The sequence below is a fragment of the Micromonospora sp. C28SCA-DRY-2 genome, from assembly GCF_030519475.1.
Taxonomy (GTDB): Bacteria; Actinomycetota; Actinomycetes; order Mycobacteriales; family Micromonosporaceae; genus Micromonospora.
Window position 1 is genome coordinate 1415057 of sequence record NZ_JAUMKD010000001.1, and the last position, 55331, is coordinate 1470387.

60 protein-coding genes, 1 tRNA gene and 1 pseudogene are annotated in these 55331 nt (G+C 74.4%); 27 read left to right on the plus strand and 35 right to left on the minus strand.

Annotation, left to right across the window (positions count from 1 at the left end; all coding sequences use genetic code 11):
- The first annotated feature begins 637 nt into the window (after positions 1–637).
- The 3 genes from Q3W71_RS06560 (at position 638) to Q3W71_RS06570 (ending at position 3356) form a co-directional block, all read left to right on the plus strand.
- Positions 638–1177 carry a transcriptional regulator gene (locus tag Q3W71_RS06560; RefSeq protein ID WP_302918363.1) on the plus strand — a complete coding sequence of 180 codons (540 nt, stop codon included), beginning with the start codon at positions 638–640 and terminating at the stop codon, positions 1175–1177.
- Between the two features lie 8 nt (positions 1178–1185).
- The gene (locus tag Q3W71_RS06565; RefSeq protein WP_302918689.1) at positions 1186–2466 is read left to right on the plus strand and encodes an MFS transporter; all 1281 of its coding nucleotides are present in this window, start codon (positions 1186–1188) and stop codon (positions 2464–2466) included.
- Between the two features lie 95 nt (positions 2467–2561).
- Complete coding sequence (locus Q3W71_RS06570) at positions 2562–3356, plus strand: GNAT family N-acetyltransferase (protein ID WP_302918364.1); 795 nt, start codon at positions 2562–2564, stop codon at positions 3354–3356.
- Between the two features lie 268 nt (positions 3357–3624).
- On the opposite strand, the gene Q3W71_RS06575 is transcribed toward Q3W71_RS06570, so the two are convergent.
- Complete coding sequence (locus Q3W71_RS06575; RefSeq protein ID WP_302918365.1) at positions 3625–4818, minus strand: MFS transporter; 1194 nt, start codon at positions 4816–4818, stop codon at positions 3625–3627.
- 59 nt (positions 4819–4877) lie between these two features.
- On the opposite strand from Q3W71_RS06575, the gene Q3W71_RS06580 reads away from it, so the two are divergent.
- Positions 4878–5357 (plus strand): MerR family transcriptional regulator, encoded by a 480-nt coding sequence (locus Q3W71_RS06580; RefSeq protein ID WP_302918366.1) that lies wholly within the window; start codon positions 4878–4880, stop codon positions 5355–5357.
- A gap of 192 nt (positions 5358–5549) precedes the next feature.
- On the opposite strand, the gene Q3W71_RS06585 is transcribed toward Q3W71_RS06580, so the two are convergent.
- From Q3W71_RS06585 to Q3W71_RS06610, 6 genes are all read right to left on the minus strand, one after another.
- Positions 5550–5623, minus strand: a tRNA-Ala gene (locus tag Q3W71_RS06585).
- Positions 5624–5830: 207 nt separating this feature from the next.
- Positions 5831–6622 (minus strand): hypothetical protein, encoded by a 792-nt coding sequence (locus tag Q3W71_RS06590; protein ID WP_302918367.1) that lies wholly within the window; start codon positions 6620–6622, stop codon positions 5831–5833.
- Positions 6623–6799: 177 nt separating this feature from the next.
- Positions 6800–7408, minus strand: a complete 609-nt coding sequence (locus Q3W71_RS06595) for a GNAT family N-acetyltransferase (protein ID WP_302918738.1) — start codon at positions 7406–7408, stop codon at positions 6800–6802.
- 94 nt (positions 7409–7502) lie between these two features.
- Positions 7503–8816, minus strand: coding sequence for a gephyrin-like molybdotransferase Glp (gene glp, locus Q3W71_RS06600; protein ID WP_302918368.1), 1314 nt, complete (start codon positions 8814–8816; stop codon positions 7503–7505).
- Entirely contained in the window at positions 8813–9769 is a 957-nt protein-coding gene (locus tag Q3W71_RS06605) for a UTP--glucose-1-phosphate uridylyltransferase (RefSeq protein WP_302918369.1), read from the minus strand. The genes glp and Q3W71_RS06605 overlap by 4 nt, the downstream gene beginning before the upstream one ends.
- A 9-nt stretch (positions 9770–9778) precedes the next feature.
- Positions 9779–12061 carry a diguanylate cyclase gene (locus Q3W71_RS06610; RefSeq protein WP_302918370.1) on the minus strand — a complete coding sequence of 761 codons (2283 nt, stop codon included), beginning with the start codon at positions 12059–12061 and terminating at the stop codon, positions 9779–9781.
- A gap of 117 nt (positions 12062–12178) precedes the next feature.
- Between Q3W71_RS06610 and Q3W71_RS06615 the strand changes: the two genes are divergently transcribed.
- Complete coding sequence (locus tag Q3W71_RS06615; RefSeq protein WP_302918371.1) at positions 12179–12829, plus strand: 5-formyltetrahydrofolate cyclo-ligase; 651 nt, start codon at positions 12179–12181, stop codon at positions 12827–12829.
- Positions 12826–13032, plus strand: a pseudogene (locus tag Q3W71_RS06620) (FmdB family zinc ribbon protein); the annotation flags it as partial. The gene Q3W71_RS06615 and the pseudogene Q3W71_RS06620, both read left to right, overlap by 4 nt.
- Before the next feature lie 14 nt (positions 13033–13046).
- On the opposite strand, the gene Q3W71_RS06625 reads toward Q3W71_RS06620, so the two are convergent.
- On the minus strand, positions 13047–13289 hold the full coding sequence (locus Q3W71_RS06625; protein WP_302918372.1) for a hypothetical protein: 243 nt from the start codon (positions 13287–13289) through the stop codon (positions 13047–13049).
- A gap of 239 nt (positions 13290–13528) precedes the next feature.
- Between Q3W71_RS06625 and Q3W71_RS06630 the strand changes: the two genes are divergently transcribed.
- Entirely contained in the window at positions 13529–14203 is a 675-nt protein-coding gene (locus tag Q3W71_RS06630) for a flagellar biosynthesis protein FlgA (protein WP_302918373.1), read from the plus strand.
- 207 nt (positions 14204–14410) lie between these two features.
- On the opposite strand, the gene Q3W71_RS06635 is transcribed toward Q3W71_RS06630, so the two are convergent.
- Positions 14411–14590: a hypothetical protein gene (locus Q3W71_RS06635; protein WP_167181392.1), complete on the minus strand. Its 180-nt coding sequence runs from the start codon at positions 14588–14590 to the stop codon at positions 14411–14413.
- Positions 14591–15057: 467 nt separating this feature from the next.
- Between Q3W71_RS06635 and Q3W71_RS06640 the strand changes: the two genes are divergently transcribed.
- Positions 15058–15441 carry a hypothetical protein gene (locus Q3W71_RS06640; protein ID WP_302918739.1) on the plus strand — a complete coding sequence of 128 codons (384 nt, stop codon included), beginning with the start codon at positions 15058–15060 and terminating at the stop codon, positions 15439–15441.
- 84 nt (positions 15442–15525) lie between these two features.
- On the opposite strand, the gene Q3W71_RS06645 is transcribed toward Q3W71_RS06640, so the two are convergent.
- Positions 15526–16008, minus strand: coding sequence for a DUF2231 domain-containing protein (locus Q3W71_RS06645; protein ID WP_302918374.1), 483 nt, complete (start codon positions 16006–16008; stop codon positions 15526–15528).
- A gap of 257 nt (positions 16009–16265) precedes the next feature.
- On the opposite strand from Q3W71_RS06645, the gene Q3W71_RS06650 reads away from it, so the two are divergent.
- Together Q3W71_RS06650 and Q3W71_RS06655 are read left to right on the plus strand one after the other, a co-directional pair.
- Positions 16266–16694 carry a Fur family transcriptional regulator gene (locus Q3W71_RS06650; RefSeq protein ID WP_302918375.1) on the plus strand — a complete coding sequence of 143 codons (429 nt, stop codon included), beginning with the start codon at positions 16266–16268 and terminating at the stop codon, positions 16692–16694.
- 207 nt (positions 16695–16901) lie between these two features.
- Complete coding sequence (locus Q3W71_RS06655; RefSeq protein WP_302918376.1) at positions 16902–17765, plus strand: oxygenase MpaB family protein; 864 nt, start codon at positions 16902–16904, stop codon at positions 17763–17765.
- A gap of 54 nt (positions 17766–17819) precedes the next feature.
- Here Q3W71_RS06655 and Q3W71_RS06660 read toward each other — a convergent pair whose 3' ends face one another.
- From Q3W71_RS06660 to Q3W71_RS06710, 11 genes are all read right to left on the minus strand, one after another.
- A complete protein-coding gene (locus tag Q3W71_RS06660) occupies positions 17820–18755 on the minus strand; it encodes a PD-(D/E)XK nuclease family protein (RefSeq protein WP_302918377.1) in 936 nt (311 codons plus the stop codon).
- A gap of 43 nt (positions 18756–18798) precedes the next feature.
- Complete coding sequence (locus tag Q3W71_RS06665; RefSeq protein WP_302918378.1) at positions 18799–19413, minus strand: MarC family protein; 615 nt, start codon at positions 19411–19413, stop codon at positions 18799–18801.
- Between the two features lie 40 nt (positions 19414–19453).
- Positions 19454–20320: a PHP domain-containing protein gene (locus tag Q3W71_RS06670; protein ID WP_302918379.1), complete on the minus strand. Its 867-nt coding sequence runs from the start codon at positions 20318–20320 to the stop codon at positions 19454–19456.
- 32 nt (positions 20321–20352) lie between these two features.
- On the minus strand, positions 20353–21609 hold the full coding sequence (locus Q3W71_RS06675) for a hypothetical protein (protein ID WP_302918380.1): 1257 nt from the start codon (positions 21607–21609) through the stop codon (positions 20353–20355).
- Positions 21606–22379 carry a SigE family RNA polymerase sigma factor gene (locus Q3W71_RS06680; RefSeq protein WP_302918381.1) on the minus strand — a complete coding sequence of 258 codons (774 nt, stop codon included), beginning with the start codon at positions 22377–22379 and terminating at the stop codon, positions 21606–21608. The genes Q3W71_RS06675 and Q3W71_RS06680 overlap by 4 nt, the downstream gene beginning before the upstream one ends.
- Before the next feature lie 102 nt (positions 22380–22481).
- Positions 22482–23351, minus strand: coding sequence for a PH domain-containing protein (locus Q3W71_RS06685; protein ID WP_302918382.1), 870 nt, complete (start codon positions 23349–23351; stop codon positions 22482–22484).
- A gap of 6 nt (positions 23352–23357) precedes the next feature.
- The gene (locus Q3W71_RS06690; RefSeq protein WP_007455302.1) at positions 23358–23516 is read right to left on the minus strand and encodes a hypothetical protein; all 159 of its coding nucleotides are present in this window, start codon (positions 23514–23516) and stop codon (positions 23358–23360) included.
- A gap of 116 nt (positions 23517–23632) precedes the next feature.
- On the minus strand, positions 23633–24319 hold the full coding sequence (locus Q3W71_RS06695; protein ID WP_368050300.1) for a DUF6758 family protein: 687 nt from the start codon (positions 24317–24319) through the stop codon (positions 23633–23635).
- A 97-nt stretch (positions 24320–24416) separates the two neighbouring features.
- Complete coding sequence (locus Q3W71_RS06700; protein ID WP_302918383.1) at positions 24417–25040, minus strand: RNA methyltransferase; 624 nt, start codon at positions 25038–25040, stop codon at positions 24417–24419.
- 62 nt (positions 25041–25102) lie between these two features.
- On the minus strand, positions 25103–25636 hold the full coding sequence (locus tag Q3W71_RS06705; RefSeq protein ID WP_302918384.1) for a hypothetical protein: 534 nt from the start codon (positions 25634–25636) through the stop codon (positions 25103–25105).
- Between the two features lie 100 nt (positions 25637–25736).
- Complete coding sequence (locus tag Q3W71_RS06710; protein WP_088997256.1) at positions 25737–26252, minus strand: MaoC family dehydratase; 516 nt, start codon at positions 26250–26252, stop codon at positions 25737–25739.
- 540 nt (positions 26253–26792) lie between these two features.
- On the opposite strand from Q3W71_RS06710, the gene trxA reads away from it, so the two are divergent.
- From trxA to Q3W71_RS06725, 3 genes are all read left to right on the plus strand, one after another.
- Positions 26793–27155 carry a thioredoxin gene (gene trxA, locus Q3W71_RS06715; RefSeq protein WP_302918385.1) on the plus strand — a complete coding sequence of 121 codons (363 nt, stop codon included), beginning with the start codon at positions 26793–26795 and terminating at the stop codon, positions 27153–27155.
- A 121-nt stretch (positions 27156–27276) separates the two neighbouring features.
- Positions 27277–27717 carry a hypothetical protein gene (locus tag Q3W71_RS06720; protein WP_302918386.1) on the plus strand — a complete coding sequence of 147 codons (441 nt, stop codon included), beginning with the start codon at positions 27277–27279 and terminating at the stop codon, positions 27715–27717.
- Positions 27714–28634: an HTTM domain-containing protein gene (locus Q3W71_RS06725; protein WP_302918387.1), complete on the plus strand. Its 921-nt coding sequence runs from the start codon at positions 27714–27716 to the stop codon at positions 28632–28634. Before Q3W71_RS06720 ends, Q3W71_RS06725 begins: the two co-directional genes overlap by 4 nt.
- A gap of 38 nt (positions 28635–28672) precedes the next feature.
- Here Q3W71_RS06725 and Q3W71_RS06730 read toward each other — a convergent pair whose 3' ends face one another.
- Positions 28673–29086: a thiol-disulfide oxidoreductase DCC family protein gene (locus Q3W71_RS06730; protein WP_302918388.1), complete on the minus strand. Its 414-nt coding sequence runs from the start codon at positions 29084–29086 to the stop codon at positions 28673–28675.
- Positions 29087–29188: 102 nt separating this feature from the next.
- On the opposite strand from Q3W71_RS06730, the gene Q3W71_RS06735 reads away from it, so the two are divergent.
- The 3 genes from Q3W71_RS06735 (at position 29189) to Q3W71_RS06745 (ending at position 32201) form a co-directional block, all read left to right on the plus strand.
- Entirely contained in the window at positions 29189–31063 is a 1875-nt protein-coding gene (locus Q3W71_RS06735) for an intein-containing Rv2578c family radical SAM protein (protein WP_302918741.1), read from the plus strand.
- A gap of 62 nt (positions 31064–31125) precedes the next feature.
- Positions 31126–31533 (plus strand): CoA-binding protein, encoded by a 408-nt coding sequence (locus tag Q3W71_RS06740; RefSeq protein ID WP_302918389.1) that lies wholly within the window; start codon positions 31126–31128, stop codon positions 31531–31533.
- A gap of 128 nt (positions 31534–31661) precedes the next feature.
- Entirely contained in the window at positions 31662–32201 is a 540-nt protein-coding gene (locus Q3W71_RS06745) for a DinB family protein (RefSeq protein ID WP_302918390.1), read from the plus strand.
- 66 nt (positions 32202–32267) lie between these two features.
- Here Q3W71_RS06745 and Q3W71_RS06750 read toward each other — a convergent pair whose 3' ends face one another.
- Entirely contained in the window at positions 32268–33464 is a 1197-nt protein-coding gene (locus tag Q3W71_RS06750) for an acyl-CoA dehydrogenase family protein (RefSeq protein ID WP_302918391.1), read from the minus strand.
- Between the two features lie 179 nt (positions 33465–33643).
- On the opposite strand from Q3W71_RS06750, the gene Q3W71_RS06755 reads away from it, so the two are divergent.
- Entirely contained in the window at positions 33644–34183 is a 540-nt protein-coding gene (locus Q3W71_RS06755; protein ID WP_302918392.1) for a DUF4190 domain-containing protein, read from the plus strand.
- Here the strand turns inward: Q3W71_RS06755 and Q3W71_RS06760 are convergent.
- Entirely contained in the window at positions 34177–35085 is a 909-nt protein-coding gene (locus tag Q3W71_RS06760; protein WP_302918393.1) for an SDR family NAD(P)-dependent oxidoreductase, read from the minus strand. The two genes, Q3W71_RS06755 and Q3W71_RS06760, sit on opposite strands and share 7 nt — an antisense overlap.
- 117 nt (positions 35086–35202) lie before the next feature.
- Here Q3W71_RS06760 and Q3W71_RS06765 point away from each other — a divergent pair, with 117 nt between their 5' ends.
- On the plus strand, positions 35203–35712 hold the full coding sequence (locus tag Q3W71_RS06765) for a DUF4190 domain-containing protein (RefSeq protein ID WP_302918394.1): 510 nt from the start codon (positions 35203–35205) through the stop codon (positions 35710–35712).
- A 59-nt stretch (positions 35713–35771) separates the two neighbouring features.
- On the opposite strand, the gene Q3W71_RS06770 is transcribed toward Q3W71_RS06765, so the two are convergent.
- Positions 35772–36728 (minus strand): CoA ester lyase, encoded by a 957-nt coding sequence (locus tag Q3W71_RS06770; protein ID WP_302918395.1) that lies wholly within the window; start codon positions 36726–36728, stop codon positions 35772–35774.
- 127 nt (positions 36729–36855) lie between these two features.
- Between Q3W71_RS06770 and Q3W71_RS06775 the strand changes: the two genes are divergently transcribed.
- Together Q3W71_RS06775 and Q3W71_RS06780 are read left to right on the plus strand one after the other, a co-directional pair.
- Positions 36856–37680 carry an SDR family NAD(P)-dependent oxidoreductase gene (locus Q3W71_RS06775; RefSeq protein WP_302918396.1) on the plus strand — a complete coding sequence of 275 codons (825 nt, stop codon included), beginning with the start codon at positions 36856–36858 and terminating at the stop codon, positions 37678–37680.
- Positions 37681–37703: 23 nt separating this feature from the next.
- Positions 37704–38537 carry an N-acetyltransferase gene (locus tag Q3W71_RS06780; RefSeq protein ID WP_302918397.1) on the plus strand — a complete coding sequence of 278 codons (834 nt, stop codon included), beginning with the start codon at positions 37704–37706 and terminating at the stop codon, positions 38535–38537.
- 36 nt (positions 38538–38573) lie between these two features.
- Here the strand turns inward: Q3W71_RS06780 and Q3W71_RS06785 are convergent, their stop codons facing one another.
- Complete coding sequence (locus Q3W71_RS06785; protein ID WP_302918398.1) at positions 38574–40808, minus strand: APC family permease; 2235 nt, start codon at positions 40806–40808, stop codon at positions 38574–38576.
- A gap of 112 nt (positions 40809–40920) precedes the next feature.
- The gene (locus Q3W71_RS06790; protein WP_302918399.1) at positions 40921–41877 is read right to left on the minus strand and encodes a DMT family transporter; all 957 of its coding nucleotides are present in this window, start codon (positions 41875–41877) and stop codon (positions 40921–40923) included.
- A 105-nt stretch (positions 41878–41982) separates the two neighbouring features.
- On the opposite strand from Q3W71_RS06790, the gene Q3W71_RS06795 reads away from it, so the two are divergent.
- Entirely contained in the window at positions 41983–42678 is a 696-nt protein-coding gene (locus Q3W71_RS06795) for an HAD family hydrolase (RefSeq protein ID WP_302918400.1), read from the plus strand.
- A gap of 111 nt (positions 42679–42789) precedes the next feature.
- Here the strand turns inward: Q3W71_RS06795 and Q3W71_RS06800 are convergent, their stop codons facing one another.
- Positions 42790–43302 (minus strand): hypothetical protein, encoded by a 513-nt coding sequence (locus Q3W71_RS06800; RefSeq protein ID WP_302918401.1) that lies wholly within the window; start codon positions 43300–43302, stop codon positions 42790–42792.
- Between the two features lie 32 nt (positions 43303–43334).
- On the minus strand, positions 43335–44204 hold the full coding sequence (locus Q3W71_RS06805; RefSeq protein WP_302918402.1) for a PhzF family phenazine biosynthesis protein: 870 nt from the start codon (positions 44202–44204) through the stop codon (positions 43335–43337).
- 33 nt (positions 44205–44237) lie between these two features.
- On the opposite strand from Q3W71_RS06805, the gene Q3W71_RS06810 reads away from it, so the two are divergent.
- The 3 genes from Q3W71_RS06810 to Q3W71_RS06820 all read left to right on the plus strand — a co-directional run bounded on the left by Q3W71_RS06810 (position 44238) and on the right by Q3W71_RS06820 (position 47475).
- Complete coding sequence (locus Q3W71_RS06810; RefSeq protein ID WP_302918403.1) at positions 44238–45524, plus strand: CBS domain-containing protein; 1287 nt, start codon at positions 44238–44240, stop codon at positions 45522–45524.
- A complete protein-coding gene (locus Q3W71_RS06815) occupies positions 45517–46131 on the plus strand; it encodes a DUF1003 domain-containing protein (protein WP_302918404.1) in 615 nt (204 codons plus the stop codon). The genes Q3W71_RS06810 and Q3W71_RS06815 overlap by 8 nt, the downstream gene beginning before the upstream one ends.
- 195 nt (positions 46132–46326) lie before the next feature.
- The gene (locus Q3W71_RS06820) at positions 46327–47475 is read left to right on the plus strand and encodes an Mrp/NBP35 family ATP-binding protein (RefSeq protein ID WP_302918405.1); all 1149 of its coding nucleotides are present in this window, start codon (positions 46327–46329) and stop codon (positions 47473–47475) included.
- Between the two features lie 176 nt (positions 47476–47651).
- Here the strand turns inward: Q3W71_RS06820 and Q3W71_RS06825 are convergent, their stop codons facing one another.
- On the minus strand, positions 47652–48074 hold the full coding sequence (locus tag Q3W71_RS06825; protein ID WP_302918406.1) for a preprotein translocase subunit TatB: 423 nt from the start codon (positions 48072–48074) through the stop codon (positions 47652–47654).
- Between the two features lie 74 nt (positions 48075–48148).
- Complete coding sequence (locus tag Q3W71_RS06830) at positions 48149–49459, minus strand: S1C family serine protease (protein ID WP_302918407.1); 1311 nt, start codon at positions 49457–49459, stop codon at positions 48149–48151.
- Positions 49460–49772: 313 nt separating this feature from the next.
- On the opposite strand from Q3W71_RS06830, the gene Q3W71_RS06835 reads away from it, so the two are divergent.
- Positions 49773–50345, plus strand: coding sequence for an O-methyltransferase (locus Q3W71_RS06835; RefSeq protein ID WP_088997234.1), 573 nt, complete (start codon positions 49773–49775; stop codon positions 50343–50345).
- A gap of 45 nt (positions 50346–50390) precedes the next feature.
- On the opposite strand, the gene Q3W71_RS06840 is transcribed toward Q3W71_RS06835, so the two are convergent.
- Positions 50391–51866: a M17 family metallopeptidase gene (locus Q3W71_RS06840; protein WP_302918408.1), complete on the minus strand. Its 1476-nt coding sequence runs from the start codon at positions 51864–51866 to the stop codon at positions 50391–50393.
- A 148-nt stretch (positions 51867–52014) separates the two neighbouring features.
- Entirely contained in the window at positions 52015–52182 is a 168-nt protein-coding gene (locus Q3W71_RS06845; protein ID WP_007455245.1) for a DUF3117 domain-containing protein, read from the minus strand.
- Positions 52183–52372: 190 nt separating this feature from the next.
- On the opposite strand from Q3W71_RS06845, the gene Q3W71_RS06850 reads away from it, so the two are divergent.
- Both Q3W71_RS06850 and Q3W71_RS06855 read left to right on the plus strand, forming a co-directional pair.
- Positions 52373–53191 (plus strand): PaaX family transcriptional regulator C-terminal domain-containing protein, encoded by an 819-nt coding sequence (locus Q3W71_RS06850; protein WP_088997232.1) that lies wholly within the window; start codon positions 52373–52375, stop codon positions 53189–53191.
- Positions 53192–53195: 4 nt separating this feature from the next.
- Entirely contained in the window at positions 53196–53987 is a 792-nt protein-coding gene (locus tag Q3W71_RS06855; RefSeq protein WP_302918409.1) for an enoyl-CoA hydratase/isomerase family protein, read from the plus strand.
- 15 nt (positions 53988–54002) lie between these two features.
- Here the strand turns inward: Q3W71_RS06855 and Q3W71_RS06860 are convergent, their stop codons facing one another.
- Both Q3W71_RS06860 and Q3W71_RS06865 read right to left on the minus strand, forming a co-directional pair.
- A complete protein-coding gene (locus Q3W71_RS06860; RefSeq protein ID WP_302918410.1) occupies positions 54003–54626 on the minus strand; it encodes a hypothetical protein in 624 nt (207 codons plus the stop codon).
- A 4-nt stretch (positions 54627–54630) separates the two neighbouring features.
- Complete coding sequence (locus Q3W71_RS06865; RefSeq protein ID WP_302918411.1) at positions 54631–55221, minus strand: DNA-3-methyladenine glycosylase I; 591 nt, start codon at positions 55219–55221, stop codon at positions 54631–54633.
- Positions 55222–55331 lie beyond the last annotated feature (110 nt).

Sequence of the window (55331 nt, forward strand, 5' to 3'; positions counted from 1 at the left end):
TGGCCGAGGATGCCACCCGTGTCACGCGCCGGATCAAAATGTGCGCCCACTTCTAAGACAGGCCCTAGCAGGGCCGCCCCAGCCATCGCTCTCGTCAAGGGCGATCCGCCCCCGCACGGATGCGAACCCCGGCGGAACGACGCTAGCTGGCGATCGGCGAGGGGTCCCAGTCATCGCCATCCTCCGTGTGACGGCTCCCGGAGCTGTACGCCGCCGATCACAGCCGCGTCGGCCGTGACCGACGCATCACGAGCCAGTCCCGGGCCCTGGTCCACCGCCGGGCCCTCGTCTTCCTACGTTGTTCCGGTCCGCGACCGTCCGCCGGTATCGCTGGTTCGGCTGCTTCCTCGCCTGCTTCGGCGGCCGCCAAACTCCCCCGCCCGAAGTAGCAGCGGGCCACGCCTCCATGAATCGACCCCGGGTGATCAGCCAGGCCCGGCGCAGCGCTGCCGACCGTGGCGGGGGGACAGGTGTGACCCTGTTCACTGAGCATGCGACGTTATGCGAGAGTATTCGCCGTTTTGGGCGCTCGCTTTATGAGGTAGCTCCCCCGAATCGGCCCTTCTCCTCGTCCACGCCGGACAGACCGCAGAGAATCCCCTTGCGCAATGGTCAAGAGTCGTTGACCATTGCTCACGTGCCTATCGATGATCTCCCCGAGACGTTTCACGTCACCACCGACGAACAGCTACGCGCCATTTCCAGCCTCGCGCGTCACCGGATCATGGCCGTGCTCCGCTTCGAGCCCGCGACGATCACGCAGATCGCCGAACGAGTGGGCCTCGCGAAGGGGAGCTCCAGCTACCACATTCGACTGCTCGAACGGGCCGGCCTGGTGAAGGTGGTGCGAACGCGGAAGGTGCGGGGGGTCACCGAGCGGTACTACGCCATGGCCGCGCGGACGATCGTGCTGCCGGATCCGGGCGAGGGAGGGCCGGACGTGCTGATGCGGCACGCGGTGGCGGACCTGGAGGCAGCGCCGCGGGATGGCGAGCGGCACGTACGGATGGCGCACCTGCGGCTCACCGACGAGCAGTTCGCGGAGTTGGGGGCGCGGTTGGCGGCGCTGGCGGACGAGTACCGGGAGCTGTCGGATCCGTCGCTGCCGGACGCGTCCCTCGTCTTCGCGCTGTTCCACCCGGCGCGGCGCGAGCAGGCCGAAGGGGACGCCAAGTGACCTCAGACGTGCGGAGGTTGCCGGCCGGGTTCGGGCGGTTGTGGGCTGCGCAGACGGTGTCCTCGCTCGGTGACGGGGTGTCGCATGCCGCGCTGCCGCTGCTCGCGTTGGGGTTGACGCGGGATCCGATGGCGCTCGCCGTCGTCACGGCCGCCGGGACGCTGCCGTGGCTGCTGTTCGGGGTGCTCGGCGGTGCGCTGGTGGACCGCTGGGACCGCCGGCGCACGATGTGGGTCGTGGACGCGGCGCGTGCGCTGCTGCTCGCGATACCGGCGGCAGCGGCCGCGTTCGACGTGCTGAGCATTCCGCTGCTCGCGGCCGTTGCCTTCCTGCTCGGCCTCGGCGGGCTGTTCTTCGACACGGCCGCCACGGCCTATCTGCCGGATCTGCTCGGCCGCGATCCCGCACTCCTGGAGCGAGCCAACTCCCGGCTGCGCGGGGCCCAGACCGCCATGTCCGGCTTCGCGGGGCCGCCTGCGGGCAGTGCGCTGCTCGCGCTGGGGCGGGCGGTTCCGCTGCTCGCCGACGCGCTGTCGTTCGCGCTCTCCGCACTGCTCGTACGGTCCCTGCCCGCCGTGCCCCGGCCCGTACCGCAGGTCCGTGAGTCGCTGCTTCGGCAGGCGCGGGCCGGGGCCTCGTACGTCTTCCGGGACCGGTTGCTGCTCGGGCTCGCGCTGCGCCCGGCGGTCGGGAACGTCGCCTTCCTCGCCGTGGGGACCGTCCTCGCCCTCTTCGCCCACGAGCGTCTCGGCATCGGCGCCTTCGGCTTCGGTCTGCTCCTCACGGCGGAGGCCACCGGCGGCCTGCTCGGCGCGGGCATCGCCTCCTTCCTCGGCCGACGGCTCGGCACCGGCACCGCGCTCACCTGCACGGCCGCAGCCGAGGGACTCGCGATCTTGGGCCTGGCCGCCGCCCCGAACCCGTACGTGGCCGGGCTCGCGCTCGCCGTCTGCGGCGCGGGCATGGGCGCCACGATGGTGCTCGGCCCCTCCCTCCGACAGGCGATCGTCCCCGCCCACCTGATGGGCCGGGTCGCCTCCACCTCCCGCATGCTCGCCATGTGCGCCGCCCCGTTCGGCGCCTTCCTCGGCGGCTGGCTGGCCACCACCTACGACGTACGCACCCCGCTCTACACCGCCGCCGGCCTCCTCCTCGCCATGACCGCCGTCACGTCGACCATGACCACCAACCGCCGAATCGAGGCGGCGCTACGTAGTTCTTCCGACCGGGAGCGCCCGGCACAGGACAGCCACCCCGCCCCGCTGACCGATGCCGTCATCGCTGCCTGACCGATGCCGTCATCGCTGCCTGACCGATGCCGTCATCGCTGCCTGATCGGTGCACCCACCAGCTCCAGAAGTCACGACTGCCGGAAAGGCACCAGATGCTCTACTCGACCGCACGCGTCGTCACCGACCGCCCCCACCGCTACCTCAAGCAACTGGTCTCCCACATGGGGCGCAAGGTGCCCACCGAACTCGACGAGGACCGCGGGTCCATCAGGTTCAGCATCGGCAGCTGCCTACTCGTGGCCTCGACCGCCCACCTCGACATGATCGTCAAAGCCGGCACGGCGGACGCCGTCGCGGCGGTGGAGGACACCACCGCCGGCCACCTGCTGCGATTCGCGACCAGGGACAGACTCACCGTCGACTGGCTGCCCCTGGTACGCCCCGCCACAACCGAGGACGACGCCGCTCTCCTCGCCCTCGACCGTGCGGCGTGGACCGCCGGCTCAGGGCTCCCCTCCACCCGGGCCGAGGAGCGGACGGCCTACTTCACCGAACGACGCAAGCCCGAAACCCACCTGGTCGCCGCTCTCGGCGGCCAGCTCGTCGGCGCCGTGAGCACCCACCCGACGACCCCGTTCCCGGAAGGGGCCCACGTCTTCGGCCTGTGGAACCTGGTGGTGGCCGAGCAAGCCCGCCGCACGGGGATCGCCTCAGCCCTGCTGTCAGCCGCCGAACGCCGTGCCGGCTCACAAGGCGCGAAGAAAGTCGGACTGCGCGTCCTGGCCACCAACACCGGCGCCATACGGCTCTACGAACAGCACGGCTACACCGTCGAAGGCCGACACATCGACGAGTTCCTGATCGACGGCGCCTACGTCGACGACATCAGCATGGGCAAGTGCCTGACGACCAGTTCGGCTTCGACTCGGAAGGCGACACGTTCGTAGCTCACCGCGCAAACGGCGGAGCAGCAGCGCCGATTCCCTCGATGGCACCTGGTCATCCCCAGGCTCTATGGACGTCAAGCTCCCCCGGTCTCACGCCGGCGGAGCTTGACCCCTTCGTCCAGAGCGAATGATCAGCGGCGGCCGAGCTGCGTGGGCGTCTGGAGCGAGCTGGTCAAACGGTCAGCGAGCGTCCATGGCCGTCCGTCGTTGCTCGTGCTCGTCGTCACCCAGGTAGTCACCCAGTCGAATCGACCACCTGAAGCCCGCGTCAGGACACCGGAGCCGATTCCGGTGCCATACGCGCGGCCGGTTTGGCCGTCGAGGTGCCGCGGGGAACGGCGAGGTAGGACAGTGCCAGCCCGAGCAGGCTGAACAGCGCGCCCGCCAGCCCGGTCCACCGCAGCCCGCCGGCGGCGACGATCGCGCCGCCGAGCGCTGAACCCACAGCGGCTCCCAGGTTGAACGCACCGACGTTGACCGACACCGCCAGCGTCGGCGCCGCGCCGGCGTGCTTGAGGATCAGGCCCTGAAGCGGGGCGATCGTCGCGGTTGCCAACAACCCGAGCAGCAGCACCGCGACGACCGCGGACGGCTTCCACGCAACGGCCACCGGGAACACCACGAGCACCCCGACCAGCCCGCCGAACACGCCACGTACCGTCGCGCTCAGCGACCAGTCGGTGAGCCGTCCCGCGGCCAGGTTTCCCGCGAAACTGCCCGCCCCGTATGCCAGCAGCAGCCCCGACACCACGGGCGCGGTGAACCCCGTGACCTGCGTCAGCAACGGTGCGATGTAGGCGAAAACCAGCATGACGCCGGCGAATCCGAGCGCCGTTGTGGCAACCGTCACCAGCACCGGCCGCCGCGCCACCACCCGCAACTCCTCCCGGATGCTGGTGTCTTGAGCGGCCTGGCGCGGCATCACCACCGCCAACAGCGCGGTGCCCGCCAGGGCCAACGCCGTCAGAACCACAAACGGCGCCCGCCACCCGGCCCGCTCGCCGAGCAACGCGCCCAACGGCACGCCGAGCAGGGTAGCGACGGTGAACCCCGACGCCACGGCCGCGACCGCACGACCCACCCGCTCGGCCGGCACCACCTGCGTCGCCGTCACCAGCGCCAACGCCAAGAACGCGGCGTGGCTCAGCGACGACACCACGCGCCCGGCCAGCAGCGCCGCGAACGTCGGCGCCCAGGCGCTCAGCGCGCTACCGGCGGCGAACAGCAGCATCAACCCCAGTGCCACGCCCTTGCGCGGCAGTCGTGCGGTCGCGATCGTCACCAGCGGACCGCCGATCACCACACCAAGCGCGTAGGCGGTCACGGCCTGCCCCGCCGTCCCGACCGACACACCCAGATCCCCACCCATCTGAGGCAACAGTCCGGCAATCAGATACTCGGAGGTCCCGACGACAAACACGCTGGCGCACAACGCCGCCAGAATCACGAAGCTCTTTCTCACGAACGGAAAGCTAGACTCTGACATGGGTGTCAGAGTCAAACCTGAGTGAGTGGGGCCACATGCGCATCGGGGAACTGTCGCGCCGCACCGGCGTCCACGAGCGGCTACTGCGCTACTACGAACAACAAGGGCTACTCCAGCCCAACCGCCGCCCCAGCGGCTACCGCGAATACTCCGACAGCCACGTCGAAACCGTCCGTCGCATCCGAAGCCTGCTTGCCGCAGGCCTGAGCACCAACACCATCGCCACCGTGCTGCCGTGCCTCCGCGACGACAACGAACGCCTGGTACCGACCTGCCCGGACCTCGTCACCGACCTCTGCCAGGAACGCGACCGGATCACCGCCGCCATCACCGAACTGCAGGCCTCGCGGGCCATGCTCGACACCGTCATCAACGCCGCACCCGAGGACATCGCCAGCCGCGCCCGCACCAACCTCGCTGCCGCGACATCTCAAGCCAGGACTGGTCCGGCGCGCCCGTCATCCACGGATGGCCGGCGTCGGAGATCCGGCGGAAGCCACCGTGCGAGCGTTTGAACCCCTACCCTCGCAGCACCGGCCCGACCTGCTTGGCGATCATGTTCAGGTACGCCTGCCGTACCGGACGCTCCAGGCCAAAGATCGCATTGGCGGGTACGACAACGAAGCCGAACGGCGCTGCTGTACTTGACTGCTGTACAAGATCGGCAAAGGCCGTCTCCGACTATCGGAAACGGCCTTTGAGCTGGGTGGAGCTGAGGGGATTTGAACCCCTGACCCCCTCGATGCGAACGAGGTGCGCTACCGGTCTGCGCCACAGCCCCTCCGCCGGCGGACCGGCGAGGTCCCACCCGGCTGACACCGGGCGGGCCGGCGACAAGGCTAACAGGTCGCCGGCCTCCGCCGCGAATCGCCCCCGGCGCGCCGCGCCCTTGATCGACTCCGGTTCCCGGATCCGGGGGCATCCCGCCGCCGGGACACCCCCGGATCGCGCATCTCGCGCCCACACCGCCGTGCCGGGCACGAACCGGTCAGGCCGAGTGTGAGCCGCGACCGGACTGGTAGGGGCGGCCGCGCAGGCCACCGGCCCGCCGGTAGGAGACCGAGCCGCCGTTGGCCGCCGCCGGCAGGTCGGCCGGGCGGTCCAGGCCCATCGCGGCGCGGCGTACCACCTCGCGCTGGGCCGCGAGCCGGCGCTGCGCCTCCCGGCGGGCCGCCGCCCGGCGGGCCTGCTCCCGCCGCACCTCGGCCTGCCGGGCGGCCAGCCAGGCCGCCTCCCGGGCCCGCGCCCGCCGCCGGCGGCGATCCGCCACCGCCCGGCTGCGCAGGTGTGCGACGTACGCGACCAGCAGGGTGGCGGTCACCGCGAAGCTGATCCAGAAGCCGGGGCTGACCACGATCACGCCGATCAGCTCGACGAAGTTGAGCAGCAGCAGCGCGGCGAGCACCCGCCGGCGGCGATACACGGCCGGGGTGTGCTGCCGGCGCGGCGGGGGCCGGCGGCGGGACCGGTTCGGCGCGGGCGGGACGGCGCGCAGCCGCTTCGACCGGCGGGGCGCGGGCGGCGCGGAGACCGGGGCGCCGAGTCCACCGGTGGCGGCGTTCTCACTGAGTGTGACGACGAGCGCACGGGACGGGTTGACCGGCCGCCGTCCCGGGACAGTACGGCGCCGCCGGCGGCGCTGGAGCACCCGCGCCGTCGACTGCGCCCGCTCCGCCACCAGCCGCTCGGTGGCGTCGTACCGGCGGACCAGCGCCGGAGCGAGGGCGAGCAGGCCGGCGGCGGCGAGGACGGCGAGGAGCACCGACGTCGGCACCCTCACCCCTCCCGTCACCGAGTTCGGAGCAACCGCTGGCCGACCGCAGGATCTTCCGCCGATCGGTCTCGGGTGCGCGGATCGTACGGGCGGACAGCGCTTGCCACAGCTTGCAGTTACTTGAGGTTACGGTCCACCTGCCCGGATGCTGACGCGCCGCGCCGATCCCGTGCGTGGGACGGCTCACCCCGTCCGGGTGCGGATCCGGTGCCAGCGGGCGAGCAGACCGCCCTCGGCGGCGACCTCCTCGCTGGTCATCGCGTATCCGATGTGGTCACGCCAGGCCCCGTCGATATGCATGTAGCGCACGTGGTACGCCTCCTCGCGGAAGCCCAGCTTCTCCACCACCCGCCGCGACGGCCGGTTCTCCGGCCGGATGTTCACCTCGACCCGGTGCAGCCCACCGGGGCCGAAGGCGTGGTCCACGGCGAGCGCCAGCGCGGTCGGGATGACCCCGCGACCGGCCACCCTGGAGTCCACCCAGTAGCCGACGTAGCCGGAGCAGAACGCCCGCCGGACGATGCTGCCCACGTTCAGGTGGCCGACCAGCCGCTCCCGCCCGCCCTCGCGCAGGCAGACGGCGAACGGCATCCCCTCGCCGGTACGCGCCGAGCGCCGCTGGTCCCGGTACACCCAGCGGAAGGCGGCCGGCGAGTTCAGCTCGTCCCAGCTGCCCGGCAGCGACGACTCCCAGGGCGACAGCCAGGCCTGGTTGGCGCGGCGCACCTCCGACCAGGCGGCCGCGTCCGAGCGCCGGTACGGGCGCAGCAGTACGGGACCGTCCACCAGCACCACCGGCCAGCCGGGTGCCCGTCCGGGGTTGAAGAGACTCACCGGGCGGACCCTACGCCCGCGACCACCGGCCTTGGAAGGGCACGCCGCAGGCTCACCGACGTCGATCCAGCAACAGCACGTCCACGGTGGATCCGGCGGCCGCGGTGGTGACCCGTTCGCCGAGCACCATCAGCCCGTTCGCCTCGGCGAGCCCGGAGAGGGTGAACGGCCCGCCGCTGAGCGGCTGCACCGTGTAGCCGCCGCCGCGCCGCTCCGCGACGTGCGCCGGCCGGAACTCGCGCAGCCCGGCCGGGGAGGAGATGGTCTCCAGCAGGTGCGCCCGCACGCTGGGCCGGAACACCGGCTCCGCGCCGGCCAGCAGGTTGATCGCGGGGCGGGCCAGCACCTCGAAGCCGATCAGGGCGGCGCCCGGGTCGCCGGGCAGGCAGACCACCGGCACCTCCTCGGCGCCGACGGTGCCGAAGCCGAGCGCGGTGCCGGGATAGAGCGCGACCTCGGTGAAGGTGACCGGCCCGGCCCGGCCGCCCTCCCGCCGGGAGAGGATCCGGCGGACCATGTCGCCGGGGCCGGTGCCGGTGCCGCCGGTGGTGATGATCAGGTCGGCGCGCAGGGTCTGGTCCTCCAGCAGCCCGCGCAGCCCCTCCGGGTCGTCGTCGCAGATGCCCACCCGGTATGCCAGCGCGCCCGCCTCGGCCGCGGCGGCGGTCAGCGCGTGCGAGTTGGCGTCCACCACCTGGCCCGGCTGGCTACCCCGGCCGACGTCGACCAGTTCGTCGCCGGTGGCCACGATGACCACCCGGGGGCTGGGCCGGACCACCACGTGGCCGATGCCGGTGGCGGCGAAGACCGCTACCAGCGCGGGCGAGACGTAGGTGCCGGCCCGGGCGAGCAGGGTGCCGGCCGGCAGTTCCTCACCGGCCCGGCGTACCCCGTACCCCCGCTTGGGCACGCGGAAGATCTCGACGGCGGCCATGCCCTGGTCGGTCCACTCCACCGGGACCACCACGTCGGCCGCGATGGGCAGCGGCGCCCCGGCGGCGACCGAGAAGCACGAGCCCGGGGTGAGCCGGACCGGCCGCCAACTGGCCGCGCCGAGGTCGCCGACCACGTTGAGCCGCACGTTCCGGCCGCCGGCCGAACCGGCCTGGACGGGCAGGTAGCCGACGCCCCGGCCGCCCCCGGCGATGTCCTCCCAGCGCGCCGCGTAGCCGTCCACGGCCGCCTGGTCGAAGGCCGGGAACGCGTGCGGCGCGACGACGTCCTCGGCGAGGACGTTGCCGTGCGCCTGGGTGAGGTCGAGGTCGAGCGGAGGCAGCGCGCGTAACCTGCGCAGCACGCTGCCCAGGTAGTCGGCGAGCGGCGTCAACTCGTTGGCGGCCGCCTCGGCGTCGGCCGTCGCTGTCATGTACCAGATCCGCCCGCCGTGTCGGCGTTGACGAACTCGACCAGCCACTTGCGGAACTCGGCGCCGAGGTCTTCCCGCTCGGCGGCGATCTGCACCACCGTCTGGAGGTAGCCCAGCGGCATCCCGGTGTCGTAGCGGGTGCCCCGGTAGACGATGGCGTGCACCGGGACGCCCTCGTTGCGCAGGATCTCCATGGCGTCGGTCAGCTGGATCTCCCCGCCGCTGCCCGGCTCGGTACGCCGGATCGCGTCGAAGATCGCGCCGGGGAGCACGTAGCGGCCGAGCACCGCGAGGTTGCTCGGCGCCTCCTCCGGCTGCGGCTTCTCCACCATGCCGGTGACCTTCACGACCTCGCCGATGTCGGTCAGCTCCGCCTCGGCGGGCTCGACCGAGGCGATCCCGTACCGCTTCGTCTCGGCCGGGTCGACCTCGAAGAAGGCCAGCACCACGCCGCCGGTGCGGGCCTGCAGCTCCAACATGGCCGGCAGCAGCGGCTGGTCGAGCTTGACGAACTCGTCGCCGAGCAGCACCGCGAAGGGCTGGTCGCCGACGTGCGACTCGGCGTACCCGACGGCGTGGCCGAGACCGAGCTGCTCGGGCTGCCGGACGGTGTAGATGTCGGCCAGCTCGCTGGGGCGCTGCACCGCGGCCAGGATGTCGGGCTTCTTCTCCAGCCGGGCCTCCAGGTCGGGGCGGCGGTCGAAGTGGTCCACCATCGACGTCTTGCCCCGACCGGTGATCAGCAGGACGTCGGTGATGCCGGCCTGGGTGGCCTCCTCGACGATGTACTGCAACACCGGCCGGTCGACCACCGGCAACAGCTCCTTGGGCACCGCCTTGGTGGCCGGCAGGAACCGGGTGGCCAGACCGGCGGCCGGGATGACGGCCTTGACCGCGCGGGAGCGACCGGTTGCGGCGGTCGCCGTGGAGGGCTTCGCTGAGTGCTCCGACATGTCGCGAGACTATCGGCCACGGGTCTGCCGTGGCGGGTGTGGCCCGGAAGACGCGCCGCCGGCCGGTCCGGTCCGGCCGGTGTCCGGGGTGGCCCCGCACGGTTCGGGCTCGCCGGGCACCGGCTCGCCGGCCGGCGGGGCCGGGCCGGCACCGGCGCGGGGGAACCCGTCCGCCGGGCTGACCGCGGCCGCCGGCACCGGGATCTCCCGCACCGGCGGGGTACGGCGCGCGCTGACCACCCGCCAGGTGTCCCGGCCGGCGTCCTTGGCGGTGTAGAGGGCGTCGTCGGCGGCGTCCAGCACCTGCTGCCCGGTGGTGCCGTGGTCGGGGTAGACGGCGATGCCGATGGAGACGGTGACCCGCAGCGTCACCGGCGTGCCGCCGTGCCCGTGCACCGCGATCGGGGTGTCCCGGATCGCCGCGCCGAGCCGGTCCGCCACGATCGCCGCGCCGCGGGCGTCGGTCTCCGGCAGCAGCACCACGAACTCCTCGCCACCCTGGCGGAAGGCGAGGTCCACCTCGCGGATCTCGCCGCGCACCCGGCGGGCGAACTCGGCCAGCACCGCGTCCCCGGCCGGGTGCCCGTAGGTGTCGTTGACCTGCTTGAACCGGTCGAGGTCGAGGGCGAGGACGCTGAGCATCCGGCCGAACCGGTTGGCCCGCTCCACCTCCCGGCGCATCGACTCGCGCAGGTAGCGGTAGTTCCACAGCCCGGTGAGCGGGTCGGTGAGGGAGAGCCGCTGCGCCTCCTCGTGCACCCGCACGTTGTCCACCGCCACCGCCGCGTGCCCGGCGAAGGTGCGCAGGGTGCTCAGGTCGTCGTCGTCGAACTCCTCCGCGCCGAGCCGGTCGTAGAGGGCGAGCACGCCGAGCGCGCCGGCCGGGGCCGCCGGGTCGGCGCCCGCGCGCGCCGCCGGGTCGCCGGGGCGGGTCGCGCTCTCCGCGCCGCGTCCGGCCGGGTCGGCCGGGGCGCCGCCGGGCGCGGCGAAGGGCACCGCGACGTACGTCTGGCAGCGCGGCTCCCCCGCCGGCGCCTCGGACGGCTCGATCCGGCCGCGCCGGGGCTCGCCGGTGGCCGCGACCGTGCCGACCACCCCGGTGCCCACCGGCACCCGCAACGGCGCCGAGCCGGGCGGGTCGTCCGCCGGCAGGCGCCCGTCCAGTCCTTCGGTGCACTGCGCGACGAGCACCCCACCGGCGTCCAGCAGCAGCACGGCGCCGGCCCGGGCGCCGGTCGCCGCGATCGCGCTGTGCAGGATGACCCGCAGGATGCGTTGCAGGTCGTGGGTGCTGGCCAGGGTGTCGCCGAGCACCGCCAGGTGCCCGCGCAGCTGGTCCCGGCTGCTGGTCAGGGCCGCCACGTAGCTGCCGGTCTCCCGGGTCATCCGGTTGAAGGCGCCGGCCAGCCGGCCGATCTCGTCCCGGCTGCGCACCGGGACCCGGGTGCCCAGGTCACCGCCGGCGACCCGGTCCACCGCACCGGCCAGCTCCACCAGCGGCCGGGTGGTCACCCGGGCCAACCGCCAGGCCACGGCCACCGCCAGCAGGGCGGCCAGCAGCACCGCGCCGACCAGCGCGGCCCGCAGGCCGGGTGGCTGGTCGCTGGGCACGGAGAGCACCAGGGGCAGCGGCTGCCCGGAGGTGGGGCCGACCCGGCGGACGTACCGGCCCTCGGCGGTCTCGGTGACCGACTCGCCGTCGACCGTGCCGGCGGCGGCCAGCACGGCGTCGCGTACCCCGGTGGCCTCGGTGGTGTGGGCGACCCGGGCGGGCACGGCGGCCCCGTCGAGCAGGGTGACCGCCACGCCGGTGACCGCCGCCAGCCGGGCCACGAAGGCCGGGTCCACCGGCTGCGCCGCGGCGACCGCGCCCAGCCCGGCGCCGGCCGGGTCGCGCAGGTCCACCCGCGCGGCGAGGGCCGACACCGGCCCGAACGCCGGGGTGGCGGCGGCGCAGTCCCGCCACGGGGCCGGCGGCGAGCCCGGCGTGGCGTAGGTGAGCCGGCCGGCCGGGTCGGTGACCCGCACCGCGGCGGCGAGGCCGCGGCTGACCACCTGGCCGGCGGCGCCGGCGCGGTCGGGGGTGAGGGCGACCGCGTCGGCGGCGGCGCGTAACTGCTGGCAGAGGGCGTCGACAGCGGTACGCACCGTCGCCGCCGCCACGGCGAGGCGCTCGGTGGAGCGGCTGCGGTCGACGGCCGCTACGGTCGAGGCCACGAAGAACGCTCCGAGCAGCACGGGGCCGAGCACCACCGCCAGGAAGGCTGCGGTCAACCGCCCACGTAGCGTCACTCGGTCCCCCCGGAAGTTCCGCCGATGCTGCGATGCTGACACAGAGCGACCAGGTGAAAGGCGTTGCGTCAGGAGTGTTGCGTGCCGGATTTTTCTGATGGAGCGGAAGCGGCCGATGTGGCACATGTGGCGAAGCGGGATGCCCGCGCCGCGCTGCTCGCGCGCCGCCGGGCGCTGACCGGTGCGCAGCGAGCCGCCGCCGCCGCGCGCGTCCAGGCCGAGCTGGTCGCTCTGGTACGCCGGCTGCGCCCGCGCCGGATGACCGCGTACGTGCCGGTGGGCAGCGAGCCGGGCGGGCCGGAGCTGCCCGAGGTGCTCGCCGCGGCGTTGCCTGCCGGAGGTGAGCTGCTGCTGCCGGTGCTCCGCGCGGACCTGGACCTGGACTGGGCGCCCTGGACCGGCCCGGACGGGCTGGTCGCGGCCGGCCGGGGCATGCGGGAGCCGACCGGGCCGCGGCTGGGCCGGTCAGCGGTGGCCGGTGCCGAGCTGGTGGTGCTGCCCGCGCTGGCCGTGGACCGCCGAGGGCTGCGGCTGGGCCGCGGCGGCGGCTCGTACGACCGGGCGCTGGCCCGGGTGCCGGCGGCGGCGCTCACCGTGGTGCCGCTGCACGACGGTGAGCTGGTCGAGGCGGTTCCCGCCGAGCCGCACGACCGCCCGGTACGCGCGGTGGTCACCCCCGCCGAGGGCGTGCGTACGCTGGACACCGCGTCGGGCATCGCGCCAGGTGTCGCGCCCCACACTTCCGCTGGACGAACCCGGGGCACATGACGCACCATTGGCACTCGAATACGTCGAGTGCCAACCGGCCGTGCCAGATTCCGGAGGAGAACGTGCCCACGTACCAGTACGCCTGCACCGCGTGCGGCCACCAGCTCGAGGCGGTGCAGTCCTTCTCTGACGAGCCGCTGACCGAGTGCCCGGCGTGTGAGGGGCGGCTGCGGAAGGTCTTCAACTCCGTCGGCATCGTGTTCAAGGGCTCGGGCTTCTACCGCACCGACTCCCGCTCGTCCGGCTCGGAGACGGCCACCAGCGGCGCCAGCAAGCCGGCCAAGAGCGACACCTCCTCGACCGGCACGTCCGGGTCGTCCAACGGGTCGAGCGGCTCGGCGTCGAACGGCTCCGCCGGCTCGTCCAGCTCCTCCTCGTCCAACGGCGGGTCGACCAGCAAGGCCCCGGCCGCCAGCAGCACCGCCTCCTGACCGGCACCGCCGCCGCTGCGGTGGCGCACTCAGCCAGCGCGGTTGCCTGGTCAACTCGTCGCGCCGGGGCCGTGGCGGGCGCCGGGCGCGGATGGACGGGGTCGCGGTGGCGTAGCAGAAGTCGCTGCCGCGCGGGCGTTGTCCACAGGTCGCGGCGTTGTCCACAGGTTGCCGGCGGTGAGCCGACGGATCGCCGCCGCGCCGCCTAGCCTGCTGCCCACGGGTGCCGGGGCCGGCCGGTACCGGTCCAGGCGGCGGGGAGGCAGCCATGGCGAGTGGCGACGCGGTCTCCGCGAGAGCGTTACGCCCGCTGCGCCGGCCCCGCCTGCCCCGGCGTACGACCCTGTTCCGGGCCGGCCTGGCCGCGGCGCTGCTCGGCCTGGCGGCGGCCGTCCTGCACACCCCGGCCGGCTGCCCGCCCGGCCCGGCGGGCTCCCGCCCACCGCCCGCCGCGCCGTCCGGCTCGCCCGACGGCGCACCGCCCCGGGCCGCCGGTACGTCGGTGACCGGACATCCCGCCGGGCGGCAAGCCGGCAGCGGAGACCGCTCGGGTGTGCCCGGGGGGGTGGATCAGTCCGGGGCGCTCGACGGCCGGGACCGGCCCGGGACCGGTCCCGGGGGTGGTGAGACGGTGGCGGGCCCGGACGGGCGGCCGGCGCCCCTACCCCTGCCCAGCGGGGCGGTCGGCGTGCCGGTCGGGCTGGCCGAGCCGGCCGCGCTTGCGGTGGTACGCCCGGGCACCCGGATCGACCTGCTCGCGGTGCCGCCCGGCGCGGACGGCCCGGGGATCCTGCTGGCCTCCCGGGCCCTGGTGCTCGACGTGCTCGGTGCGGACGCCCTCGACGCCGGCGCGGCGCTCTACCTCGCGCTCCCGCCCGACCAGGCGCGCCGCGCCGTCAGCCAGCCGGAGGGCAGCCGCTTCGCCGTCGTGGTACGCGGATGACCGGCACCGGACGGCCAGCCGCACCCCGGCCCGCGCGATCGTCCCCGCCGGGCTCGTCGCGGGGTCCGCTGCTGATCGACTCCGTATCGCCGATATGGCGGTCTCCGGGCGGCGGCGACACCCCGATGTCGCCGAAACGGTGTCGATCTCCGACCAACACCGCCACCGCTCCCGGCCCGCGTCGCCCGAGCGCGCCGGGCCGGTGGGTCAGTCCCAGTGCGGCGGGCGCTCGGCGAGCAGCCAGTCGTCGTTCCCGCCGGCCCGCTCACCCCAGCCCCGGTCGGTGTCGTCAGCGGTCTGCTCGGGCAGCACCACGAAGTCGTCGCTCAGGTCGACCGTGCGGTCGTCGTCGCCGCGTACCGGCGTACCGGGGTCCTCGGTGCTCACGAGCGGCAAGACTAACGCAGCAGCGCCTCGGCCGACCGGCACCGAGCCGGTGGGACCGGCCGCGTCCGGCCGGCCGTGGGGCGGGTGCGTTGGTAGCGTCGGACGGCGTGACGACCCCCAGCTCCGGCAGCTCCCCGGACGACTACTGGCGGCGACCCGACGCCGGCGCCGAGGGATCGCCGACCCAACCCCCCGTCGCGCCGCCCCAACCTCCTGCCGCGCCCAGCCAACCGGCCCGGACCACGCCGGTCCCGGGCGATCCAGTCTGGGCCCCGCCGGCCGAGCCGGCCGAGCCGGCCCAGCCGGCCCAGTCCCCGCCACCGGCACCGGCACCGGCACCGGCACCGGGCAGGTCAACCTGGACCCCACCGGCCGAGCCCGCCGGAATCCCGCGGTCCGAGCCGGCCCGGACCCCGCCGCCGACGCCGGCCGGATCAACCCGGACCCCACCGGCCGAGCCCGCCGGAATCCCGCGGTCCGAGCCGGCCCGGACCCCACCGCCGACGCCGGGTGGTTCAGCCTGGACCCCGCCGGCCGGTCCGGCCCCCAACCCGCCCCCGGCCCCACCCGGTTGGCCGGCCAGCGCGTACGCCGGTCCCCCGCCGCCGACCACATCGGGTCGGTCGGCGGGCGGATACGCCGGTCCACCGCCGACCGTGCCGCCACCGGCCGGGTGGCGGCCACCGGTACACCTGCAACCGCCACCGCCCCGGCCGCTGCCGCCGCAGGACATGGTCGGGCTCGACGCGGCGGAGCAGCGGGCGCAGCGGTTCACCTGGGGTGTGGGCGTGGTGGCCGGGGTGGTGCTGGTGGTGCTCTGCTGCCTGCTCTGCTCGCGCGTCCTCTTCTGACCGGCCGGGTCGCCCGCGGCCGGACGGCCGGCGGCTCAGGCACTGGCCGGCCGACCCGCCCGCAGCCGGGGCCCGGCCGGTAGCTCAGAAGGTGTTGCCCCAGACGGCGTCGGCCCCCGAGTGCCCGGTCAGGTAGACGTACACCACGGACGCGGCCCCCAGAGCGATCACCACCACCGACAGCGCCGGGACTGCCCAGTTGGGCAGCCGCGGCACCCGGGGATGCCCACTGGTCAGCGCGACCAGCAGCAGGGCGCCGATGCCGAGCGGCAGGGTGTACCGGAACAGCAGGTCGCCGTACCGGGAGTGTTCGTAGATCTTGTCCAGGATCTCGCCCTGGAAGCCCCGCGCCACCTGGTGGTCGGTCAGCCGCTCCCCCGACTGGACGGCCACCCACGCGGTCACCGGCGCGATCACGGCGAGCACGCCCACGGCCCAGTCCAGCCGGGACCGGAACCGGGGCAGCGCCACGTACGCGGCGGAGAGGAGCGCCAGCAGCGGCACGAACACCACGACCGCGTGCACCACCAGCACGTGTACTGGAAGACCCAGCACCTTCAGGAACATCGACAACCTCCGGGGCAGCTCGCGGTCGCGGGATGCCAGCGTACGGTGCGCCGGTCGACCCGCCCAGGACTCTCACCGGGTCACACGCGCCCCCGGCCGGCCCGGTTCACCGGACTCGCGACGATCTTCACCGAATGATCGGCAGCGCTCCCATCGAACTCGACTGGAAGATCAACGCCGGTCACCGGGCTGTGGTCGGGGCCACCTCGTCGCGGAGCTCGGTTGTCGACCTCGTTCGCCCGTGCTGTCATTGGCACATGTCGAGTGGCGAGGATCTGCTCCGGTCGAGGGGCCTACGGGTCACCCGGCCGCGCCTCGCCGTGCTCGAGGTGCTGGCCGCCGGCGGCCACCTCGAGGTGGACGAGATCACCCGGCGGGTGCGCGAGCGCCTCGACTCGGTCTCCACCCAGGCCGTCTACGACGTCCTCGGCGCGCTGTCCCGGGCCGGCCTGTCCCGCCGGATCGAGCCGGCCGGCAGCCCCGCCCGGTACGAGGCCCGGGTCGGCGACAACCACCACCACGTGGTCTGCCGGGGCTGCGGCGAGATCGCCGACATCGACTGTGCGGTCGGCTCCGCCCCCTGCCTCGACCCGAACATCGACAACGGCTTCGAGGTGGACGAGGCGGAAGTGACCTTCTGGGGCCTCTGCCCGGCCTGCCAGGCCCGCCGCTCCGCCGACGACTGACACCGACCGGCCCGGCGGCCCGGTCCGCACGGCACGGCCGGGTCGAGCCGGTCTCCCACCACCACCGGGGCGAAGCACGGCCACCAGGCGGAGCACGGCCACCAGGCGAAGCACGGCCACCAGGCGAAGCACGGCCACCAGGCGAAGCACGGCCGCCAGGCGGAGCACGGCCGCCGGAACCGCCCCCGGCCGTGGCACGCTGGTTCGGTGAACTCGGATGACGTCGGCCTGTTCGGCCCCGGCTCGGTGACCTGGAAGGTGCACGAGGAGCCGATCCTGCTGGTCGCCGGCCTGCGCTCGCTCTACCTCCAGGCGTTGCACCCGCGGGCGATGGCCGGGGTGGCGCAGAACAGCAACTACCGCACCGACGCGTGGGGACGGCTGGTCCGCACCGCCACCTACGTGGCCACCACCATCTACGGCACCACCGCCGAGGCCGAGGCGGCCGGGCTGCGGCTGCGCCGGTTGCACGCCCGGATGCGGGCCACCGACCCGGCCACCGGGGAGGAGTTCCGGATCGACGAGCCCGACCTGCTGCGCTGGGTGCACGTCACCGAGATCGAGTCGTTCCTCGACACGGCGCGCCGGGCCGGGCTGCCGCTGACCGACGACGAGGTGGACGGCTACTACACCGAGCAGCGCCGGGCCGCCGCCCTGGTCGGCCTGGACCCGCAGAGCGTGCCCGGCACCGCCGCCGAGGTGGCGGAGTACTACCGGCGAATCCGCCCGGAGCTGCGGATGACCCGGGAGGCGGCGGAGACCGCGCTCTTCCTCACCGCCCCGCCGCTGCCGTGGAAGCTCAGCCTGCCGGTCCGGGTCGGCCTCACCCTCGGCCCGCCCCGGTGGGCGTACTTCGGGATCGCCGGCACCGCGCTGGCGCTGCTGCCGGCCTGGGCCCGGCGGATGTACGGCGGCCTCGGCCTGCCGACCACCGCGCTCTCGGCGGACCTGACGGTGCGGGCGCTGCGCCTCGCCCTCGCCGCGCTGCCCCGCCGCTACCGGGAGGGGCCGATGCAGCAGGCGGCCAAGGCGCGGGCCGCCCGACTCACCGCCACCCCACTGGGCGGCTGACCGGCGACCGGGGTCGGCCGGCGGCGGCCGGCCACGAACTCCGGGAAGGCGGCATCACTCCTGACCGGGGAGCGCGTCGCTGGGCCGCTCGATGGCCGCCCACGGCTCCTTGCCCGGCGCCTGCGCGCCGGCCGGGCAGCTGCGCCGGTAGTCGCACCAGCCGCAGCGGGGGCCCGGCGTGGTGGGGAACTCCGCGTCGGGGTCGCCGCCGTCGGCGACGGCCCGCTCGGCGGCCATGATGTCGCGCGCGGTCTCCTCGGCCCGGGACACCTGCCGGGCGAGCGACTCGACGGTGTGGTCGTGCCCGGCCACCGTGCCGGTGGGCAGGTGGTGCAGCTCCACCCGGCGGCACGGCCGGCGGAACACCCGCTCGGCCGCGTACGCGTAGAGGGCCAGGGCCTGCGAGCCGCGCGCGTCGTCGGCGTCCAGCCCGGTGCGGCCGGTCTTGTAGTCGACGATGACCAACTCCGGGCCGTCCGACCCGGTGCGGGAGTCGATCCGGTCGGCCCGGCCGTTGAAGGCCAGCACCCCGGTCTTCACCGCGACCACCCGTTCCACACCGAGCGGCTCCTCCGCCGGGTCGAGGGTGGCCACGTAGGACTCCAGCCAGCTCAGCGCCCGCCGGTAGGCGGACCGCTCCTGCTCGTCGTCGCGGTAGCCCTCGCGGACCCAGGTGCCCTTGAGCAGCCCGGCCAGGGCCTCCGGCCGGCGTCGCTCGGGCGGCAGCGCGTACCAGTTGCGCAGGGCGGTGTGCACGCTGGCGCCGAGGGAGTTGTGCGCCCAGGGCGGGCCCTTGGGCGGGGCCGGACGGTCGACGTAGGAGTAGCGGTAGCGCCGGGGGCAGTCGAGGTAGGTGCCGAGTTTGCTGGGCGTGCAGACGAAGAGCCGCTCGGGCATGCCGTCGAAGCCGAGCTGCTCGGGCTGGGCGTCACGGGGTCGGGGCGCCCGGCCCGCGGCGGACGGTCGACCGGCAGAAGAGGCTCGTCGCACACCCGGATCCTGCCATCCGACCCCGACAGAACCGGTTCGGCGGTCAGGCCCCGCCGGTGTACTGGGTCACGAAGGCCGCCACCGCGTCCGCGATGAGCTGCACGGCGATGGCGGCCAGCAGCAGACCGGCGATCCGGGTGAGTACCTCGATCCCGCCCGGACGCAGGATCTTGACGATCCCGCCGGAGAACCGGAGCACGATCCAGACCGCGAGCATCACCGCCACGATCCCGGCGGCCACGGCGGTGTAGTCCGCCGCACCGTCGGACTGCTGGACGAAGAGCATTGTCGCCACGATCGCGCCCGGCCCGGCCAGCAGCGGCGTGCCGAGCGGGACCAGGGCGATGTTCGAGGTGGTCTGCTGGCTCGGGTCGTCGGTCTTGCCGGTCAGCAGTTCCAGCGCGACCAGGATCAGCAGCAGGCCGCCGGCGGCCTGCAACGCGGGTAGGTCCACGTGCAGGTAGTCGAGGATGGTCTGCCCGGCCACCGCGAAGACGACGATCACCCCGAGCGCCAGCGCGACCGCCTGCCAGGCCGCCCGGTTGCGGTCCCGGGCCGGCAGCGGACCGGTCAGCGCGAGGAAGATGGGCATCATGCCCGGCGGGTCGACGATCACCAGCAGGGTCACGAAGACCTCGCCGAACACCTTGACATCCACGTGATCAAGGTAGCCGTGGCGCCGGGGGCGAAAACGCGGATCAGCCGGAAGCGACCTCGGTCACCCCGGACGCCTCGGCGACGATCCGCTCGTACGCCTCGGGGGCGGTGTGGAAGGCGCCGAGCCGCACCGTCTTGTGCGTGCCGTGGAAGTCCGACGACCCGGTCACCAGCAGGCCCAGCTCGGCGGCGAGCGCGCGGACGTGCGCCCGTTCGGCCGGCGAGTGGTCCTCGTGGTCGGCCTCCAGGCCGGCGAGGCCGGCTCCGGCCAGGTCGGCGATCAGCTCGTCCGGCACGATCCGTCCCCGCCGGGTGGCCCGGGGGTGGGCGAAGACCGGCACGCCACCGGCCGCCCGGACCAGCCGGACCGCGTGGAAGACGTCGATGTCCTCCTTGGGCAGCCGGTAGCGCTCCCCCAGCCAGTCCGGCCCGAACGCCTCCGTGGTGCTCGCCACCAGGCCGGCCCGGATCAGCGCCTGCGCGATGTGCGGCCGACCCACCGTGCCGCCGGCCGCGGCGGCGAGGATCTCCGGCCAGCTGACGTCGATGCCGTCCGCCCGCAGCAGCGCCACGATGCGCTCGCCGCGCACCTGCCGGGCGAGCCGCACCCGGGCCAGCTCCGCGACCAGCGCGGGGTGCTCCGGATCGAAGAGGTACGCCAGCAGGTGCAGCGGCACCGGCGAGTCCGGGCCGTACCAGCGGCAGGAGAGTTCGGCGCCGCGCACCAGGCGGAGCCCGGCCGGCAGCGCCCGCAGCGCCGGCTCCCAACCGGCGGTGGTGTCGTGGTCGGTGAGCGCCACGACGTCCAGCCCGGCGTCGGCGGCCGCCCGCACCAGCTCGGCCGGGCCGAGGGTGCCGTCACTGGCGGTGGAGTGGGTGTGCAGGTCGATCCGCGGGCGGGAACTCACCGCCCGACGCTACCCGGCCGGCCCGCCGCCGGTCATCCGGTGACCACCACCAGGCGCTCCCCCGTGCGCAGCCCCGGCACCGGGGTGGGGGTGGCCCGCTGGCCGGCGAGCACCGGTTCCACCGCGGCCCGGACCAGGCCGCCCGCGGCGTCGGCGTAGACCACTGTCTGGTCCGTCTGCCAGGCGACCGCCCCGGCCAGCGGCGGCCCGGCCGGTCGCGCGGTCAGCGTGCCGGAGGCGAGCGCCGTCAGGTCGACCAGGAGCGCGGCGTCCCCGCCCTCGGCGCGCCCGTTCAGCACCAGCCACCGGCCGTCGGCCGAGACCGCGCCGCGGCCGTCGGCGGCCAGGCTCGGCCCGCAGGCGGTACGCACCGGGGCGAGGCCCGGGTCGAGCAGGGCGAGGCAGGGCCGGCGCGGCGTGCCGGCGGACACCTGGGCGACCAGCCGGCCGTCGGGCAGGCGGCCGTAGACGTGCCGGCTGGTGTCGCCGGCGCCCGGTGCCGGCATCTCGCCGCCCGGCCGCCAGACGAGGTGCCCGGGCCGGGCCGGGTCGAGGCGGACCAGCACCCGGTCGCCGACGAACCGTACCGGCTCCGCCGCGGCCGGCAGCGCGGCGCGGACGGTGGCGACGAGCTGGCCGCCGACGATGCCGGCGGCGACCAGGTCGGCGCCCTCCCGCCAGGCGACCTGGCGTCCGTCGTCGCTGAGCGCGATCTGCTCCGCGCCGGCCAGCAACACCTGCGCCGCGCCCCGCGGCGGCACCAGCCAGAGCGAGCGGCCGGCGGCGGTCGGTGCGCCGACCACCAGCCAGCCACCACCCTCCGGTGCCCGCTGGGCCCGCTCGGCCGGGCCGACGTCGAGCAGCGGGATCCGGCCGCCGTCCGCGCCGGCGAGGGTGCTGCCGATGATCAGATCCACCCCACCGCGGTCCGGGCCGACCGGTGCGGTCACGGCCGCCGTCGGTTCCGGCAGCGGCGAGGCGTACGGGTCGCCGAGCACCACTGTCGGCGTCCGGTGCGGCCCCTGCTCCTCGCCGAGCTGCGCCATCCCGGTGGTCAGCAGCGCGGTGGCCACCGTGGCCAGGGCCAGCCCGGCGACGGTGCGCCGGCGGCGGATCCGGTCGGCCCGGCGGATCGCCAGCCCGGCCGGGTCGGTGGCCAGCGCGTGGGGCACGGCGACCTGGCGGGACAGCGTCTCCCGCACCGCACGTTCCAGGTCGTCCTGCCGCACGTGGACTGGACGCGTCGGGCCGGCCGTCTGGTTGCCACGGCGACCCGACCGGGTGGTCACCGGGCCTCCATGGCGACGGTGCCCGCCGGTAGGCCGGACCGGACCGGCACGGTCACCGGGACGGCCTCGGGGTCCGGCTCGGGTGTCGGGGCGGCCTTCGCCTCCGCCGGCGCCCCGGCGGGCACCATCGTCGGGGCGTCCGGGATGGGGGCGGTGGCCGGGGTGGCCGTCGCGGCGCCCGACCGGGGGGCCGGTGCGGCGCCCCGGCCGGCGGCGCGCCGGGCGGCGGGCGGCCGGGCCGGCGTCGGCTCGGCCTCGGCGGGCAGGTCGAGGGCCGCCTCGGCGCCCAGCCGGCGGCGCAGGGTGTTCAGCGCGCGGGAGGTCTGGCTCTTCACGGTGCCGGGTGAGATCTCCAGCAGGGCGGCGGTCTGCGCCTCGGACATGTCCTCGTAGAAGCGCAGCACCAGCACCGCCCGCTGCCGGGCGGGCAGGGCGTTCAGGTGCCGCCAGAGCAGGTCGCGGTCGAGCTGCTGCTCGATCTCGTCGACCCCGGCCCGCTCGGGCAGCACCTCGGTGGGGCGCTCACCGTGCCAGCGCCGCCGCCACCAACTGGTCGAGGTGTTGACCATGACCCGGCGGGCGTACGGCTCGATGGCCTCGATCCCGCCGAGCCGCTTCCAGGCCAGGTACGTCTTGGTCAGCGCGGTCTGGAGCAGGTCCTCCGCGGTGGCCCAGTCACCGGTGAGCAGGTACGCCGTACGCAGCAGGGCGCCGGAACGGGCCGCGACGAAGTCGCGGAACTCCTCCTCCAGCGGGTCCCTGCTCGCCACGTCCACCTCCGCGCCCTGTCCTGCCTGGCAGGCTGCCATGCCCGGACGGGTCGGGTCGACGCCCAAAGGTGTGCAGTTCATCCGATGTTCGGACGAAAACGTTCACGCCCCGTCGTCGGCCTTGGCCTCGTCGGCCTCCTTGCCCAGCCGCGCCTCGACCGCCTGCGGCTCGTACATCTCTTCGACCACACGCAGGTAGAGCTCGTTCGGGTTGGGCAGGTTCTTGATCTCGCGGAGCGCCTGCTCCTGGCCGGCGGACTCCAGCACGAACGTGCCGTAGTTGAGCGCCCGGCCGGCCGGGGTCTGCTCGTACTTCATGTCGGTGACCCGGACCAGCGGCATCATCGCCACCTGGCGGGTGATGATGCCGTTGACCACCATGACCCGCTTGTTGGTGAGGATGAAGCGGTCGTACCACCAGTCGGCGACCTTCCAGGCCACCCAGCCCATCACGGCGAACCAGAGCAGCACGGCGATGGTGGTGAGCGCGCCGACGTCCTGACCGGCGAGGAAGCCGGAGAGGTAGCCGAGCACGAAGGTGGCGGCGATGCCGACCAGCAGCGGGGTGGAGAGGTGGATCCAGTGCCGCTTCCACTCGCCCCGGTAGCGCTCGGTGGGGAAGAGGTAGCGGGCGACCAGCGAGCTTGGCTCGTCCTCCAGCGGCAGCACCCGGCGGGGCGTCATGCCGGCGGCGTCGGCGCGCAGCCCGGCCAGTTCCTCCTCGGAGATCGAGGGGTAACCGGCCTCGGGGTCACGGACCCAGGCCCGGCCCGAGCGACCCTCGCTGGCGTAGCCCGCCCCGGCGCCGTAGCCGGCGTCGTCGGAGAGGGAGGGGCCGTCGGAGAGGCCCGGACCGGAGCCGTAGCCCGGCCCGTCGTCGGGCCGGTACGGCGGGATCGGCTCCGTGTCGCGCTCCCGGCGCTCCCGGTCGGGGTCGTCGGGGTCGAAGGGTGGACCGGAGGGGCTGCCCATCGGCGGTCAGGCGACGAGGCTGGTGAAGAAGTCGCCGAAGCCCTGGGCGATGTCCATGATGCCGCCACCCAGCGACTTGAACACGTCCGCCGCGGAGTTCGGCCGGTAGGCGACGAAGAAGATCAAGAATGCGATTCCGGCCCAGGTGAGGACCTTCTTGACCATGGCGGGCCATCCTCTCGCGCGGCGCCGGGTCCCATTACCGCAGCGGCACCCAGAGTATCAGTGTGGTGTCGTACAGTGAATATCTGCGTCCGTTCTCCGTCATTCCGGGAGCCATGTCAAGCCCTCCCGTGCAGGTACGGAGACGGTGCGCCGTACACGAGTTCGGGGGGTGTCCACTCGGTCAGGTCGTGCAGCACGACGTCCTCCGCGAGCAGGTGCCCCGCACTCGCCGGCCAGGCTATCGCATGCAGCCACATTCCCCGAGCCTCGCCCGCGTACGCGCTTCGATCCGCCGGTGAATTCACCAACCACAGTGGAGTCGGGTGACCGCCCACCTTGATCCGAGCCTGCCCGACGTGCTCGGGGTGTCCCGGCCCGGGGTCGGTCAACGCGTCCGCCAGTTGTGGACCCGGATCCGGGCCGGGCATGCCGGCGAGCCGGGTGCCCAGGCCGACGCCCGGCTCCTCGGCCACGAAGACCAGGTCGGCCGGGCCGCCGGCGAGCGGCGACGGGCCCGCGCAGGCGACCGCGGTGGCCCGGACGCCGGTGCGGTCGTCCCCGGCGTACGCCACGCCGGTCATCGTCCAGCCGGTCGGCAACGGCCACGGGCACCACAGCGGTGCGGCCGGCCGCTTCGGCGGCTCGGCGGCGGCGGTGATCCGGTCGACCACACTGGCCACGATCTCCGCTCCGATGTGCTCGGGCACGTGCAGCGGCGGGACCGGCCCGCAGTCCAGGCAACGCGATTCGCTGTGCATCAGGTCCGGCGCCCGGACCGGACCACCGCACCTGGGACAACTCACCGCGACACTCACCTTTCCACCGTCACCCCGCACCGCCGGTCCGTCAAGCGGAGCGCCGGTTTCGGTGCCCGGCGACCGCCGGGTGCGGTAGTGCCGCTCAGTCCGGCGGCGGGCCGGCGTGGGCGCGGATCCAGGCGTGCATGGCGATGCCGCTGGCCACCCCGGCGTTGATCGACCGGGTGGAGCCGTACTGGGCGATCGAGAAGAGCTGGGCGCAGGCGGCCCGGGCCGGGTCGGACAGGCCCGGCCCCTCCTGCCCGAAGAGCAGGACGCAGCGTCGCGGCAGGGTGGTGGTCTCCAGCGGCCGGGAGCCGGGCAGGTTGTCGATGCCGACCACCGGCAGGTCCCGCTCCGCCGCCCAGGCGACGAACTCCTCGATCGTCGGGTGGTGCCGGACGTGCTGGTAGCGGTCGGTCACCATGGCGCCGCGGCGGTTCCACCGGCGCCGGCCGACGATGTGCACCTCGGCGGCGAGGAAGGCGTTGGCGTTGCGGACCACCGTGCCGATGTTGAAGTCGTGCTGCCAGTTCTCGATGGCCACGTGGAAGTCGTGCCGGCGCCGGTCCAGGTCCGCCACCACCGCCTCGCGCCGCCAGTACCGGTAGCGGTCCACCACGTTGCGCCGGTCGCCCTCGGCGAGCAGCACGGGGTCGTAGCGCGGGTCGTCCGGCGGGTCTCCGGGCCACGGTCCCACGCCGACGTCGGGCTGCTCATCGGTCACGGTCTGGAGAGGGTACGGCCCGGGCGCCGGAGCACCGGCGTGGCCCCGGGAACCGGTGCGGCTCAGCGCAGCCCCAGCGCGCCGCCCAGGCGGTCGAGGAAGCGGCGGTCGGCGGGCGACTCCCCGGCGGCGGGCCCCGGTGGGCCGGCCGGCGCCGCCCGGCAGACCCGGGCGGCCACCGACTGCACCCACTGCCGGTACGCCGCCGAGTCGGCCGGATCGGCCCGCCGGCGCAGCACCCGCGCCGCGGCGCGGCAGGCGGCGAGCAGGTCCACCAGGTCGGTGAGCCGGTCGGTCGGCTCGACCGCGCCGTCGTGCCGGGCGTAGATCGCGGCCACCACGGCGCGGACCAGGTCGCTGTCGAAGGCCCGGCCGGCGGCGACCGCGTCCAGGCCGGCCAGCCCGGCGGCGACGCCCCGGCGGGGCCGCCCGGGGCCGGGCGCGGCGGCGGCCACGACGACCCGGCCGGGCAGGTCGGTCAGCAGATCCCACTCGGCGGCGGAGTAGACGGCGGTGGTCAGCGGTGCGGTACGGCGACCGGCAGAGGGCGGCTCTCCGGCGAGGGAGTGGCTCATGGGGACCTCCGGCGCCAGCATATGCCCCGGATCGGGAAAAGGGCCCCTTCCACCCGGAACCGGGGTGGAAGGGGCCCGTCGCGTCGCGGGCGCGGGGGTCGGGTGCGGTCCGGCGGACCGGTCAGCGCGGCTCGGGGAAGCTGGGCCGCTCCGGGTCGACGCCCTCGGGGACGGCGCTGGCCGCGTACTCGCGTTTGGGGACCATCACCCGGCGGCGGAAGACGCAGACCAGCGTGCCGTCCTGGTTGTAGCCCCGGGTCTCCACCGCCACCACGCCCCGGTCGGGCTTCGAGGAGGACTCCCGCTTGTCCAGCACGGTGGTCTCGCCGTAGATGGTGTCGCCGTGGAAGGTCGGCGCGACGTGCCGCAGCGACTCGACCTCGAGGTTGGCGATCGCCTTGCCGCTGACGTCCGGCACGGACATGCCCAGGAGCAGGGAGTAGATGTAGTTGCCCACCACCACGTTGCGCTTGAACTGGCTCGCCGTCTCGGCGTAGTGCGCGTCCATGTGCAGCGGGTGGTGGTTCATGGTGAGCAGGCAGAAGAGGTGGTCGTCGTACTCGGTGACCGTCTTGCCCGGCCAGTGCCGGTAGACCGCGCCGACCTCGAACTCCTCGTAGTAGCGGCCGAACTGCATCCTTGTCCCCTTCGACGGGCGGCGATGGAGTTCGGCACAGCATGCCTTATCGAGGGTTAAGGAGAAGAGCGGGGCGTGGGCCGTGGGGAAATGTCACACCGGCCGACCCGGGGGGAGACGCAATGAGCGGCGGGGCCCTCCCCGGCACCCGCCGCCCACGCTCTGATGCGGAAGATTCTGCCGGACGCGGACCGGCAGCGGACAGAGACGGAGGTCACATTTATCTTTTTGTAACACTACTCTCCGTCATGATTGGCCGAGCCGTAAGCGATCTCCGGGGGCGGAATCCCCGCTTGTCAGGCGCGAAGTTACCGAGCGGTGCCGGAAGCGGCGGTCGATCTCCTTGGAAACGCTCCCATCACATCGGGTCACGCAAATGCGTACTGCATTTGCGGACCGCACGGGCCGATCCGACAGACGGCCGTCGATGATGAGGATCACCTCGGCGAGCATGTTTCCGCACCCCCGGGACGGGAATCCGACGGGGTACGTCCTCGTTCCACCAGACGTAGCTATTCCGCGGTGATCGGAGAGACTCCCATGGCAACCGTAGAGCTGACCACGGCAAACTTCGACGAGGTGACCAGCGGCGACGGCATCGTCCTGGTCGACTTCTGGGCCGACTGGTGCGGTCCCTGCAAGCGGTTCGCCCCGGTCTACGAGCGCTCGTCGGAGAAGCACCCGGACATCGTCTTCGGCAAGGTGGACACCGAGGCGCAGCAGGAACTGGGCGCCAAGTTCGACATCCGGTCCATCCCCACGATCATGGCCATCCGTGACGGTGTGATCGTCTTCGCCCAGCCGGGCGCGCTGCCCGAGTCGGCGCTGGAGAACCTGATCGAACAGGTCGAGGCCCTCGACATGGACGACGTCCGCAAGCAGCTTGCCGAGCACAAGCACTGACCGACCACACGACGGCCGGGTCCCACCACGGGGCCCGGCCGTCGGCGTGTCCGGCGGCGGACACGGCAGACCGCTCGCACGCCCCCGCGCGCCGCGGCGCGTCGCGTATCGTCACGACCCGATGGAGACTCTGACCGCCCGCGGCCGCGCGGCCCGAATCGCCGCCACCGCGCTCGGGCTGGCGCTACTGCTGGCCGGCACCGTCTGGGGCACCGACGACCACTTCCCGTTCGGGCCGTTCCGGATGTACTCGACGTCCAACCCACCCAGCTCCCCCGCCCCGGACACCCGGGTCGAGGGGATCGACGCCACCGGGGCCGTGGTCGGCCTGGGTGAGCGGGCCACCGGCATCCGCCGGGCCGAGATCGAGGGCCAGCAGGACCGCTACGCCGCCGACCCCGCGCTGCTCGCCGAGGTGGCCGACGCGTACGCCGAACGCAACCCGGACGCGGCACGGCTGGTCGAGGTCCGCATCGTGATCCGCTGGCACGGCATCCGGGACGGCCGGCCGACCGGCCGGTGGACCGACGAGACAGTGGTGAGCTGGCAGGCCCCCCGATGACCCGCTGGCTGACCGAGCCGGTCCCCCGCGCGCGGGTGGCCGCCTTCCGTACGCTGATCTATCTCTTCGTCGCCGCGGACCTGGCGTTGTTCACCCCCTGGGTGCGCACCCGGGTCGCGGTGCCCGGCGAGCTCTACCAGCCGCTGCTGGTCGGCCGGCTGCTGCCGCTGCCCACCCCGACCCCGGCGCTGGTCGACGTCATCTTCTGGGCGCTGCTGCTGTTCGCCCTGCTGGCCGCGACCGGCCGGGCGCCCCGGCTGCTCGGCTGGACGGTCTTCGCGCTCTACTTCGAGTGGATGATCGTGGCGATGAGCTACGGCAAGGTCGACCACGACCGGTTCGGCCTGCTGGTGGCGCTCGCGGTGCTGCCCACCGCCGGCCGGGCCCGGCACGGCGACCCGACCCGCACCGAGGCCGGCGGCTGGGCGCTGCGGGTCACCCAGATCGCGGTGATCTGCACCTACTTCCTCGCCGCCTGGGCCAAGCTGCGCTTCGGCGGCCTCGACTGGCTGACCGGCTCGGTGCTGGCCCGGGCGATCATCCGCCGTGGCACCGACCTGGCCGATCTGATCGCCAGCGTGCCGTACCTGCTGATCGTCGCCCAGTTCGGCATCGTCGCGTTCGAACTCGCCAGCCCGGCGATCTTCCTGCTCCGGGGACGGTGGCGGCTGTACACGGTGGGCTTCTTCTACTCGTTCCACCTGGTGACGTTCGCGACCATCACCATCTCGTTCGCCCCGCACCTGGCGGCGATGACCAGCTTCCTGCCGCTGGAGCGGGTCCGGCCGCTGGTCTGGGCCGGCCGGCTCGTCGGCCGCCGGCGCGATCCGGGGGACCGCCGACCCGTCGAGGTCGAGGCACCGCCGGGGGCGCCGCCACTGGCGGACCCGGCGGTCGCGGAGCCGGCCGGGTCGTAGGACGGGCCCGGCGGGCGTCCGCCGGGCGGGGAGGTCGGTCAGGCGCCGGGGCGACCGGCCGGGCCGTAGAGGCGTTCCCGCGCCTCCTGGGGCAGCGCGCAGGCGGCGGTGCCACCGGGCAGCCGGTGCCGGTTGCGGGCCACCCAGCGGTACGCCGGCCAGGCGGCCGCGCGCACCGGCGGGAAGCGGAGGCCGGCGCCGGCCACCCGCCAGAGCGGCCCGCTGTCGCCGAGCAGCCTGGCGATCGCGTCCGGGCCGGCGGCGCGGGAGCCGTCGGCGCCCACCCACTGCACCGCCTCCTCGCACTCGGCCTCGGTCAGGCCGAGCGCGGCCAGGTCGGCGAACTGCCAGGGCAGCACCCGGGCGCCGGTCGGGATCCGGCGTTCGATGAACTCGGCGCAGCGGGTGCAGAACGCACAATCCCCGTCGTAGACGAACGTCGACCTCTCCATGCCCCCATCCTCCACCCACCCGGGCCCGGGCCGGCGGTCGAGGTGGCCGGGAACACGGCGGGTCGCTTGCGTTCGACTCGTACGCATGTTCGAATGGAACCCATGCGCTGGGACAACCTCTCCGCTCCCCCGGACGAGGGCGTTCCCGGGCGGGCAGCGCCAGCGACGCCACCCCTGCCGCTGGCGCTGCCCGGCGCGGTCGCCCGCACCTTCGACACCCCCGGCTTCGCCGGCATGACGTTCTACGAGGTGCGCGCCAAGTCCATCATCAACAAGGTTCCCGGCGCCTCCCGCGTCCCGTTCGAGTGGACCGTCAACCCCTACCGGGGCTGCTCGCACGCGTGTGTCTACTGCCTCTCCGGCGACACGCTGGTCCTGCTCGCGGACGGGCGGACCAAGCCCATCCGCGACCTGGAGATCGGCGAGCGGATCTACGGCACGCGGCGCCAGGGCGACCACCGCCGCTACGTGGTGACCACGGTGCTGGCCAAGTGGTCCACCGTGAAGCCGGCCCACCGGGTCACGCTGGACGACGGCACCACCCTGGTCGCCAGCGGCGACCACCGCTTCCTGTCCGGCGAGGGCTGGCGCTACGTCGCTCCGGAGCCGGGCCGGCGCCGGCGCCTGGCGTGCGGGGAACGGCTGATCGGCACCGGCCGGTTCCACGAAGGGCACAAGGGCTCCACCGACTACCGTCGGGGCTATCTGCACGCGACGGCCCGGGCCGGCTCGGCCCCGCTCGACGCCTCCGGTGGCGCCGGCGCCGACCCGGCCGAGCGCCCCGCCGACGACTGGTGGCTCGGCCTGCTGGCCGGGGCCTTCGACCTCGGGGGCAGGTGCAGCAGCGACGCCCTGCGGATCAGCGTGGCGGACGACGAGCGCCTCCACGACGTGACCGCGGCGCTCGACCGGTTCGGCTTCACCTTCGTCCGCGAGGACCACAACCTCCCCGGCCGCCCCCGGCAGCTCCGGTTGACCGGCGGGCTGCGCGAGCGGCTGCGGTTCCTGCACCTGGCCGAGCCGCGGCGGCCGCGGGGGCGGCTGATCGACGGGGTCCGGGTCCCCCGCCTCGCCGCGCCGCGCGTCACCGCCGTGGAGCCGCTCGGGGTGGAGCTGCCGCTGTGGGACATCACCACCGGCACCGGCGACTTCATCGCCAACGGCGTGGTGAGCCACAACTGCTTCGCCCGCAACACGCACACCTACCTCGACCTGGACGCGGGGGCGGACTTCGACCGCAAGGTGATCGTCAAGGTCAACGCCGGGGAGCTGGTCCGGCGGGAGCTGGCCGCGCCGCGCTGGCGGGGCGCGCACATCGCGATGGGCACCAACGTCGACTGCTACCAGCGGGCCGAGGGACGCTACCGGCTGATGCCGCAGATCATCGCGGCGCTGCGCGACTTCGCCAACCCGTTCTCCATCCTCACCAAGGGCACGCTGCTGCTGCGCGACCTGCCGCTGCTGCGGCAGGTCGCCGAGGTGACCCGGGTCGGCGTCTCCTACTCGGTCGGCTTCGTCGACGAGCGGCTCTGGCGAGCCGTCGAGCCCGGCACCCCCAGCCCGCGCCGGCGGCTGGACGCCGTCCGGGCGCTCACCGACGCGGGCTTCGAGGTGGGCGTGCTGATGGCGCCGATCCTGCCCGGCCTCAGCGACAGCGACGAGTCGATCGAGGCCACCGTGTCGGCGATCGCCGCGGCGGGCGCGTCCAGCGTCACCCCGCTGGCGCTGCACCTGCGCCCCGGCGCCCGCGAGTGGTACGCGCGCTGGCTCGGGCGGGAGTTCCCGCAGCTGGTGCCCCGCTACCGCGAGCTCTACCGCTCCGGCGCCTACGCCCCGCAGGCGTACCAGCGGGAGCTGACCGCGCGGGTGCGGATCGCGGCCCGCCGGCACGGCCTGCACCGGGCCGATCGCGGCGAGAACCGTAGCCTGCCCGAGCCGCCGGCGCCCCCGGCCACCGAGCAGTTGACCCTGCTGTGAGTCGCCGTCCGGAGCCGGCCGCTCGGCGACGGTCGACCGCCGGGCGGGGTTAGAGTCGGCGCGTGCGCTCCGCTCAGCAGATCCTCGCCGACTCCGCCGTGATCGCCGTCGTGGGCGCGTCCCGCGACCCCCGCAAGGCCGCGCACAGCGTGCCGTTGCAGATGCAGCGGTACGGCTGGCGGATCATCCCGGTCAACCCGACGGCGGACGAACTCTTCGGCGAGCGGGCCTACCGCTCGCTGGCCGACATCCCGCACCCGGTCGACCTGGTCGACATCTTCCGGCCGGCCGCCGACGCGGTCGAGGTGGTCCGCGAGGCGGTGGCGATCGGCGCGCCGGCGGTCTGGCTGCAACTCGGCATCGTCTCGCCCGAGGCACGGCGGATCGCCACCGAGGCGGGCATCGACTACGTCGAGGACCGCTGCCTGATCATCGAGCGCGCCGCCGCCGGCCTGACCCGCCTGAGCTGAACCGCCTGGGCTGAGCCGGACGGGCTGAACCGGCCGGGCGCCGCGCCGGAGGGCGCGCGCCGCCCGGCACCGCCACCGTCCGGCGAATCCGGTCGACGCGGGTGGGTGCGCGGCGCCATGATCCGTTGATGCCGGTACCTCCCCGCACGCTGCTGCGTTGGCAGTTCGACCTGACCTGGGCGCTGTTCGAGTACCACCTCGACCGGCTCCAACCGGCCGACTTCCGCTGGGAGCCGACCCCGCACTGCTGGACCGTCCGGCCCGACCCGGACGGCGGTTGGACGCCCGACTGGGCGGACGCCGAACCCGACCCGGTCCCGGTGCCCACGATCGGCTGGCTCACCTGGCACATCGGCTGGTGGTGGACGGTGGCGATCGACCGGTCGCACGGGCGCCCCGCGCCGCCACGCGAGGAGATCCGCTGGCCCGGGCCGGGCGAACCGACCATCGCCTGGCTGCGCGACCTGCGATCCCGGTGGCTCGCCCTGCTCGACGGGCTGACCGACGCCGACCTGGACGCCACCGCGCCGTTCCCCTGGCAGGACGACCCCGCGCACACGGTCGCCCACACCGTCGGCTGGGTCAACGCCGAGCTGATGAAGAACGTCGCCGAGATCGGCCAGCTCCGCCTGCTCCGCGCCGCGGGCGGCGCGACGATGCCCGGGTAGCCGGAGCCGCCCGGCGGCACGGCGCGCGGGCACCGGGCCTGACCGGGCGGGAGAGTGCTCACCGGGTCAGAGCTTGTACTCCTTGAGCAGACCGCGGGAGATGATTGTCTTCTGGATCTCCGAGGTGCCCTCGCCGATGAGCAGGAACGGGGCCTCCCGCATCAGCCGCTCGATCTCGTACTCCTTGGAGTAGCCGTAGCCGCCGTGGATGCGGAACGCCTCCTGCACCACCTCGGCGCAGTACTCGGAGGCGAGCAGCTTGGCCATGCCGGCCTCGACGTCGTTGCGCTGGCCGGCGTCCTTGAGCCGGGCCGCGTTCACCATCAGGGCGTGCGCCGCCTCGATCTTGGTACCCATCTCGGCGAGCTTGAAGGCGACGGCCTGGTGCCTGGCGAGCGGCTGGCCGAAGGTGCGGCGCTGCTGGGCGTACGCGACGGCGAGCTCGAAGGCCCGGATGGAGATGCCGCAGGCGCGGGCGGCGACGTTGACCCGCCCGACCTCGATGCCGTCCATCATCTGGTAGAAGCCGCGGCCGACCTTCTCCGCGCCACCGAGCACCGCGGTGGCGGGCACGGTCACCCCGTCGAGCACCATCTCGGTGGTCTCGACGCCCTTGTAGCCCATCTTGTCGATCTTGCCGGGGATGGTCAGGCCGGGCGCGGTCTCGCCGAAGCCGGGCTCCTTCTCCAGCAGGAAGGTGCTCATGTTGCCGTAGACGGAGTCGGCGCCGGTGTCGGTCTTCACCAGGGTGGCCACCACCGACGAGTAGGCGCCGTTGGTCAGCCACATCTTCTGGCCGTTGATGACGTAGTTGTCGCCGTCGCGGACCGCCCGGGACTTGATCGCCGAGACGTCGGAGCCGCACTCCGGTTCGGACATCGAGAAGGCGCCGCGCACCTCGCCGGTGGCCATCCTCGGCAGCAGCCGGGCCTTCTGCTCGGCCGAGCCGTGCTGCGAGATCAGGTACGCCACGATGAAGTGGGTGTTGACAATGCCGGAGATCGACATCCAGCCCCGGGACAGCTCCTCGACCACCAGCGCGTAGGTCAGCAGGGACTCGCCCAGGCCGCCGTACTCCTCGGCGATGGTGAGGCCGAAGAGCCCCATCTCGCGCATCCCGTCGAGGATGTCGGTGGGGTACTCGTCGGCGTGCTCCAGCCGCTGCGCGTGCGGGATGATCTCCTTGTCGGCGAACTCCCGGACGGTTTCCAGGATCGACCGCTGCTCGTCGGTCAGGCCGGGCGTCTGGGCGAGTCGAGCCATCTCAGCCTCCGGGGGGATCGGCGCCTTACTCATGGGTAACTGAACGCTCGGTCAGTATCGGCCGCGCGGCCGGCGAGGCCAAGGTGACCAGTCCACACAACCGCTGTGAAAAGGTTCACCGCTACCGGTAGCGTCCGGCAAGAGGGGCGTGATCCGCCACCGGCAGGAGGAGGACACCCGTGAGCCAGCCACCGCCGCCGGGTCCGCCGGATCCGGACCGACCGCCGTCGCCGTGGGAACCGCCGCCCCCGGGGCAGGAGCCCTTCCCCGGGCCGGAGCCCTCGTCGGGTTACGGCCAGCCACCGGGACAGGAGCCCCCGTCGGGGTACGGGCCGCCGTCGTACGAGCAGCAGCCGGCGTACGGGCAGCCGTCGTACGAGCAGCCCGGTCAGCTCCCGCACGCCCCGCAGTGGGGGCAGCAGCCCCCGTACGCCCCGCAGGGGCCCTACGGCCAGTACGGACCGCCGTCACCCGGGCCGACCCGGGGGACGAACGTGCTGGCCATCCTCTCGCTGGTCTTCGCGTTCGTGTTCTCGCCCGCCGGCATCGTCCTCGGCCACCTGGCCAAGCGGCAGCTGCGGACCAGCGGCGAGGAGGGCGACCAGTTGGCCACCTGGGGGCTGATCCTCGGCTACGTCTTCACCGGGCTGGGCCTGCTCGTCTGCTGCGGCTGGATCGCGCTGGTCGCGTTCACCGGCGTGGACGGCACCACCTACTGACGGAACTGCGCCTCGCGGACGCTGTTGCCGCCGTCCACCACCAGCATCTGGCCGGTGATGTAGGAGGCGGCCGGCGAGCAGAGGAAGGCGATGGCGGCGGCCACCTCGTCCGGCGTGCCCGGCCGGCCGACCGGCGTACCGAGGCCCTGCTTGATCTCGGCCATGGTGGACGCCGCGGTGTAGATGGTGCCGGGCGCTACCGCGTTCACGGTCACCCCGTCGGCGATCATCTCCATCGCCAGCGCCCGGGTCAGCCCGACCACGCCCGCCTTCGCCGCCGCGTACGCCGCCTCGGTGGGCAGCGCGTTGACCGGCCCGGCGGTCGCCGCCAGGTTCACGATCCGCCCCCAGCCGCGCTCGGCCATCCCGCCGATGAACGCCCGGCTGCACAGGAACGCGGTGGTCAGGTTCCGGTCGATCTCGCCGCGCCACTCGTCGTAGCTGAGCTGGGCCACCGGGCGCAGCACCTCGGGGCTGGCCCGGCTGGCCAGACCGGCGTTGTTGACCAGCACCTCCACGTCGCCGAGCTGCTCGGCCACGGCGTCGGCGAGCGCGCCGACCTCGGACTCGTCGGTGAGGTCGGCGACGAACCCAATCACCCCCAGCTCGCTGGCCCGTTCGTGGATCCGCCGGGTGGTGGAGACGATGGCCACCCGGGCGCCCAGGTCGGCGAGGCGACGCGCGGTCGCGTAGCCGATGCCGTCCGGGCTGCCCGCCCCGGTCACCAGGGCGACCTTCCCGTCCAGCCGCATGGTCACCGGCTCGGGCAGCGGCGCCGGTTCGTCCTGTCCGGGGGCGGCCACGGCCACGCCCGCCCGGCTGCGCCGGGCCAGCCCGGGGCGGCTCGCGTCCCGTCGCGGTCGGCTGCCGGAGCGGTCCGCCGCTCGCGCGTCAATCACCATGTCAGGATCCTGCCCGGTTCTCCCCGCCCGGGCAACGCGACCCCCGGTGGCGGGACCACGCGGTTTGCCCCGCGGTGGCTACCCTGACCCCGCACCCGCACCCTACGGAGAAGACGCATGACTTATCCCCCGCCGTCGGGCGGCTGGAACGACCCGGCGTGGTCGGGCCAGCAGTCGAGTCCACCGGCCGATCCGACCCTGCCGATCAGTGGTCAGCCCGTGCCCACCCAGCCCACCGCCGCCGATCCCTACCCCGGCGGCGACCCGTACGCCGGTATGAAGTCGCCCGGCCAGCCCGGCGACCCGTACGCCGCCGGCGCCTACCCGCCGCCCGCCTACGGCTACGGCTACCCGCCGCAGCAGAAGACCAACGGCCTCGCCATCGCCGCGCTGGTGCTCTCCCTGGTCGGCGTCGGGTCCTGCATCACCGCCCCGGTCGGGGCGATCCTCGGGCACGTGGCCCAGAAGCAGATCCGGCAGACCGGCGAGGGCGGCGAGGGCATGGCCAAGGCCGCCATCATCGTCGGCTGGATCTTCACCGGTCTGCTGGTGCTGGCGATCCTCTTCTACGCGGCGGCCATCGTCTTCGCGATCACGCAGGCCGACAACACCAGCAGCAGCTACTGAGAACGCGCCGTGCCGCCCCCGGCTCGACCGGGGCGGCACGGCGAAGGAGCGGTGCGGGGCTACTCCGCGGGCGGGGTGAAGCTGGACGTCCGGGTCATCCCGGCCGCCCGCCCCTTGGCCGCGATCACCAGCGCCATCTTGCGGGACGCCTCGTCGATCATCTCGTCGCCGAGCATCACCGCGCCCAGCTTGCCGCCCGCCTCCGAGGTGTAGTGCTCGTACGCGTCGAGGATCAACTCGGCGTGGTCGTAGTCGGCCTGGGCCGGCGAGTACACCTCGTTGGCGGCGTCGATCTGGCCCGGGTGCAGCACCCACTTGCCGTCGAAGCCCAGCGCGGCCGAGCGCTTGGCCACCTCGCGGAACGCGTCCACGTCGCGGATCTGCAGGAACGGGCCGTCGATGGCCTGCTTGTCGTGCATCCGCGCGGCCATCAGGATCCGCATCAGGATGTAGTGGTACGGGTCGCCCGGGTAGTCCGGGATGAGCGCGCCCACCACGAGCGACCTCATGTTGATCGAGGCCATGAAGTCGGCCGGGCCGAAGATGATCGTCTCGACCCGGGGCGAGGCGGCGGCGATCGCGTCGACGTTGACCAGGCCGGCGGCGTTCTCGATCTGCGCCTCGATGCCGATCCGGCCGACCTCCAGGCCGAGGGTCTTCTCCAACTGGGTGAGCGTCAGGTCGAGCCACTGCACCTGGGCCGCGTTCTGCACCTTCGGCAGCATGACGCAGTCGAGGTTGGCGCCGGCCCCCTCGACCACGTCGATGACGTCCCGGTAGGTCCACGGGGTGGTCAGGTCGTTGACCCGGACCACCCGGGTCTTGCCGGACCAGTCGCCCTCGTTGAGCGCGGCCACGATGTTCTTCCGGGCGTCCGGCTTGGCCAGCGGGGCGACCGCGTCCTCCAGGTCGAGGAAGACCTGGTCGGCCGGGAGGCCCTGGGCCTTGCCGAGCATCTTGACGCTGGAACCGGGTACCGCGAGGCAGGACCGGCGGGGGCGACCGACTGCGGCCATGGGTGCGCTCCTTCCAGCGTGCGGCGGGCACGCCGACGCCAGCAGACGAGAATCCGAGAACTTAACGATCCCAAAGGGCGTTGTGACGCCACGGTAACCTCGCGCCATGACCGGGGTGAATGGACCTGTGGAAGATGTCACTGGGCGCCGACTCGTGGTGGTGACCGGGGCCAGCTCGGGGATCGGCCTGGCGGCGGCGGTGGACCTGGCGCGCCGCGGTGACCAGGTGGTACTGGTCGGCCGCGACCCGGCGCGGTTGCAGGCGGCGGCCGAGCAGGTCCGGGAGGCGTCCGGGGAGCGGCCCGAGCTGTTCCGGGCGGACTTCGCGGTGCTCGACGACGTACGCGGGCTGGCCGAGCGGCTGCGGGCCGCGTACGACCGGATCGACGTGCTGGCCAACAACGCGGGCGCGATCGTGCTCCAGCCGCTGACCACGGTGGACGGGTTCGAGCTGTCGATCCAGGCCAACCACCTCGCCCCGTTCCTACTCAGCAACCTGCTGCGGGACCGGATCGGCCGGATGGTGGTGACCGCCTCCGGGGCGCACCGCAGCGGCATCCTGGACCCGGAGGACCTGAACGCGCCACTGCGCCGTTACCGGGCGATGACCGCGTACGGCACCAGCAAGCAGGCCAACATCCTGTTCACCGCCGAGGCGGCGCGGCGCTGGCCGCAGGTGCTGTCGTACTGCTTCCACCCCGGCGTGGTGCGCACCCGGTTCGGCAACGACAGCCGGTTGGTCGCGCTCGGCATGCGGATGCTGCCGTTCCGCAGCCCGGAGAAGGGGGCGGAGACGCTGGTCTGGCTGGCCAACCAGGACCCGGCCCGGCTGGTCGACGGCGGCTACTACTTCGACCGGCGGCCGCGCCGGCCGCTGCGCAAGGCCGCCGACCCGGGGTTGGCCGCCCGGCTCTGGACGGCCAGCGCCAAGGCGGTCGGCATCGCCGAGTGACGCAGCCTGCCATACTCCGCCGCATGACGACGGGGAACGACGCCACCACCGTGCCATCGACCGGTGCCACGCCCACGCCACCGGCCGGCGCCACGCCGCCCGCTGACGCCGACGCGCGGCGGGCCGCACAGGGCGAGCCACCGGCGGCGGGTGACACGGTGACCGTGCTCGCGACGGCGGACGCGGAGTTGACCGCCCGGCTGGACCGGGAGCTGACCGCTTTCAACAACCGGGCCACCGGCGCGGACGACGAGGCGGAGCTCAACGTCCGGGTCACCGACGCCGACGGCGAGCTGCTCGCCGGGCTGACCGGGTGGACCTGGGGCGGCTGCGCCGGGATCAGCATGGTCTGGGTGCGCGAGGACCGCCGGGCCGAGGGCTGGGGCGGCCGGCTGCTGCGGGCGTTCGAGGCGGAGGCCGCCCGGCGGGGCTGCACCGAGGTCTCCGTCTCGTCGTTCTCGTTCCAGGCGCCGGAGTTCTACCGCCGCCACGGCTACCTCGACACCGGCCGCCGGGAGGGCATCCCGGGCGGCCACGTCGACCACCACTTCTGGAAGTCGCTGCGGACCGACCCGGCGGCCGCGCTCCGCGTCGTCGCGCTGGTCGAGTTCGCGGAGGGCGCCGTCGAGGCCGGCCAGCGGTACGAGGACGCGGTGCTCGCCCTGCTCGGCCGGCACGGCGGGCGGGTGGAGCGCCGGCAGCGCACCGGCGACGGGCGTACCGAGGTGCACCTGATCCGGTTCGACACCCGTGCGGGCTACCACGCCTTCCTCGCCGACCCGGAGCGGGTGGCGCTGCGCGCCGGGCTCGGCGACGCCGCCCCGGACGCCCGGGTGCTGGAGGTCCAGGAGGTCTGACCGGCCGCGGCGGGCCCCTGACCGCCACGACCGGGGCTACTCGCTCAGGTGCACCGGGACGCTGGTGACCACCACCGCCGGCAGCGGCCGCAGGGCGGAGCGCAGCCGCTGCTCGGTGCGGCTGTGCAGCGGCCGGTGCCAGCGGCTGCGGACCACCACCTCGGGCACGATCACGGTCAGCACCAGGTCGGCCCGGCCGGCGTGCAGCGCCTCCAGGTAGTGCGCGAGCGGCCCGATCACCGCCCGGTACGGCGAGACGATCGTCTCCAGCCGGACGTGGTCGCCCCAGATCCGCCACTGCTCGCGGAACCGGTCCGCCTCCGGCTCCTCGGGGGCGATGTGCACGGCCAGGGTGGGCTGGCCGAGCGAGGCCGCGTACGCCAGCGCCCGCAGCGAGGCCCGGTTCAGCCGGGCGACCGGCACCACCACCAGGTGCCGTACCTGCTGGGGCAGTTCCTCGCCCTCGGGCGGCGCCGGGCCGGCGGCCGGCGGCGGGGCCGGCACCACCGGGGGCGCGGGCGCCGGGCCGGCCGGTGGCGGGTGCAGCGCCAGCGACCGGTGCAGCAGCGCGTAGTGCCGGTGGATCGCCGTGCCGAGCAGCACCAGCAGCGGCACGGCGAGCACCACCACCCAGGCGCCCTCGGTGAACTTGGTGGCCGCGGCGGTGACCAGCACCAGCCCGGAGAGCACCGCGCCGACCGCGTTGACAGTCGCCCGCCGGAGCCAGCCCGGCCCGCGCCGGCGTCGCCAGTGGACCACCATCCCCGCCTGGGAGAGGGTGAACGCCAGGAACACCCCGACCGCGTAGAGCGGGATCAGCGACTCGGTGTGCCCGCGGAAGGCCACCAGCACGGCCGCCGCCGCGACGGCCAGCGCGACCAGTCCGTCGCTGAACGCCAGCCGGTCCCCCATGTGCAGGAACCGGCGGGGGGCGTGGTCCGCCCGGGCCATGAAGAACAGCAGCCGGGGAAAGCCGTTGAAGGCGGTGTTCGCGGCGAGCAGCAGGATCAGCGCGGTGGCCGCCTGGACCAGCCCGTACCAGGGGCCGGTCGGGAAGGTGACCCGGGCGAGCTGGGAGAGCAGGGTCGCCTCCGGGGTGGGCACCACGCCGGTCAGGTGGACCAGCCCGGTCAGGCCGGTGAAGAGCAGCACCAGCATGGCCACCATCCAGCCGAGCGTGATGCGGGCGTTGCGCCACTCGGGCGGCCGGAACACCGGGACCGCGTTCGACACCGCCTCGATGCCGGTCATCGACACCGCGCCCGAGGAGAACGCCCGCAGCACCAGCAGCAGCCCCAGTCCCTCGACCGCCGGCACCGGCGGCGGTGGGACCGGCGCGAACCCGCCCCCGGCCGCGCGGGCGTAGCCGACCGCGAGCAGGGCCAGCAGCGCGACCACGAAGGCGTACGTGGGCAGCACGAACAGGTTCCCGGCGGTACGCACGCCGCGCAGGTTGCCGGCGAGCAGCAGGGCGATGGTGAGCACCCCGAGCGGCACGGTCCACCCGGCCAGCCCGGGCAGCGCCGAGGTGACCGCGTGCACCCCGGCGGCCACCGACACCGCCACGGTGAGCACGTAGTCGACCATCAGGCCGGCGGCGGCGGCGAGCCCGGCCCGCGGCCCGAAGTTGTCCCCGGCCACCACGTAGGAGCCCGCGCCGTGCGGGTAGGCGACCACTGTCTGCCGGTACGACACGCCGACCGCCACCATGAGCACCGCCAGTGCGGCGGCCAGCGGCAGCGACAGCTCCAGCGCCCCGCTGCCGGCGAGCAGCAGCACGGCGAGCATCGCCTCCGGCCCGTATGCGACCGAGCTGAGCAGGTCGGAGGAGAGCACGGGCAGGGCGACCAGCTTGCGCATCCGCTCGTAGAGGACCGCCGAGCTGCTCAGTGGCGGCCCGAGCAGGGCGCGCCGGAGCCGGGTGACGGTACGGCCGAACCGGGAGCCGGGCAGGTTGGCCGGCTCGGTGGCGACCAGTTCGTCCGGCTCGCCGACCCGGAACATGGCGATCGGGGCGAGCCGCCCGAACCGGCTCGGCTCGGGCTGGCCACCGGCGCGGCGCAGGCTGGGGTCGACCGGGAGCGCGTCGGTGCCGGGTGCGCGATCCCGCCGGGCCGCCCGCCACTGGTCGCCGATCCGGCGCAGCGCCGCCAACTCCTCCGGCGCCAGCGGCGGGAACTCGGCCGAGGGCGTGACCAGGGTGCCCTCCGCGCCGTCGCGCTCGCCGGCTCCGGAGCCGTCCGCCCCGCCGCCCGCCCTCGTCCCGCCCACCCCTCGCACTGTCACGGAAAGCGCGGCCCACGGTGGCGGAATGCGGACTCTTCGCGGAAGACTGCGCCCGGCGCGGGTCGCGGCGACGGACGGTGCCGTCCGGGGTGGTGGGTCAGTCGGACAGCGGGGTGGCGTCGGCCGGGACGGTGGTGGGGACGGGCGGGGTGCGGCGGGCGCGGGCACCGCCCAGCACCACCACCGCGACGCCGACGAGCAGCAGCGCGAGCCCGGGCAGTGCGGTGGCCCGGGGCAGTTGCCCCAGCCAGGCCCAGCCGATCAGCGCCGCGCCCGGGGCCTCCAGCAGGATCAGCACGCTGATCGTGGTGGCCGAGACCCGGCGCAGCGCGTAGTTGAACATCGAGTGGCCGAGCAGTTGGGCGCCGGCCACCAGGGCCAGGATCGCCAGCCAGGTGCCGGTGTCGAAGCCGCCCAGCGGCAGCCCGCCGGCCAGGCAGAGCACCAGCAGGATCAGGGTGCAGACGCCGTAGCAGACGGTGGTGTACGTGGTGGTGCTGACCGTGGCCCGGGCCCGCTCGCCGAACGCGGTGTAGACCGCGGCGAACAGGCCGCCGGCCACCGCGAGCAGGTCACCGGCGAAGGCCCGGCCGGAGAGGGCGAAGTCCGCCCCGCTGGCCAGTACCGCCCCGCCGACCGCCACCCCGATCCCCACCCAGACCACCCGCGGCAGCCGCTTGCCCTGCCCGCGGGCGATCAGCCCCTGCCAGACCGGCTGGGTGGCGCCCAGCGCGGTCGCCGCTGCCACCGAGGTGAGCTGGGCGCTCGGCATCCAGGTGGCGAAGTGCGCGGCCAGGGCGACGCCGGAGAGCACGCAGGCCCAACCCGCCCGCCGCCCCGCCCCGACGGTCAGCGACCGTAGTTCGGCCCGGCGGCGGGTCAGCGCGACCGGGCCAAGGACGGCGACCGAGAGCAGGTTGCGCCAGAACGCGACCGCCAGCGCGGGCGCGGCCGCGAACGCGATCAGCGGCGCGGACGACGACACGGCGACCACGGCGAGGGTGAGCGCCCCGGTGGTCAGCGGGTCGAGGGGCGGGCGGTGTTCGGACGGCACGGGGAGCAATCCTCACACGATCCGGGACACCACGGACCGTCATCACTCGGTTACGATCATGCGCGTCCGCCGGCGACCCCCTCGACCGCCCGGAGGCGTTCCCCCATGCCCACGTACCAGGCGGTGCTCTTCGACTTCTTCGGCACGCTCACCCGCTCGGTGCAGCGCGGCGCGGCCCACCGGTGCACCGCCGAGCTGCTCGGCTGCCCGGCCGACACGCTGGTCGAGGTGCTGGACCGCAGCTTCTACCAGCGGGCCAGCGGGCGGTTCGGCAGCGCCGAGGCCACCCTGCGCTGGGTCTGCGAGCAGGCCGGCGTACACCCGTCGGACGGTGCGGTGCGGGCCGCGGTGGCCTCCCGGCACCGGGCGGTACGCGCGGACACCCGGCTGCGCGACGACGCCGCGGCGGTGCTCGCCGCGCTGCGCGAGCGGGGACTGCGCACCGGCCTGATCAGCGACTGCACCCACGAACTGCCGGCGTTCCTGCCGCAACTGGCGATCGCCCCGCTGCTCGACGTGCGGGTCTTCTCGGTGCAGGTCGGCCGCTGCAAGCCGGACCCGGCGCTCTATCTGGCGGCGTGCCACCGGCTCGGGCTGACCCCGGCGGACTGCCTCTACGTCGGCGACGGCGACAGCCAGGAGCTGACCGGGGCGGAACGGGCCGGCATGACGGCGGTGCGGCTGGCCGCCCCGGATCTGGCCGGGCACCTGGTGTTCAACGCCGACACCTGGGACGGGCCGGTGCTGCGCTCGCTGAGCGAGGTGCTCGACCTGGTCGACCCGGCGGCGGTGCCGGCGTGACCGCGCCGGCGGTCGGCCGGGTCGGATCGCCGGGCCGGGCGGTCCGGCCGGGCCCGTTCGTCGGAGCGTCGGGCCGGGTCCGGTTCGTCGCGTCGTCGGGGTGGGGTGCGGTCAGCGGCGGCGGACCCGGTGCAGCCGGAACGGCTTGCGGGTGGCCCGGACCACCGTCGCCGGTCGGGGCTCCTCGGCCAGCGACCCGTCGGGCAGCCCGGCCCCGGCGACCGGCTCCCCGGCCGGGACCAGGCGGACCAGCGCGCAGCCCTCGGCGGCCCAGCGGGCGACCTGGTCGGCGGCGCTGCCCCGGCCGTTCAGCCGTTTGCCGGCGACCAGCGGGGCGGCGGTCTCCCAGGTCTCGCTGCCCGGCGCCACCCGTTCCACCCGCGCCGGCCAGGTGACGATCCGGCCGCCGTGGTCGCCGCGCAGCGTCACCCGCGCCTCGGTCGCCTCGGCCAGCCCGGGCGCGGACTGCTCGCCCGGCCCGGTCACCACGAAGAGCGCGCCCTCCAGTGTCACGCACCAGAGCGCCAGCGCTGGGCCACCGGGCACGGCGACCCACGCCACCGCGGCCTTCTTCATCGCCTCGTCGACCAGGGGCGTGCTGCTGCGCTCGGGCTCGTCGCTCACTCCGGCATCCTCCCGTAACCGGGCCGTCGGCGTCAGCCGACGAACGGCGGCACCATGATCTCGCCCCGGGCCACCGGCATCACCTGACCCGAGACGGTGGCGCCGACCGCCGCGCCGCCGGCGGCCGTCACCGTGCAGGCCAGCGCGGACGGCCGCTTGATCTCGACCCCCTGCACCACGTCGTACGACGAGCGGCCGTCGCCGGGCAGCAGGCCGCTGGCGACCAGCCAGACCCCGAGCCCGAGCGCGGCCGACCCGGTGGCCGGGTCCTCCGGCACGCCGAGCCCCGGAACGAAGACCCGGGCGTGCGCGGTTTGCGCGTCGGCGTCCCAGGAGAAGACGCTGACGTGCTCCACGCCGTACCGCTGTGCCGCCGCCGCGTTCACCCGCGCGCGGGCCACCGCGTCCGGTCGCACCGGCAGGTAGGGGAACTCCAGGCCGCAGCCGGCCACCCGGGGCGCCGGGCCGACGTGGTCGTCCGCGTTCAGGCCGGCCATCTCCAGCAGCGGCTCCGGGTCCAGCTCGGGGCCGAGGGTGGGGGTGCCGCCGGTGAGCGTGGCCCCGGTCGCGGTCACCTCGATCGGCAGCACGCCGGCGCCGCACTCCTGGGTGACCTGCCCCACACCGAACATGCCCCGGCGGCTGGCCGTCACCGCCGCGCCGACGCTCGGGTGCCCGGCGAACGGCAGTTCCTCCGCCGGGGTGAAGATCCGCGCCCGGTAGGTCGCGCCGACCTGGGTGGGCGGGAGCACGAACACCGTCTCGGACAGGTTGAACTCCAGCGCGAGCGCCTGCATCTGTTCGGTGGCCAGCCCTTCGGCGCCGAACACGACGGCCAGCGGGTTGCCGGCGAAGGGACGGTCGGTGAAGACGTCCACGATCTCGTAGGCCAAGGTCGACATGTTGATAAACACTAGGCGCTTAGGCTGGTGCCCGTGAGCACGCCGACCCGGGTCTACATCGCCCGCCTCGCCGGCGTCGCCGTCTTCGACCCCAACGGCGACCAGGTGGGCCGGGTCCGCGACGCGGTGGCCCGGTTGCGGCCCACCCAGCGCCCGCCGGAGGTGGTGGGCCTGGTCGCCGAGATGCCGATGCGCCGGCGGATCTTCCTCTCCATCAACCGGATCACGTCGATCGACGCGGACGCGGTGGTGCTCGGCACCGGCACGCTTAACCTGCGCCGCTTCGAGAAGCGCCCCAACGAGCTGCTGGTGCTCCAGGAACTGCTGGACCGGCGGGTGCAGATCGACCCGGGCGGTCAGCCCGGTGCGGTGGTCGACGTGGCGATGGAGTGCAGCCGCGGCGGCGAGTGGTCGCTGACCCGGGTGGCGGTCCGCGAGCAGACCGGCCGGCTGGGCCGCCGCGGCCACCTCCAGCAGGTCGAGTGGGAGCGGGTCCGGGGGTTGAGCGGCATCGCCGACACCCGGGGCACCGCCAACCTGCTCTCGGTGCTGGAGGACATGCGCCCCGCCGACCTGGCCAACGCCCTGCAGGACCTGCCCGACGCGCGGCGCAACGAGGTGGCCGCCGCCCTGGACGACGAGCGGCTCGCCGACGTGCTCAGCGAGCTGCCCGAGCACGACCAGGTGGAGATCCTGGCCGCGCTGGACCGGGAACGGGCCGCCGACGTGCTGGAGGAGATGGACCCGGACGACGCCGCCGACCTGCTCAGCGAGCTGACCCCGCCGGAGCAGGACGTGCTGCTCGACCTGATGCAGCCGGACGAGGCCGACCCGGTCCGCCAGCTGCTGAAGTACACCCCCGGCACGGCGGGCAGCGTGATGACCTCGGAGCCGGTGATCCTGCCGCCGGACGCGACAGTGGCGGAGGCGCTGGCCCGGATCCGCGAACCGCAGCTCTCCCCGGCGGTCGCCGCGCAGGTGTTCGTGACCCGCGCGCCGATGACCACGCCGACCGGCCGCTACCTCGGCATGGTGCACTTCCAGCGGTTGCTCCGGGAACCGCCGGCCGACATGCTCGGCGGGGTGGTGGTCAACGACATCGACCCGCTGCGGCCGACCACCCCGCTGCCGGAGATCACCCGCCGGATGGCCACCTACGACCTGGTCGCCATGCCGGTGATCGACCGGAACAACCGGCTGGTCGGCGCGGTCACCGTCGACGACGTGCTGGACCACTCGCTGCCCCGGGACTGGCGCGACCGGGACGCCATGACCGGCCCGACCAACTCGGACGCGGTGCTGGACGGCGCGGATGGTTGAGCGACGGGCGGAGCGGCTGGACCAGCCGCGCGAGCCCCGGAGCCTGAAGCTGCCCCGGTTCGACCCGGAGGCCTTCGGCCGGTGGTCGGAGGGGATCGCCCGGGGCATGGGCACGGCGAACTTCATCGTCTACATGACGGTGGTGATCCTGCTGTGGTTCGGCTGGAACACGCTGGCCCCGGCGCACCTGCGCTTCGACCCGTACACCTTCACGTTCCTCACCCTGATGCTGTCGTTGCAGGCCAGCTACGCGGCGCCGCTGATCCTGCTGGCCCAGAACCGGCAGGCGGACCGGGACCGGTTGGCGCTGGAGGAGGACCGGCGCCGGGCCACCATGCAGAAGGCCGACACCGAGTACCTGGCCCGGGAGATCGCCGCGCTGCGGATCGCGATGGGTGAGGTGGCCACCCGGGACTTCCTCCGCTCGGAGCTGGCCCGGCTGGCCGAGGAGCTGGACGAGGCGGGGCAGCGCCGGCAGCGGCTGGAGCGCCGCCAGCAGGAGCGGGCCGCGCAGCGGGCGGCCGGCGCCGGCGACGCCCTGGAGGAGCCCCGCGACGAGCTGGACGGCGACTGGGCCCGGGACGGCCGGCCGGAGGGTGGGGGCTGAGCGCGGCGGCACCCTGCCCGGCGCGTCAGAACGCCGCGCGCCTCAAGGGGCCAGGCGAGCGGCGTTCGCCTCGATCGTCCCACTTCGTGCGGTACGCGTCCAGACCCCGGCGGCCCCGCCCGGGCGTCATCGATTCGCTCACACCGACCCCCGCTGGCGGCGGTGCGGGACGGCCCTCGACGTAGCATTGCGGGCATGTCAGCACCCGTCAGCACCGTCTCCGACGCGATCCAGGCCGCGCTGGCCACCGTCAACGACCCGGAGATCCGCCGGCCGATCACCGAGCTCGGCATGGTCCGCTCCGCCACTGTCGGCGACGACGGTGTGGTGCGGGTCGAGCTGCTGCTCACCGTCGCCGGCTGCCCGCTGCGGGACAAGCTGCGCGCGGACATCACCGCTGCCGTCGGCGCGGTGCCCGGGGTGACCGGTGTCGAGATCGACTTCGGCGTGATGAGCCCGGAGCAGCGCCAGCAGCTCCAGGCGAAGCTGCGCGGCGGAGGCGCCACCGAGGAGCCGGTCATCCCGTTCGCCCAGCCCGGCTCCCGCACCCGGGTGTACGCGGTCGCCAGCGGCAAGGGCGGCGTCGGCAAGTCCAGCGTGACTGTCAACCTGGCCGCGGCGCTGGCCGCCCGCGGGCTCTCCGTCGGCGTGGTCGACGCGGACATCTACGGCCACTCGGTGCCCCGGATGCTCGGCGCCGACGGCCGGCCCACCCGGGTCGAAGACATGATCATGCCGCCGCAGGCGCACGGCGTGAAGGTCATCTCGATCGGCATGTTCACCGCCGGCAACGCCGCCGTGGTGTGGCGCGGCCCGATGCTGCACCGGGCGTTGCAGCAGTTCCTCGCCGACGTCTACTGGGGCGACCTGGACGTGCTCCTGCTCGACCTGCCCCCGGGCACCGGCGACGTGGCCATCTCGCTGGCCCAGCTGCTGCCCAACTCCGAGATCCTGGTGGTCACCACGCCGCAGGCGGCGGCCGCCGAGGTGGCCGAGCGGGCCGGCGCGATCGCCCTGCAGACCCACCAGCGGGTGGTCGGCGTCATCGAGAACATGTCCTGGCTGGAGCTGCCGGACGGGTCCCGGATGGAGGTCTTCGGCGCGGGCGGCGGCGCGACGGTCGCCGAGTCGCTGACGAAGACGATCGGCGCCCAGGTGCCCCTGCTCGGCCAGATCCCGCTGGACACCCGGGTCCGCGAGGCCGGCGACGAGGGCAACCCGATCGTGCTGGCCGAGCCGGAGTCGCCGGCCGCGGTGGCGCTCGGCCAGGTGGCCGACCGGCTCGCCGTCCGCCGCGAGTCGCTGCTCGGCAAGCCGCTGGGCCTCAAGCCCGCCGGCCGCTGACCCGCCCGGCTCCGGGCGCGCGCGGTTCTGCCGCGTCCCGACCGCCGCGCCGCCCCGCCCGTCCTGCCACCGGGCGGCCCTGAGGCCGCCCCACCCGGCCGCCCCGCCGCCCAGACGACCGGCCGGGGTGGCCTCGGCACGCACGGTGCGGACGGCGCTGCGCGGGTCGCCCGGGCTCAGGTGGCGTCGTCGTAGCTGACCCGCGGCGCGGGTGCCGGGGCGCCGCCGGTGGCGGTGGCCGGCCGGCTGCCGCTCGACCGGAGGTCGGCGGCGTTGGCGACGTCCTTCAGCTCGTTGTGCACGCCGGTGACGTCCGCCCGCAGGTTGTCGTAGACGCCCTGCAGCGGCTTCCGGATCGCCTGCTCGTCCTCCTCGCTGAGCAGGTGCTTGCGGATGAACGCCTTGGGGTGCAGGTCCTCCAGCTGGATGTCGGTGCCCAGCTCCTTGCTCAGGTCGCTGGTGGCGTTGCGGGCCATGTTGCGCAGGTTGCGCACCATCCGCAGGCCGTCGTTGATCACCGCGGGCAGCCGGTCGCCGAAGATCAGCAGCGCCAGGAGCAGCAGCCCACCGATCTCCCACATGTTCAGGTTGTCGAGCACTGCGGGCCCCCCTCTCGGCGTCAGCGCCAAGACTACGCACGTCGGACGCCGGACCGGGAGGGGGTGACCGCCCGCTACTTCGCGTCTGCGGCGAGCGTCACCGACGCGTTCAGCCGGTCCGAGCCGCGGCGGTACTCCACGGTCACCACCGAGCCCGGGGCGAACTTGCGGACCAGGGCGATCAGATCGGTCGGTTCGGTCATCGGCCGCCCGTTCAGCTTCAGGATCACGTCGCCGGCCTTGAGGCCGGCGTCGGCCGCCGGCCCGGACGGCTCCACCGTCACCAGCCGGACACCGCTGCCGCTGGCCGCGCCGGGGCCGCCGACCTGGGCGCCGATCACGGTACGCCGGGCCTTGCCGGTGCCGATGATGTCCTGCGTGATCCGCTTGGCCTGGTTGATCGGGATGGCGAAGGCGAGGCCGATGTTGCCCGCCTCCTGCCCGTCGGCGACCAGCGACTTGATCGTCGAGTTCACCCCGATCACCCGGCCGGCGCCGTCCACCAGTGGCCCGCCCGAGTTGCCGTGGTTGACCGCGGCGTCGGTCTGGATGGCCGCGTAGTAGCGCACCGGGCCGCCCGGCTCCCCCGCCTGCATGGTCCGGTCGAGCGCGCTGACGATGCCCGCGGTGACCGTGTTGGCCAGCGAGAGCGGCGAGCCGATGGCCAGCACCGGGTCGCCCACCGCGAGCGCGTCGGAGTCGCCGAACTCCACCGGCCGCAGCCCGGTGCGGGCCACCTTGATCACCGCGATGTCGGACTCCGGGTCCTGCCCGACCAGGGTGGCCGCGGCCGAGGTGCCGTCGTTGAAGATCACCGAAGCCTTGCCGGTGCCGCCCGCGACCACGTGGTCGTTGGTGATCACGTGGCCGTCCGCGCTGGCGATGAAGCCGGAGCCCTCGCTCGTGCCGCCGACGCCGCTCACCCGCACGGTCACCACGCTGGGCAGCACCCGTTCGGCGACGCCGGCCAGCGACTCCGGCTTGCGCTGGGCCAGCCCGGGCGCCTGCGGGTCGGCGCCGAGCACGGTACCCCCGGCGGCGCCGCCGCGAACCGCGAAGGCGTAGCCGAGCGCGCCGCCGAGGCCGCCCGCGAGCAGCGCGGTGATCAGCGGGATGAGCAGCAGTTGGCGCAGCGACGGGCGGCCCGGGGCGTCCGGGTCGGTGACCGGTTCCGGCTCGGTGCCGGGGCCGGGCGCGGCCGGGAGCACCACCGCGGCCGGGGCGGCCGGGTCGCGCCACGGGTCGGCGAGCGCGTCGGACCACCAGGGCGAGGTGGTGCCGGTGCCGTGCGGTGCCGTCGGCGCAGGCGGCGGGTACGCCGGCGCCGGCGGTCCCGCCGGCGTCGGGCTCCCACCGGGCTGGCGCCAGTCCCAGCCGTCGGTCACGTCGGTCCTCCCAGTCCGTCCCCGGATCCCGCCCGCGACGACCCGGCGACAGGTCGGCCCGGTCGCGACCGGCGGGATACCGTCTCCAGGATTGCACGGATGCCCCGGGTGGAGTCAGCGGTTGCCACCCGTGATCGTCCGCGGCGGGACGCGCGGCTGCGTGGGTCGGGGCTCGCCTCTAGGCTCACAGTGCCAACCCGCCCCTCGCACCATTCGCGCCGCCCGGAGGTGTCCCATCGCCACGGTCGCCGGTTCCGGCAGTTCGACGACCCAGGCTCTGCAGTTCGCCGAGTCGTACGCCGCCGAGGATCTCGTGCTGCGCACCGCCCGCAGCCTCGCCCGCGAGGTCGGTCTCGACGCGGTGACCCCCGGCGCGGGCGCCGCACTGCGGCTGCTCGCCGCCGCCGGCAACGCCCGGGCCGTGGTGGAGATCGGCACCGGCACCGGGGTCAGCGGGGTGTGGCTGCTGCGCGGCATGCGCGCCGACGGCGTCCTCACCACCATCGACGTCGAGGTGGAGCACCAGCGGATCGCCCGGCGGATCTTCACCGAGGCGGGCTTCCCGGCGGGCCGGACCCGGATCATCACCGGTCGGGCGCTGGACGTGCTGCCCCGGCTCGCCGACGGCGCGTACGACCTGGTCTTCGTCGACGCCGAGTCGACCGGCTTCGCCGCCTGCGTGGACGCCGCGCTGCGGCTGCTGCGCCCGGGCGGGGTGCTCGCGCTCAACGGCACGCTGGCCGGCGGCCGGATCGGCGACCCGGCCGCCCGCGACGTGGAGACGGTGACCATCCGCGAGACGATCAAGGCGATCCGGGAGTCGGAGCACTGGATCCCGGCGCTGCTGCCGCTCGGGCACGGGCTGCTCGCCGCCGTGAAGTGCTGACCGGGCAGGCACCCCGGTCCGCCGCACGCGGGCGTCGTCCGCCGGTCAGCCGAGCGTGGCCAGCCAGCGCAGCAGCGAGCGGACGCCCCAGCCGGTCGCGCCCCTGGTCAGCTCCGCGTCGTCGGCGTCCGCCCAGGACGGCGCGGACATGTCCACGTGCAGCCAGCGGTCGCGCAGGTCGCCGGTGAACTCGCGCAGGTAGAGCGCGGCCACCACCGAGCCGGCGCCCTGGGTCGGGGCGCTGTACAGGTCGGCCAGCTCGCTGCCCAGGTACTCGACGTAGTCGGTGGGCAGCGGCATCCGCCAGGCCGCCTCCCCGGCCTCGGCCACCGCGGCCAGTACGGCGGCGGCCAGCTCGTCGTTCTCGCTGTAGAGCGCGCCGGTGCGCTTGCCCAGCGCCACCGCGTTGGCGCCGGTCAGCGTGGCCAGGTCGACCAGCAGGTCCGGCCGCAGCTCCTGGACGGCGTAGGCGAGCGCGTCGGCGAGCACCAGCCGGCCCTCGGCGTCGGAGTTGGTGGTCTCGCTGGTGGTCCCGCCGTAGTGGCGGACGATGTCGCCCGGGCGGAACGCCGAGCCGCTGACCATGTTCTCGGCCAGCGGGGCGAGCGCGGTGACCCGTACCGGCAGCCGCTGCGCCGCGGCGCCGACGGTGGCGGCCACCACCGCGGCCGCCCCGGCCATGTCCTTGCGCATCAGCTTCATCGCCGGCACCGGCTTGATCGAGATGCCACCGGTGTCGAAGGTGATGCCCTTGCCGACCAGCACCACGTGGGTGCGGGCGTCGGCCGGTCGCCAGTCCAGCTCGACCAGGCGCGGGCCGTGCGCCGAGCCGCCGCCCACGGCGAGGATGCCGCCGAAGCCCTCGGCGGCCAGCTCGGCCGGCTCGCGGACCCGCAGGTGCAGGTCCGGCACCTCGGCGGCGCGGGCGGCCACCTGCTCGGCGAACCACTGCGGGTTCTTCACCGAGGACGGGGTGTTGGTCAGGTCGCGGGCCCACCGGGTCAGCCCGGCGGTGGTTTGGGCCGCCTCGACCACGGCCCGGTGGGGCTCCGGGTCGGCCACCAGCAGGTCGACCCCGGCGAGCGCGGGCCGGTCGCCGGCGTCGGTCAGCCGGAACCGGTACGACGCCAGCAGCAGCCCTTCGGCGAGCCCCCGGACGGCGGCCGGAGACACGTCGGCCGGCAGCGCGATCGTGACGTGCGTCTCATCGGCGACGGCGCGGACCAGCGCGGCGCCGGCGCGCCGCCAGCTCGCCTCGTCGCCGTCCCCGGTGCCGAGCAGGACCAGCAGGGCGGGGGTCCGCCCCGGGCGGTACCGGGGGTGGAGTTCACCGGCCCGGCCGGTGAGCCGGGCGGCCGGGGCCAGCGCGCTGGCCTCCTCGACGACGCCGTCGGGCAGCGCCGTCGCGGTCGGCGCGGGCACGGCCGGAGCGTCGCCGCCCGTCCCCTCCCCAGCCGGACGAAGGGTCAGGACGAGGGTGTCGAGCCGGTCAGGCTCGACGACCAGACGGATGGCGAGCACGCGGGACCGTACCTCCAGGAAAGGGATCGCGGAGCGGGGATGACCCACGGCGCTCCGCGCCGGTGAAGCCCTGAGCCACCGGCAGGGCCGGTGGCTCAGGGTACGACGAACCGTCCGGGCGGCGGACGCCACCCGAACCGCTCCTCGCTCAGCCGGCGGCCGCCTTCAGCGCGTCACCGAGCGCGTTGGCCTCGTCGGGAGTCATCTCGACGACGAGCCGGCCACCGCCCTCCAGCGGGACCCGCATGACGATGCCCCGGCCCTCCTTGGTGACTTCCAGCGGACCGTCGCCCGTCCGCGGCTTCATCGCCGCCATGTTGTCTCCCCTCAGACCTACACCAGGGTCGGTGGGTTGCCCCACAGCCACTTCGTCACGACCACCCGCAACCTACGCGGGGGTGTCGACTGACGATTTTCCCTGATGAACACCGCCGGACCCAAACCGAAGCAGCATTGATGTAACAGCATCTAGCTTATCTTGAGAAGGCCTGTCACAATGTGCGGTCATGCAGGCACGGTCGGCACTCTTCGACCTGTACGGCGACCACCTCCGGCCACGGGGTGGCCGTGCGCCGGTCGCCGCCCTGGTCAAGCTGCTGGCGCCGCTCGGGATCGCCCCGCCCGCCGTACGGACGGCGGTGTCCCGGATGGTGCGTCAGGGGTGGCTCGACCCGTGCCGGCTCACCTCCGGGCCGGGATATTCGATCACACCGAAAGCCGCCCGCCGGCTCGACGAGGCGGCGGCCCGGATCTACCGCACCGGCCGGGTCAGCTGGGACGGCCGGTTCGACCTGCTCGTGCTGGAGGCGCCCGCGGGCCGCCGGGAACGCCAGCGGCTCGCCGCCAACCTGCGCTTCCTCGGCTACGGCACGCTCGACGAGCAGACCTGGGTGGCCACCCGCCCGGCCGAGGACGTCGACCTGCTGCTCGCCGAGGCCGGCGTCCGGTTCGAGCGGTTCACCGCCGCGCACGCCTCGGGCACCCCGGGCGCGATGGGCGTGGTCCGCCGGGCCTGGGACCTCGCCGAGATCGGCCGGGCCTACGAGCAGTTCGTCGCCGAGCAGCGCCCGCTGCTGGCCGGCGTGACCGTGCGCAGCGGCGACGAGGAGGCGTACGCCGCCCGGTTCCGGCTGGTGCACGCGTGGCGTACCTTTCTGTTCCGGGACCCGCAGCTGCCGCCGGCACTGCTGCCCGAACGCTGGCCCGGCACCGCCGCGGCCAGCTTCTTCGACCGGCACGCCGCCCGGCTCCGGCCGGCCGCCGACCGGTACGTCGAGCAGTGCCTCGACGCCGGCAACCGCATCGTCCGACAGAAGGGTCGTTAGAGACGTGACCGAGCCGCTGCTGGTCGACCGCACCGACGCCGTCGTGACCCTGACCCTGAACCGCCCGTCCGCGATGAACGCGCTGGACGTGGCGCTCAAGGAGGCGCTCCGGGACACCCTGGCCGAGCTGGAGACCGACCGGTCCTGCCGGGCGGTGGTGCTGGCCGGCGCGGGCGGCTCGTTCAGCGCCGGCCAGGACCTGCGCGAGCACGTCCAGACCCTGGAGTCCGGCGAGGGCAAGCCGCTGGACACCGTCCGGGCGCACTACAACCCGATCGCCGCCCGGCTGGCCAACCTGCCGAAGCCGGTGGTCGCCGCGGTGCGCGGGATGGCCGCCGGGGCGGGCGCCTCGCTCGCCTTCCTGGCCGACCTGCGGATCGGCGGGCCGTCGACCAGCTTCCTGATGGCCTTCGCCCGGGTGGGGCTCGCCGCCGACACCGGCGCGTCCTGGACGCTGCCCCGGCTGGTCGGCCACGCCAAGGCGGTGGAGCTGCTGATGCTGGCCGAGCCGGTCCGCGCCGAGGAGGCCTGCCGGCTCGGGCTGCTCAACCGGATGGTCGAGGACGACGAGCAGGTGCTGCCGACCGCGCAGGAGCTGGCCGCCCGGCTCGCCGCCGGCCCGACCGTGGCGTACGGGGCGATCAAGCGACAGCTCTCCATCGCCGACGCGGGCACCCTCGCCGACGCGCTGGCCGCCGAGGCGCAGGCCCAGTCGATCTGCGGGGCCACCGACGACCACCGGGCCGCCACGTTCGCCTTCGTCAACAAGCAGAAGCCGACGTTCGAGGGCCACTGACCCGACCCGGGCGGGTCAGTCGTCCTCCTCCGGATCCTGGTTGGCCTCCTCGCCGAGCACGAACGCCTGCATCGCCAGTTCGTCGCCGGACGGCGAGACGAAGGCCGGCAGCTCGCGCGGGCCCAGCTCCTGCACGTACGCCCAGAACAGCCGGACCGCCTCGGCCGGCGACTCGGCCTCGATCGGCAGGTCGAGGCTGACCAGCCAGGAGCGCCGTTCCTTCGGCGGGCCGAGCCGGTCGACCAGCCGCCGGAAGACCGCCGGGTCCAGCGGGCTCACCGGCCGGTCGAGGGTGAGCGCGTCGGCCGGCACCGGCTCGTCGAAGGCCCGCCGGGTGTACGCCACCACCAGCTCGGCCGGGCCCCGCTCGGACTGCGGATCGTCCGGGTCCTCGGGCGCCTCGCCGGTGGGCGCGACGACCCGGCCCAGCGCCACCAGCCGCGGCGGCTCGTCGGCCAGCACCGCCACCTGGTCGCCGGGGTGGGGGCGGTGGGTGCCGTCGAGGCCGGTCAGCTCCAGCGTGTCGTGGTGGACGAGCCGCTCGGCGTCGTAGCGCCCGGCCGGCAGCAGCACCGCCCAGACGCCCGTGCCGTCGGCCCGGCCCACCCCGTTCACCCGGTACGCGGTGTCGGTCGTCATGCCCTCATCCCATCACGCCCGGTCCGGGCGCCACGACGTGGCAGCCCGCCAGGTGGTCGTCGACCATCCCGGTGGCCTGCATCAGCGCGTAGGCGGTGGTCGGGCCGACGAACCGGAAGCCGCGCTTCTTGAGCGCCTTGGCCATCGCGGTGGACTCCGCGGTCAGCGCCGGCACCTGGGCGAACGACGTGGGCCGGCTGGCCCGGGGCGGCGGCGCGTACGACCAGAGCAGCTTGGACAGCCCCTCGGGCAGGTCGAGGGCGGCCCGCGCGTTGGCGATCGCCGCCTCGATCTTGGCCCGATTGCGCACGATGCCGGCATCGGCGAGCAGGCGGCTCACCTCGGCCTCGCCGTAGCCGGCCACGGTGGGGAGGTGGAAGTCGTCGAAGGCCAGCCGGAAGTTGGGCCGCTTGCGCAGGATGGTCAGCCAGGATAGGCCGGACTGGAACGCCTCCAGCGTCATCCGCTCGTAGAGCGCGTCGTCGCCGTGCAGCGGCCGGCCCCACTCGGTGTCGTGGTAGACGGCGTAGTCGGGGGTGCTCGCCCCCCAGGCGCAGCGCGGCAGCCCGTCGGCGCCGATCACCAGGTCACTCACGGCGTAAACGGTAGGCCAATCCCCCGACACACCCATTGCCTCCGGCCGGGGCGGCTGCCTATGGTGCTGGTTACCGGTCGGTAGGTGTGCCTCGTCACACCCGGCCGGCG

Coding starts and splice junctions, on each gene's coding strand:
- Q3W71_RS06820 (WP_302918405.1), top strand. CDS start 46,327: ATGTCAGCACCCGTCAGCACCGTCTCCGACGCGATCCAGGCCGCGCTG.
- Q3W71_RS06645 (WP_302918374.1), bottom strand. CDS start 16,008: ATGTTCCTGAAGGTGCTGGGTCTTCCAGTACACGTGCTGGTGGTGCAC.
- Q3W71_RS06770 (WP_302918395.1), bottom strand. CDS start 36,728: ATGGCCGCAGTCGGTCGCCCCCGCCGGTCCTGCCTCGCGGTACCCGGT.
- Q3W71_RS06580 (WP_302918366.1), top strand. CDS start 4,878: ATGCGCATCGGGGAACTGTCGCGCCGCACCGGCGTCCACGAGCGGCTA.
- Q3W71_RS06750 (WP_302918391.1), bottom strand. CDS start 33,464: ATGGCTCGACTCGCCCAGACGCCCGGCCTGACCGACGAGCAGCGGTCG.
- Q3W71_RS06630 (WP_302918373.1), top strand. CDS start 13,529: ATGGCGAGTGGCGACGCGGTCTCCGCGAGAGCGTTACGCCCGCTGCGC.
- Q3W71_RS06710 (WP_088997256.1), bottom strand. CDS start 26,252: ATGCAGTTCGGCCGCTACTACGAGGAGTTCGAGGTCGGCGCGGTCTAC.
- glp (WP_302918368.1), bottom strand. CDS start 8,816: ATGACAGCGACGGCCGACGCCGAGGCGGCCGCCAACGAGTTGACGCCG.
- Q3W71_RS06805 (WP_302918402.1), bottom strand. CDS start 44,204: ATGTCGACCTTGGCCTACGAGATCGTGGACGTCTTCACCGACCGTCCC.
- Q3W71_RS06690 (WP_007455302.1), bottom strand. CDS start 23,516: ATGGTCAAGAAGGTCCTCACCTGGGCCGGAATCGCATTCTTGATCTTC.
- Q3W71_RS06850 (WP_088997232.1), top strand. CDS start 52,373: ATGCAGGCACGGTCGGCACTCTTCGACCTGTACGGCGACCACCTCCGG.
- Q3W71_RS06745 (WP_302918390.1), top strand. CDS start 31,662: ATGCCGGTACCTCCCCGCACGCTGCTGCGTTGGCAGTTCGACCTGACC.
- Q3W71_RS06605 (WP_302918369.1), bottom strand. CDS start 9,769: ATGTCGGAGCACTCAGCGAAGCCCTCCACGGCGACCGCCGCAACCGGT.
- Q3W71_RS06765 (WP_302918394.1), top strand. CDS start 35,203: ATGACTTATCCCCCGCCGTCGGGCGGCTGGAACGACCCGGCGTGGTCG.
- Q3W71_RS06650 (WP_302918375.1), top strand. CDS start 16,266: ATGTCGAGTGGCGAGGATCTGCTCCGGTCGAGGGGCCTACGGGTCACC.
- Q3W71_RS06860 (WP_302918410.1), bottom strand. CDS start 54,626: ATGACGACCGACACCGCGTACCGGGTGAACGGGGTGGGCCGGGCCGAC.
- Q3W71_RS06730 (WP_302918388.1), bottom strand. CDS start 29,086: ATGGAGAGGTCGACGTTCGTCTACGACGGGGATTGTGCGTTCTGCACC.
- Q3W71_RS06720 (WP_302918386.1), top strand. CDS start 27,277: ATGGAGACTCTGACCGCCCGCGGCCGCGCGGCCCGAATCGCCGCCACC.
- trxA (WP_302918385.1), top strand. CDS start 26,793: ATGGCAACCGTAGAGCTGACCACGGCAAACTTCGACGAGGTGACCAGC.
- Q3W71_RS06735 (WP_302918741.1), top strand. CDS start 29,189: ATGCGCTGGGACAACCTCTCCGCTCCCCCGGACGAGGGCGTTCCCGGG.
- Q3W71_RS06780 (WP_302918397.1), top strand. CDS start 37,704: ATGACGACGGGGAACGACGCCACCACCGTGCCATCGACCGGTGCCACG.
- Q3W71_RS06815 (WP_302918404.1), top strand. CDS start 45,517: ATGGTTGAGCGACGGGCGGAGCGGCTGGACCAGCCGCGCGAGCCCCGG.
- Q3W71_RS06795 (WP_302918400.1), top strand. CDS start 41,983: ATGCCCACGTACCAGGCGGTGCTCTTCGACTTCTTCGGCACGCTCACC.
- Q3W71_RS06570 (WP_302918364.1), top strand. CDS start 2,562: ATGCTCTACTCGACCGCACGCGTCGTCACCGACCGCCCCCACCGCTAC.
- Q3W71_RS06685 (WP_302918382.1), bottom strand. CDS start 23,351: ATGGGCAGCCCCTCCGGTCCACCCTTCGACCCCGACGACCCCGACCGG.
- Q3W71_RS06725 (WP_302918387.1), top strand. CDS start 27,714: ATGACCCGCTGGCTGACCGAGCCGGTCCCCCGCGCGCGGGTGGCCGCC.
- Q3W71_RS06705 (WP_302918384.1), bottom strand. CDS start 25,636: ATGCTGGCGCCGGAGGTCCCCATGAGCCACTCCCTCGCCGGAGAGCCG.
- Q3W71_RS06760 (WP_302918393.1), bottom strand. CDS start 35,085: ATGGTGATTGACGCGCGAGCGGCGGACCGCTCCGGCAGCCGACCGCGA.
- Q3W71_RS06845 (WP_007455245.1), bottom strand. CDS start 52,182: ATGGCGGCGATGAAGCCGCGGACGGGCGACGGTCCGCTGGAAGTCACC.